Annotated in this window: 53 protein-coding genes; 20 read left to right on the top strand and 33 right to left on the bottom strand. The window is 70.7% G+C overall.

Features of this window, described 5'->3' with window-relative positions; genetic code table 11:
* Positions 1–235, bottom strand: a 235-nt coding sequence (locus tag BMY74_RS43315; RefSeq protein ID WP_143091973.1) for a transposase, incomplete at its 3' end; no start/stop codon positions are given.
* Between the two features lie 362 nt (positions 236–597).
* On the opposite strand from BMY74_RS43315, the gene BMY74_RS43310 reads away from it, so the two are divergent.
* Both BMY74_RS43310 and BMY74_RS43305 read left to right on the top strand, forming a co-directional pair.
* Positions 598–1,395: an ion transporter gene (locus BMY74_RS43310; RefSeq protein WP_245786725.1), complete on the top strand. Its 798-nt coding sequence runs from the start codon at positions 598–600 to the stop codon at positions 1,393–1,395.
* Positions 1,396–1,585: 190 nt separating this feature from the next.
* Entirely contained in the window at positions 1,586–2,776 is a 1,191-nt protein-coding gene (locus BMY74_RS43305; protein ID WP_177230223.1) for a putative glycoside hydrolase, read from the top strand.
* Between the two features lie 12 nt (positions 2,777–2,788).
* Here BMY74_RS43305 and BMY74_RS43300 read toward each other — a convergent pair whose 3' ends face one another.
* Complete coding sequence (locus tag BMY74_RS43300) at positions 2,789–3,379, bottom strand: TetR/AcrR family transcriptional regulator (RefSeq protein ID WP_089928107.1); 591 nt, start codon at positions 3,377–3,379, stop codon at positions 2,789–2,791.
* A 66-nt stretch (positions 3,380–3,445) separates the two neighbouring features.
* Here BMY74_RS43300 and BMY74_RS43295 point away from each other — a divergent pair, with 66 nt between their 5' ends.
* The gene (locus BMY74_RS43295) at positions 3,446–4,843 is read left to right on the top strand and encodes an aldehyde dehydrogenase family protein (protein ID WP_089928137.1); all 1,398 of its coding nucleotides are present in this window, start codon (positions 3,446–3,448) and stop codon (positions 4,841–4,843) included.
* Between the two features lie 98 nt (positions 4,844–4,941).
* On the opposite strand, the gene BMY74_RS43290 is transcribed toward BMY74_RS43295, so the two are convergent.
* Entirely contained in the window at positions 4,942–5,853 is a 912-nt protein-coding gene (locus tag BMY74_RS43290) for a TauD/TfdA dioxygenase family protein (protein ID WP_089928105.1), read from the bottom strand.
* Between the two features lie 172 nt (positions 5,854–6,025).
* Entirely contained in the window at positions 6,026–6,580 is a 555-nt protein-coding gene (locus BMY74_RS43285) for a CGNR zinc finger domain-containing protein (protein ID WP_089928102.1), read from the bottom strand.
* A gap of 87 nt (positions 6,581–6,667) precedes the next feature.
* On the opposite strand from BMY74_RS43285, the gene BMY74_RS43280 reads away from it, so the two are divergent.
* Positions 6,668–7,603 (top strand): EamA family transporter, encoded by a 936-nt coding sequence (locus tag BMY74_RS43280; RefSeq protein WP_089928099.1) that lies wholly within the window; start codon positions 6,668–6,670, stop codon positions 7,601–7,603.
* Positions 7,604–7,750: 147 nt separating this feature from the next.
* Entirely contained in the window at positions 7,751–9,454 is a 1,704-nt protein-coding gene (locus BMY74_RS43275) for a VWA domain-containing protein (protein WP_177230222.1), read from the top strand.
* A gap of 25 nt (positions 9,455–9,479) precedes the next feature.
* Here BMY74_RS43275 and BMY74_RS43270 read toward each other — a convergent pair whose 3' ends face one another.
* From BMY74_RS43270 to BMY74_RS43245, 6 genes are all read right to left on the bottom strand, one after another.
* On the bottom strand, positions 9,480–10,238 hold the full coding sequence (locus tag BMY74_RS43270) for a DeoR/GlpR family DNA-binding transcription regulator (RefSeq protein ID WP_089928094.1): 759 nt from the start codon (positions 10,236–10,238) through the stop codon (positions 9,480–9,482).
* A 73-nt stretch (positions 10,239–10,311) separates the two neighbouring features.
* Entirely contained in the window at positions 10,312–11,604 is a 1,293-nt protein-coding gene (gene melA, locus BMY74_RS43265) for an alpha-glucosidase/alpha-galactosidase (protein ID WP_089928091.1), read from the bottom strand.
* A 33-nt stretch (positions 11,605–11,637) separates the two neighbouring features.
* Positions 11,638–12,546, bottom strand: coding sequence for an SIS domain-containing protein (locus BMY74_RS43260; RefSeq protein WP_089928088.1), 909 nt, complete (start codon positions 12,544–12,546; stop codon positions 11,638–11,640).
* A 20-nt stretch (positions 12,547–12,566) separates the two neighbouring features.
* Positions 12,567–13,373 (bottom strand): carbohydrate ABC transporter permease, encoded by an 807-nt coding sequence (locus tag BMY74_RS43255; RefSeq protein WP_089928085.1) that lies wholly within the window; start codon positions 13,371–13,373, stop codon positions 12,567–12,569.
* Positions 13,370–14,305, bottom strand: a complete 936-nt coding sequence (locus BMY74_RS43250) for a carbohydrate ABC transporter permease (RefSeq protein ID WP_218159962.1) — start codon at positions 14,303–14,305, stop codon at positions 13,370–13,372. Before BMY74_RS43250 ends, BMY74_RS43255 begins: the two co-directional genes overlap by 4 nt.
* Positions 14,302–15,570 carry an ABC transporter substrate-binding protein gene (locus tag BMY74_RS43245; RefSeq protein ID WP_089928082.1) on the bottom strand — a complete coding sequence of 423 codons (1,269 nt, stop codon included), beginning with the start codon at positions 15,568–15,570 and terminating at the stop codon, positions 14,302–14,304. The genes BMY74_RS43250 and BMY74_RS43245 overlap by 4 nt, the downstream gene beginning before the upstream one ends.
* A 175-nt stretch (positions 15,571–15,745) precedes the next feature.
* Here BMY74_RS43245 and BMY74_RS43240 point away from each other — a divergent pair, with 175 nt between their 5' ends.
* Positions 15,746–16,594 (top strand): endo alpha-1,4 polygalactosaminidase, encoded by an 849-nt coding sequence (locus BMY74_RS43240; protein WP_089928080.1) that lies wholly within the window; start codon positions 15,746–15,748, stop codon positions 16,592–16,594.
* Positions 16,595–16,641: 47 nt separating this feature from the next.
* On the opposite strand, the gene BMY74_RS43235 is transcribed toward BMY74_RS43240, so the two are convergent.
* Positions 16,642–17,127, bottom strand: a complete 486-nt coding sequence (locus BMY74_RS43235; RefSeq protein WP_089928077.1) for a hypothetical protein — start codon at positions 17,125–17,127, stop codon at positions 16,642–16,644.
* A 94-nt stretch (positions 17,128–17,221) separates the two neighbouring features.
* On the bottom strand, positions 17,222–18,235 hold the full coding sequence (locus BMY74_RS43230) for an NAD(P)-dependent alcohol dehydrogenase (RefSeq protein ID WP_089928074.1): 1,014 nt from the start codon (positions 18,233–18,235) through the stop codon (positions 17,222–17,224).
* A gap of 101 nt (positions 18,236–18,336) precedes the next feature.
* Here BMY74_RS43230 and BMY74_RS43225 point away from each other — a divergent pair, with 101 nt between their 5' ends.
* Positions 18,337–18,906 (top strand): TetR family transcriptional regulator, encoded by a 570-nt coding sequence (locus BMY74_RS43225; RefSeq protein ID WP_089928071.1) that lies wholly within the window; start codon positions 18,337–18,339, stop codon positions 18,904–18,906.
* A gap of 1 nt (position 18,907) precedes the next feature.
* Here BMY74_RS43225 and BMY74_RS43220 read toward each other — a convergent pair whose 3' ends face one another.
* Positions 18,908–19,354 carry a VOC family protein gene (locus BMY74_RS43220; RefSeq protein ID WP_089928068.1) on the bottom strand — a complete coding sequence of 149 codons (447 nt, stop codon included), beginning with the start codon at positions 19,352–19,354 and terminating at the stop codon, positions 18,908–18,910.
* Between the two features lie 62 nt (positions 19,355–19,416).
* On the opposite strand from BMY74_RS43220, the gene BMY74_RS43215 reads away from it, so the two are divergent.
* On the top strand, positions 19,417–20,397 hold the full coding sequence (locus tag BMY74_RS43215) for a helix-turn-helix transcriptional regulator (RefSeq protein WP_089928064.1): 981 nt from the start codon (positions 19,417–19,419) through the stop codon (positions 20,395–20,397).
* A 27-nt stretch (positions 20,398–20,424) separates the two neighbouring features.
* On the opposite strand, the gene BMY74_RS43210 is transcribed toward BMY74_RS43215, so the two are convergent.
* The 4 genes from BMY74_RS43210 to BMY74_RS43195 form a co-directional block, all read right to left on the bottom strand.
* Positions 20,425–22,086: a cellulose binding domain-containing protein gene (locus tag BMY74_RS43210; RefSeq protein ID WP_089928061.1), complete on the bottom strand. Its 1,662-nt coding sequence runs from the start codon at positions 22,084–22,086 to the stop codon at positions 20,425–20,427.
* A gap of 143 nt (positions 22,087–22,229) precedes the next feature.
* Positions 22,230–23,588, bottom strand: coding sequence for a flavin monoamine oxidase family protein (locus BMY74_RS43205; RefSeq protein WP_218159961.1), 1,359 nt, complete (start codon positions 23,586–23,588; stop codon positions 22,230–22,232).
* Positions 23,589–23,633: 45 nt separating this feature from the next.
* Positions 23,634–25,034, bottom strand: coding sequence for a radical SAM protein (locus tag BMY74_RS43200; RefSeq protein WP_089928056.1), 1,401 nt, complete (start codon positions 25,032–25,034; stop codon positions 23,634–23,636).
* Positions 25,034–27,550: a glycosyltransferase gene (locus tag BMY74_RS43195; RefSeq protein WP_245786724.1), complete on the bottom strand. Its 2,517-nt coding sequence runs from the start codon at positions 27,548–27,550 to the stop codon at positions 25,034–25,036. Before BMY74_RS43195 ends, BMY74_RS43200 begins: the two co-directional genes overlap by 1 nt.
* Before the next feature lie 185 nt (positions 27,551–27,735).
* Here BMY74_RS43195 and BMY74_RS43190 point away from each other — a divergent pair, with 185 nt between their 5' ends.
* Positions 27,736–28,578: a hypothetical protein gene (locus BMY74_RS43190; protein WP_143091972.1), complete on the top strand. Its 843-nt coding sequence runs from the start codon at positions 27,736–27,738 to the stop codon at positions 28,576–28,578.
* A 194-nt stretch (positions 28,579–28,772) separates the two neighbouring features.
* Here BMY74_RS43190 and BMY74_RS43185 read toward each other — a convergent pair whose 3' ends face one another.
* The gene (locus BMY74_RS43185; RefSeq protein WP_089928127.1) at positions 28,773–29,165 is read right to left on the bottom strand and encodes a hypothetical protein; all 393 of its coding nucleotides are present in this window, start codon (positions 29,163–29,165) and stop codon (positions 28,773–28,775) included.
* Positions 29,166–29,291: 126 nt separating this feature from the next.
* Between BMY74_RS43185 and BMY74_RS43180 the strand changes: the two genes are divergently transcribed.
* On the top strand, positions 29,292–30,173 hold the full coding sequence (locus BMY74_RS43180; protein ID WP_089928049.1) for an NYN domain-containing protein: 882 nt from the start codon (positions 29,292–29,294) through the stop codon (positions 30,171–30,173).
* On the opposite strand, the gene BMY74_RS43175 is transcribed toward BMY74_RS43180, so the two are convergent.
* The 9 genes from BMY74_RS43175 to modA form a co-directional block, all read right to left on the bottom strand.
* Positions 30,139–31,161, bottom strand: a complete 1,023-nt coding sequence (locus BMY74_RS43175) for an LLM class flavin-dependent oxidoreductase (protein WP_089928045.1) — start codon at positions 31,159–31,161, stop codon at positions 30,139–30,141. The two genes, BMY74_RS43180 and BMY74_RS43175, sit on opposite strands and share 35 nt — an antisense overlap.
* 46 nt (positions 31,162–31,207) lie before the next feature.
* Positions 31,208–31,981, bottom strand: a complete 774-nt coding sequence (locus BMY74_RS43170) for an HD domain-containing protein (protein WP_177230221.1) — start codon at positions 31,979–31,981, stop codon at positions 31,208–31,210.
* Between the two features lie 27 nt (positions 31,982–32,008).
* A complete protein-coding gene (locus BMY74_RS43165; RefSeq protein ID WP_089928042.1) occupies positions 32,009–33,169 on the bottom strand; it encodes a PrsW family intramembrane metalloprotease in 1,161 nt (386 codons plus the stop codon).
* Positions 33,166–33,792 (bottom strand): hypothetical protein, encoded by a 627-nt coding sequence (locus BMY74_RS43160; protein WP_089928039.1) that lies wholly within the window; start codon positions 33,790–33,792, stop codon positions 33,166–33,168. Before BMY74_RS43160 ends, BMY74_RS43165 begins: the two co-directional genes overlap by 4 nt.
* Positions 33,793–33,834: 42 nt before the next feature.
* Entirely contained in the window at positions 33,835–34,923 is a 1,089-nt protein-coding gene (locus BMY74_RS43155; RefSeq protein ID WP_089928036.1) for a YeiH family protein, read from the bottom strand.
* Positions 34,923–35,054, bottom strand: a complete 132-nt coding sequence (locus BMY74_RS46790) for a hypothetical protein (protein ID WP_281245059.1) — start codon at positions 35,052–35,054, stop codon at positions 34,923–34,925. Before BMY74_RS46790 ends, BMY74_RS43155 begins: the two co-directional genes overlap by 1 nt.
* An 86-nt stretch (positions 35,055–35,140) precedes the next feature.
* The gene (locus tag BMY74_RS43150) at positions 35,141–36,187 is read right to left on the bottom strand and encodes an ABC transporter ATP-binding protein (protein ID WP_089928121.1); all 1,047 of its coding nucleotides are present in this window, start codon (positions 36,185–36,187) and stop codon (positions 35,141–35,143) included.
* Positions 36,184–36,981, bottom strand: a complete 798-nt coding sequence (gene modB, locus BMY74_RS43145; protein ID WP_089928033.1) for a molybdate ABC transporter permease subunit — start codon at positions 36,979–36,981, stop codon at positions 36,184–36,186. The genes BMY74_RS43150 and modB overlap by 4 nt, the downstream gene beginning before the upstream one ends.
* Positions 36,978–37,766: a molybdate ABC transporter substrate-binding protein gene (gene modA, locus BMY74_RS43140; RefSeq protein WP_089928030.1), complete on the bottom strand. Its 789-nt coding sequence runs from the start codon at positions 37,764–37,766 to the stop codon at positions 36,978–36,980. Before modA ends, modB begins: the two co-directional genes overlap by 4 nt.
* 80 nt (positions 37,767–37,846) lie before the next feature.
* Between modA and BMY74_RS43135 the strand changes: the two genes are divergently transcribed.
* The 3 genes from BMY74_RS43135 to BMY74_RS43125 all read left to right on the top strand — a co-directional run bounded on the left by BMY74_RS43135 (position 37,847) and on the right by BMY74_RS43125 (position 39,973).
* Positions 37,847–38,323, top strand: a complete 477-nt coding sequence (locus tag BMY74_RS43135; protein ID WP_089928027.1) for a hypothetical protein — start codon at positions 37,847–37,849, stop codon at positions 38,321–38,323.
* A gap of 76 nt (positions 38,324–38,399) precedes the next feature.
* The gene (locus BMY74_RS43130; protein WP_245786723.1) at positions 38,400–39,356 is read left to right on the top strand and encodes a threonine ammonia-lyase; all 957 of its coding nucleotides are present in this window, start codon (positions 38,400–38,402) and stop codon (positions 39,354–39,356) included.
* Positions 39,353–39,973: an ankyrin repeat domain-containing protein gene (locus tag BMY74_RS43125; protein WP_089928024.1), complete on the top strand. Its 621-nt coding sequence runs from the start codon at positions 39,353–39,355 to the stop codon at positions 39,971–39,973. Before BMY74_RS43130 ends, BMY74_RS43125 begins: the two co-directional genes overlap by 4 nt.
* Here BMY74_RS43125 and BMY74_RS43120 read toward each other — a convergent pair whose 3' ends face one another.
* Complete coding sequence (locus tag BMY74_RS43120; protein WP_089928021.1) at positions 39,974–40,849, bottom strand: NmrA family NAD(P)-binding protein; 876 nt, start codon at positions 40,847–40,849, stop codon at positions 39,974–39,976.
* Between the two features lie 98 nt (positions 40,850–40,947).
* Here BMY74_RS43120 and BMY74_RS43115 point away from each other — a divergent pair, with 98 nt between their 5' ends.
* Entirely contained in the window at positions 40,948–41,505 is a 558-nt protein-coding gene (locus tag BMY74_RS43115; protein WP_089928018.1) for a TetR/AcrR family transcriptional regulator, read from the top strand.
* A gap of 208 nt (positions 41,506–41,713) precedes the next feature.
* On the opposite strand, the gene BMY74_RS43110 is transcribed toward BMY74_RS43115, so the two are convergent.
* The 3 genes from BMY74_RS43110 to BMY74_RS43100 all read right to left on the bottom strand — a co-directional run bounded on the left by BMY74_RS43110 (position 41,714) and on the right by BMY74_RS43100 (position 43,241).
* Positions 41,714–42,103: an STAS domain-containing protein gene (locus BMY74_RS43110; protein WP_089928015.1), complete on the bottom strand. Its 390-nt coding sequence runs from the start codon at positions 42,101–42,103 to the stop codon at positions 41,714–41,716.
* 103 nt (positions 42,104–42,206) lie between these two features.
* Positions 42,207–42,611, bottom strand: coding sequence for an ATP-binding protein (locus BMY74_RS43105; RefSeq protein WP_089928013.1), 405 nt, complete (start codon positions 42,609–42,611; stop codon positions 42,207–42,209).
* A 30-nt stretch (positions 42,612–42,641) separates the two neighbouring features.
* A complete protein-coding gene (locus BMY74_RS43100; RefSeq protein WP_089928010.1) occupies positions 42,642–43,241 on the bottom strand; it encodes an MFS transporter in 600 nt (199 codons plus the stop codon).
* A gap of 615 nt (positions 43,242–43,856) precedes the next feature.
* Here BMY74_RS43100 and BMY74_RS43095 point away from each other — a divergent pair.
* The 4 genes from BMY74_RS43095 (at position 43,857) to BMY74_RS45630 (ending at position 47,056) form a co-directional block, all read left to right on the top strand.
* Positions 43,857–44,801, top strand: a complete 945-nt coding sequence (locus tag BMY74_RS43095) for a hypothetical protein (protein WP_218159960.1) — start codon at positions 43,857–43,859, stop codon at positions 44,799–44,801.
* A 30-nt stretch (positions 44,802–44,831) separates the two neighbouring features.
* On the top strand, positions 44,832–46,028 hold the full coding sequence (locus tag BMY74_RS43090; RefSeq protein ID WP_089928008.1) for a sensor histidine kinase: 1,197 nt from the start codon (positions 44,832–44,834) through the stop codon (positions 46,026–46,028).
* Position 46,029: 1 nt separating this feature from the next.
* On the top strand, positions 46,030–46,749 hold the full coding sequence (locus BMY74_RS43085; protein ID WP_089928005.1) for a response regulator: 720 nt from the start codon (positions 46,030–46,032) through the stop codon (positions 46,747–46,749).
* 166 nt (positions 46,750–46,915) lie between these two features.
* Positions 46,916–47,056, top strand: coding sequence for a hypothetical protein (locus BMY74_RS45630; protein ID WP_177230220.1), 141 nt, complete (start codon positions 46,916–46,918; stop codon positions 47,054–47,056).
* 49 nt (positions 47,057–47,105) lie between these two features.
* Here the strand turns inward: BMY74_RS45630 and BMY74_RS43080 are convergent, their stop codons facing one another.
* A complete protein-coding gene (locus tag BMY74_RS43080) occupies positions 47,106–47,384 on the bottom strand; it encodes an early set domain-containing protein (RefSeq protein ID WP_089928003.1) in 279 nt (92 codons plus the stop codon).
* 819 nt (positions 47,385–48,203) lie between these two features.
* Between BMY74_RS43080 and BMY74_RS47135 the strand changes: the two genes are divergently transcribed.
* Positions 48,204–48,515, top strand: a complete 312-nt coding sequence (locus BMY74_RS47135; RefSeq protein ID WP_089928000.1) for a DUF8129 domain-containing protein — start codon at positions 48,204–48,206, stop codon at positions 48,513–48,515.
* A 198-nt stretch (positions 48,516–48,713) separates the two neighbouring features.
* Positions 48,714–48,917: a hypothetical protein gene (locus BMY74_RS44665; protein ID WP_143091971.1), complete on the top strand. Its 204-nt coding sequence runs from the start codon at positions 48,714–48,716 to the stop codon at positions 48,915–48,917.
* Positions 48,918–49,171: 254 nt separating this feature from the next.
* On the opposite strand, the gene BMY74_RS43065 is transcribed toward BMY74_RS44665, so the two are convergent.
* Entirely contained in the window at positions 49,172–49,528 is a 357-nt protein-coding gene (locus BMY74_RS43065) for an HPF/RaiA family ribosome-associated protein (RefSeq protein WP_245744155.1), read from the bottom strand.
* Positions 49,529–49,593: the final 65 nt, after the last annotated feature.

Here is a 49,593-nt window from a genome sequence, read left to right as displayed (position 1 = left end):
GTAACCGGTCGAAGTCCACCCGGCCTCGGGCCAGCGCGGCATAGCCGCTGCCATGCCCGCGGCGATGCTCGCCGGCCAGCGACAGCTCCGCGATCGACCGCACCGGGCCGTCCCCGCACAACACCGCATCGCTCAGCTCGAACAACGCGTCCGCACGCCGCGTCAGACAGCGGTAGAACTCCTGACGCACTCCGGACAGCTCCCTGGACGCGGCGGCGTCACGGGCATGGTGCACACTGATCAACTGAAGCCCTTGGTGACGATCTTCTTCCCTAGACAAGAAGAATGATCAACCAAGGGCTTCACTCATGATCAACCAGGGTCACGCCCAACCGTTCAGAGGTTAAAACTCAAGCTAGTGGTGTGTCCCAGAAGGTCGGCGAGGTGATCCACGCTCAGCAGGGCGCCTCGCGGCACCCGTCTGACCGCGAATTACCCTGGCAACCTCCTGCGCCACACCACTGGTTCGCGCTGACGGCGGGGTGTGGCCGATGGGAACCCATCGGCCACACCCCGTTCGCGTTCCGGGACTCGCCGGCCCAGCGGCCGAACGGGCGAACCGCCGGCCGTGAAGATCCACTCGATAGATTGATCTTCGTGCTCTCCCGTGACCGGCTGCGCGTCCTGGTCGACGCTCCGTGGTTCAACAAGGTGATCACCGCGGTGATCCTCGTCAACGCGGTCACGCTGGGTGCCGAGACGTCCCCGCAGCTCATGGCGTCCTTCGGGGACGCGCTGCACGCCGTCGACCGGCTGGTGCTGGCGGTCTTCGTCGTCGAGCTCGCGCTCCGCTTCGGCGCCTGCGGACGCGCCTTCTTCCGCGACCCGTGGAACTGGTTCGACACCGTGGTCGTGGCGATCACGTTGCTGCCGACCACTTCCGGCGCGTTCTCCGTGCTGCGCGCCCTGAGGGTGCTGCGGGTGCTGCGGCTCGTGTCCGTGGTGCCCAGCATGCGGCGGGTCGTGTCGGCGTTGCTGACCGCGTTGCCGGGCATGGCCTCCATCACCGCGTTGCTGTCGCTGGTGCTGTACGTGTCGGCGGTGATCGCCACGAAGCTGTTCAGCGGCGTCGCGCCCGAGTACTTCGGCGACCTCGGCGACTCGCTGTTCACGCTGTTCCAGGTGATGACCGGGGAGGCGTGGTCGGAGGTCGCGCGCCAGGTCATGCAGGAGAAGCCCTTCGCGTGGGTGTTCTTCGTCGGCTACCTCGTCGTCACGACGTTCACGGTGCTCAACCTGTTCATCGCGGTGGCCGTGAGCGCGATGCAGGCCCAGATGACCGAGGAGCACGCGGAGCACGACCGCGAGGAGATGGCGGCGACGATGGAGATCCTCGCCGAGGTCCGCAGAATTCGCGCCGACGTGGAAGAACTGCGCGGCCGTACGTCCGTCTGAGCGGCGGCGCGGTCACCCGGCCAGGAGCGGCCGCTTCTACCGAGGGTGTCAGTTCACCGCGGCCGTGCACCGCAAAAGGTGGTTTACCAATTCGAAGCCGTTTCTCCTTGCTGGCCGGGTATGCCACCGGAAGATCTTCCGAGCGGGGAGGAACGAAATGCTTGAGAAAACAGGCAAAGTACGAAAACTCTTGCTGGCCCTGACGGTTCTGCTGGCCACCGTCGCGACGCCCGCGGCCCAGGCGGAGTTCGCCCCGGTGGGACGCGCGCAGTCGTTCTGGCTGCACCTCAACAGCACGCCGGTGTCCGACGAGATGATCGCCGTCGAGGCCAAAAGGCGTGCTCACGTCGTGCTGAACGCCTGGGAGGGCGACCTCCTGCGCAAGCTCAAGGCCGCGAACCCCGCCGTGAAGGTCTTCGTCTACAAGGACCTCTCCTCCACCCGCTCCTATGCGTGCAAGAACGGGAAGGACGATGAGCACCTGCCCACCGGACTGGGGTACTGCGAGGTCCGCCGAACCCACCCGGAGTGGTTCCTCAAGGGGAAGAAGGGACAGGAACTCGAGTACTCGGGGTACGACGGCCACTGGCAGATGGACGTCGGAAATCCCGAATACCGCAAAGCGTGGGTGAAACGCGTCGTCGAATCGTCGAAGGCCACCGGATTCGACGGTGTCTTCCTCGACAACGCCCTGTACGCCTGCGACGCCTACCACTCCGGCGAGTGCCCGCCGAAGTACCCGGACAACGCCTCTTTCCAGCAGGCGTACCGGGGCATGCTCGCCGAGGTGAAGACCGGGTTCAGGGCCGCGGGCCTGCTGTCGGTCGGCAACCTGACCAACGCTCGGCTGCACCCCGGCGGCTGGGAGCTGTACGGCCTCTACCTCGACGGCGCGTTCGACGAGTGGTGGCTGGCGTTCTCGAGCGACAGGCTGCTCGAGGAGTACCCGGAGGGCTGGAGCAGGCAGGTCGCCGAGATCACCGTCAACGAGGCGCAGGGCAAGATGACCTGGGTGCAGCCGCACTTCGACGAGGGGGACACGCAGGCCTTCCGCTACGCGCTCGCCAGCCTGTTCATGACCACCTCCGGCAAGGCCGCGATCGCCGAGGTCGCGAAGACCGACGGCTACGGCGACGCGACGGCGTGGCACCCCGAGTACGACTGGTACCTCGGCCACCCCGTCGGCACCTACCGCCCGGTCGCGAACAAGGTGTTCCGCAGGGACTTCACTTGCGGCGTGGCGCTCGTCAACGCCAACCCGACCGGGACCCGCCCGACCAGGATCGACCTGCCGCGCACCTACACCGACCAGGACGGCAAGGCCGTCAGCTCGGTCAGCCTGGCCGGCACGAGCGGCGCGCTCCTGCGCGCGAACTGCTGACGCCCGGTCGCGTCACGCTCCGGCGATGACGGCGAGCAGCATGCGGAGCTCGGCTTCCGCGGTGTGCCCCGCGCCGGACTCGACGAACACGGACCTGGCCAGAGCCGTCCCGATCAGCACGAGCGCGAGGACTTCGACCTGCGCGCCGTCGATCCGCCTGGCCAGCTCCCCCCGCTCGACGGCTTGTGCCACCAGGCTCTCCAGCTCTTCGCGGACGGCCAGGTACACGTCGTCGCGGAGGATCTGCCGCAGCGCCGGGTCGTGCGCGGCCTGCCCCATCAGGGACAGCAGCGCGGGACCGGTGGCAGCTTCGAGGATCTTCCGCTTGCGCGCCAGGAGCTCCCGCACGTCGCCTTTGAGGGAGCCGGTGTCGACGCCGCGCAGTTCGGCGTGGGTGATGTGCCGGGCGACGGCGCCCGCGAGCGCCTGCTTGGAGGGCCAGCGCCGGTAGAGCGACGCGGTGGAGGCGCCCGCGCGCTTCGCGACGGCCGTCGTGGTGAACGCGGCCCAACCCGACTCGGTCAGGACCTCGATCGCCGCGGTGATCAGCGCCTCGTCCACCCGCGGGTCCTTGGGGCGCCCGATCTCGGCTTTCTCAGTCATCGCCGGCCAGTGTACCCACCGGAAGAAACGAAAAGGATCTGTTTCGTATTGGTGTACGGTGGCGGCATGACCATCCCTGCCGTCGTGTCCGACGCGCGCAAGGTGTTCGAGTCCGGCGCCACGCGCTCCCCCTCCGCCCGTGCCGCGAGCCTCCGGGCGTTGCGCGCGATGATCATCGACAACGAGGCCGCGATCGAGGCCGCCCTGTGGGCAGACCTGCACAAAGGCGCGGGCGAGGCGCAGCTGACCGAGATCGGCGTGGTGCTGGCGGAGATCGGCCACGCCCTGCGCCACCTGCGGAGGCGGACGCGGCCCCGGCGCGGCCCGGTCCCCCTCGCGTTGTGGCCCGCGCGTGCCCGGCTGGTGTCCGAGCCGCTCGGCGTGGTGCTGGTGATCGCGCCGTGGAACTACCCGCTGCAGCTGCTGCTCGACCCGCTGGCGGGGGTGCTGGCCGCGGGCAACACCGCGGTGCTCAAGCCGAGCGAGCTGGCCCCGGAGACCTCGGCGCTGGTCGCGCGCCTCGTGCCCGCCTACTTCCCCGGCGGCGAGGTGCGCGTCGTCGAGGGAGGCGTCGAGGAGACCACCGAGCTGCTGGCCCAGCGGTTCGACCACATCGTGTTCACCGGCAGCGGCGCGGTCGGCCGGATCGTGATGCGCGCGGCGGCCGAGCACCTCACGCCGGTGACGCTGGAGCTGGGCGGCAAGTCGCCCGCGTGGGTCGACGACGACGCGCGCCTCGACCAGGCGGCGCGGCGGCTGGTGTGGGCGAAGTTCACCAACGCGGGCCAGACGTGCGTCGCCCCCGACTACGTGATGACCACCCCGGACCGGGTGCCCGCGCTCGTCGAGGCGTTGCGCCGGGCGATCGCGGACCTGTGGGGCGACGACCCGCGGGCGAGCGGCGACTACGGCCGTGTCGTGAACGAGCGGCAGTTCGACCGGCTCGTGGCGTTGCTGGACGGCGCGGACGTGGTGATCGGCGGCGAGCACGACCGCGCGGAGCGGTACCTCGCCCCCACCGTCGTCGTGAGCGGTGGCCGCGCGGTCGGCCCGGACGCGACGGACCCGTTGCTGCGCGAGGAGATCTTCGGCCCGGTCCTGCCGATCGTCGCGGTCGAGTCGGCCGAGCAGGCGGTCGACGTCGTGAACAACTGGGACAAGCCCCTCGCGCTGTACGTGTTCACTTCCTCCGCCCGCACCCGCAAGCTCTTCGAGCAGCGGACGTCGTCCGGCGCGGTGGTGCACGACGCGGGCCTGATCCACGTCGCGGCGACCGGGCTGCCGTTCGGCGGCGTCGGGGCCAGCGGGATGGGCGCGTACCACGGGCCTTACTCGTGGCGGGCGTTCTCGCACCTCAAGCCGGTGCTGCGCAAGCCGCTCGCACTCGACACGCTGCGCCTGGCGCAGCCGCCGTTCACCGGCTTCGGGTCGCGACTCGCACAACGGCTGACGCGACTCGGCTGAGCACGCCGATAGTCGTCGGAAGTGTGGGCGTGCGCTGAAGCCGGCATCGGCCAACGCACGCCCACACCTCCACGCCGACCGTCTGGCCGCCCCGAGGACTACAGGGCGGAGAAGTGCGCCGCGTCCCCCACCACCGTCGTGCTGGCCACCCCGTCCACGCTCACCGGCACGTCCCCGGCGATCGTGATCCGGTGCAGCCGGCGCCGCAGGTCGTCGTAGTCCGCCACGCCGTAGTGCTGGGTGGCGCGGTTGTCCCACACGGCCACGTCCCCGTCCGACCACTGCCACCGCACGGTGTTCTCCAACCGGGTCACCCGGTTCTGCAGCAGGTCGAAGATCGCCCGCGACTCGGCGGTGCTGACGCCCACGATGCGCTTCACGAAATGGCCGAGCAGCAGGGCGCGTTCGCCGGTCTCCGGGTGCACGCGCACCACCGGGTGCTCGGTCTCGTAGCGCAGCGACTCGAACTCGTCGCGGTAGGCCTCCTCCTTGACGTCCACTCCCCCGATGCGGGTCGAGTCGACGGCGGCCGCGTAGTCGTAGAGGTTCGTGTGCACGGCCCAGAGGCGGTCCACCAGGGCCTTGAGGGCTTCGGGCAGCTCGTCGTAGGCGCGGGCGGTGTTGGCCCACACCGTGTTGCCGCCGTAGGGCGGGAGCTCGATCGCCCGCAGGATGCTGATGGCGGGCACCCGGTCCACGAACGTGACGTCGGTGTGCCAGCTGTTCGCCTTGCCCTGCTCGGAGTCGATGGCGAGGACGTTGGCGTGCTGCTCGCCCTTGACCGTGGGGTGCGCGAGGGTCGGCTCGCCGAGCAGGCGGGCGAACGCGAGCTGGCCCGCGTCGTCGAGGTGGTCCTGGCCGGAGAAGAACACCACCTTGTGCGCCAGCAGCGCCGTGCGGATCTCGGTGACGACCTCCTCGGGCAGGTCGCCGCCGAGGCGGACGCCGTCGATCCGCGCTCCGATGCCCGCACCCAGTTTGCGGACCGTGACGGAGAGCTGTGCGGTCATCGCTGACTTCCTTTCGTGGTGGGCGAACCTGCCCTCCCACCGTGCTGACACCGGCGCCGCCCGCGCAACATTGCGCGCGGAGAAATCAAGTCTTCCCAAGGGGTGGACGTGGTTGCGGCGAACTCCTCGTCACTCCACTGAGGACAGTCAGTCCGAGGAGGGCACCCGCTGCTCACCGCCCGTCGGCGCGCCGCTCGCGGAACGCGATCATGTTCATCCTGTTGCCGCACCGCACGCTGCAGAACCGCTTGAGGCCGTTGCGGGACAGGTCGAACAGCAGGCCCTCGCAGTCGTCGGCCGCGCAGACCCGCAGGCGGCCCATCTCGTTCATGCGGATCACGTCGATGAGGGCCAGTGCGGCCTCCACCCGCATGCGCTCGGCGAGCGGGGAGGTGGGTTCGGTGGCGTGCATGTGCCAGTCGAGGTCGTCGTGCCGCACGAGGTGCGGCAACGCCTTGGCGTCGCGCAGCATCTTGTTGACGGCCTCCACGGCGTCGTCGCGGGCGAACGACCACACGCTCCTGAGGAGTGCGCGGGTGCGGTGGACGTCCCGCAGTTCCGCCTCGTCGCCGTCGATGCGGCCCGTGTAGGGGAAGCGGCCCAGGAAGTCTTGGAGCTGGGCGACCGTGGCCAGTTCGTCTTCGCCGCCGCGGGAGGCCGACGGGTCGGTGTTGCACAGCGCCACGACGAACTCGAGCGACTCCTCCGTGTCAGGGGCAAAACGCAAATTGACTCCTTACCGGGACCGGCCTAGCGTCAGGGGTGTCGGCCAGGTTAGGCCATGACATCGTTCGGGACCGGGAGGCACGCGAGCATGGGGATTTCGAAGTCGGCCGGTCTGATCGCCGCGGCGGTCTCGTTCCTCTCGTTCGGCACCTCCGGTGCGTTCGTCAAACCGCTGCTGGAGGCCGGGTGGTCCCCCGCCGCCGCGGTGACGGCCCGTGCGCTCACCGCCGGTCTGGTGCTGCTCCCGCTGGTCGTCGTCGTGATGCGCGGGCGGTGGGGGTTGCTGCGGGAGGCCCGCTGGCCCGTGCTGGGCATGGGCCTGGTGGGCGTGGCGGTCACGCAGGTCCTCTACTTCGCCGCGATCCAGCGGATCCCGGTGGCGACGGCGCTGCTGATCGAGTTCCTCGCGCCGCTCATCCTGGTCGGGTTCACCTGGGCGGTCAGCCGCCGCACGCCCGCGCCGGTCGTGCTCGTCGGCTCGGTGCTCGCGGTGGGCGGGCTGGTGCTGGTGATCGGGCCCGGGGCGATCCAGGCCGTGGACCCGGTCGGCCTCGCGGCGGCGTTCGGTGCCGCCATCGGGTGCTCGGTGTACTTCGTGATCGCCGCCCGTCCCAACAACGGGCTGCCGCCGGTCGCGCTCGCGGGCGCGGGGCTGCTGGTGGCGGTGCCCGTGCTGGCGCTGGTGGGGCTGACGGGGCTGCTGCCGTTCACCGCGACGTTCGGTGACGTGCCGCTGTTCGGCGAGCCCACCGCCTGGTGGGTGCCGTTGCTCGTGGTCGCGGTCGTCGGCACGGCGCTGGCGTACGCGAGCGGCATCACCGCCTCCGGTGTCCTCGGCTCGCGGCTCGCGTCGTTCATCGCGCTGCTGGAGGTCGTCTCCGCCTCGCTGTTCGCCTGGCTCCTGCTGGGCGAGGGACTCTCGCCGCTGCAGCTGGTCGGCGGGCTGCTGATCCTCGCCGGCATCGCGTCGGTGAAGGCGGAGCGGCAGAAGGTGGAACCGGTGGTCGCACCGGCCGCCGCCTAGAAAGCCCCGACGTGGAATAGTTTTTCGCATCGAGAACGCGAATGGCGGGTTTGTAACAGCTTTCGTCGCACGGACTATGTGCCGTGCATGACGTCGCCCAGACGAAGACCCTCGACCTCGTGGACGAACCGGCTCGCTTCCCTTCCCGTGTCCGTCCTCCTCGCGGCTGCGCCTGTCACGGTGGCCCAGGCGCAGCCCGCGACCTGCGGAGAAGTCGAGATCGTGGCGTTCAGCGACACCGGTGAGACCCTGGACAGGATCATCGGCACGGCCGGCGTCACGGTCCACCGCGTCACCCACCCGCCGATCGCGTCGACGGATTTCTTCAACGGGAACGAGGCCCTCTTCGACTCGGTCGAGCACAGCCGGTTCCTCGGCGGCGAATACCTGCGCCAACGGTACGAAGAATGCGGATCCGCCGGAACCCGTTTCATTCTCGCCGGGCATTCGCAGGGCGTCCTCGCCGCGCGCGAGGTCGCCCTGGACGTTCCGGCCGCCTGGATCGCCGGGGTGTTCGGCGTCGGGGACCCGGCGCAGAAGGCCGGGGCCCGCGGTGTCACCGGCGGCGGTGCCGACGGCAACGGCCTCCACCGGCAGCGGGTCGGCAAGGACGACGGCACGGCGAGCAGCGACCCGTTCTACGACCTGCCGGTGCCGGTCTTCCTGTTCTGCCACGACGACGACCCCGTCTGCGCCGGCACGCCGTCGCCGGACCTCGGTCCGCACTTCGGCTACGGCGAGGCGCCGGAGGAACGCCAGGAGCTCGCTCTCCGCCTCCGGGACCTGGTGGAGGCCGCTCCCGCACCCCTTCCCGATCCCGGCCCGGCGGACCTGATGTTCGCCATCGACACGACCGGGTCGATGACGCCCTTCCTCGCCGCCGCGGCCGCGAGCGCCGAGAGCACCGCCGACGCGCTGCGCGCCCTGAGCTCGAAGGCACGGGTCGGGCTGGTCGAGTACCGGGACCACGGCGGCGGCCGCGCGGCGCGGACCGTCGTCCCGCTGACGGAGGACTTCGCCGCGTTCGAGTCGGGGCTGCGCGGACTGCGGGCGGACGATGGCGGCGACACGCCGGAGGCCGTCCACTTCGGACTCGTCACGGCGCTCGGCGCGGACTGGGACCGCGGGGCAGCACGTGCGCTCATCGTGCTCGGTGACGGCCCGGCGCACGACCCCGAACCGGTCACGGGCCTGACCGCCGCGGCCCTCACGGACATCGCGAGGGGTGTCGCGCCGCTGCCCGGCGGTGCCGCCTCCGCCCGCACCGTCACCGGGCCCGGTACCGGCGTGAGGATCCCGCCGGTTCCCGTCTACGCGTTGGCGGCCAACGACTCGCTGAGCGCTCAGATGGGCCCGATCACGACCGCGACCGGCGGTGCCGTGTTCCCGATCAAGACTTCCGACGAGGTGGGCAAGAGCGTCGTGCGGGTCATCGAGGACGCGACGACCGCGCCGGCCGCCGGGCTCAGGGCGGCGGCCACCGTGCTCGCCGGCACCAGGACCACGCTCAGCGGTCTCGGCTCCAGCCGCGCCGGTGACGCCACCTTCGCGTTCGACTTCGACGACGACGGCGCAATCGACCGGTCGGGCCTCGACGCCACCGCGACGCACACCTACCCGGCGCCCGGCGGGACGAAGGCGCGGCTGGTCGTCACCGATCGCCGCGGTCGTTCGTCCGAGGCCGTGGTGGACGTCGAGGTCCGCGCACCGGATTCCCTGGACCGCGCCGATCCGCGGCCATCGGCGTCGACGGGTGATCTCACCTTCACCGCGGCCACCGGCGTCGGTTGCGTCCTGCTGGGCTGCGGGATCCTGCTCCTCGTGACCGCCCGGCGCCGCGGGCGGCAGTGACCCGTCAGTGATCCCTCAGGCACCGTCAGGCGACGACCACCTCGACACCCGCCGACCGCAGCTTGTCCAGTTCCTCCGCGGGTGCGGACGAGTCGGTGATCAGCACGTGCACGTCGGAGATGCCGGCGATGCGGGAGAAGGCGCGCTTGCCGACCTTGGACCCGTCGGCGAGCACCACCACCCGGTCGGCGGTGCGCAGCAGGCAGTGGTCGGTCTGCGCCTCGACCTCGTCGTGGGTGGCGATGCCGCTGCGCGCGTCGATGCCGTCCACGCCGAGGAACACCAGGTCGAGGCTGATGCCGGCGAGGGCCCGGTCGGCGATCGGGCCCACCAGTTCGTAGCTCTCCGGACGGACGCCGCCGCCGGTGACCACCAGGTCGATCATCGGGCGCGGGCAGAGGTCCGAGGCGATGTTGAGCGCGTTCGTCACGACCTTCAGCGGCCTAGTGACGGCCAGCAGGCGCGCGAGTTCCGTGGTCGTGGTGCCGCCGTTGAGGCCGACCGACTGGACCGACTCGGTCACGAACCTGGCGGCGGCCTCCGCGATCTGCCGCTTCTCCTCGCGGCGGCCCACGCGGTAGCGCAGCGGGAGCTCGTAGATCACCTCGACCGCCACCGCGCCGCCGTGCGTGCGCTTGAGCAGCTTCTGCTCTTCCAGTGACTGGAGGTCGCGCCGGATCGAGGCCACGGACGTGCCCAGGTCCTCCGCGAGCCCGGTGACGCTCACCGAGCCCGCGTCCGCGAGCTTGCCCAGGATCGCGGCGAGACGCTGCTCTTGACGCATTCGATCACTATAGCGCACGAATACTGCTCGGTTTGGCATCAATTGAGCCGGTTTCACGCACTGGACATGCTCGTTATCGCCGCAGTGCGGCGGGCAGCAGGTCACCGTGCGCCGCCGTCATCGCCGCGACGAGGTCGTCGATCTGGTCGACCGTCAGCGCGGCGGCGGTCGCCGGGTCGCACAGCGCCGCGTGCCGGACGTGGGCGGGATCGCCCTCGACGGCCGCGGCCACGGTCAGCTCGACCACGTTGAGGAAGCTCCGGTTCACGGCGGCGAGCTGGCGCGGCAGGGCGCCGACGCGGTGCGGGTGCACGCCCAGCCGGTCGAGGGTCGCCGGCACCTCCACGGCGGCGCCCTCGGGCAGGTTCGAGATCAGGCCGTGGTTCGCCACGTTGACCTGGATCGTGCGCTGACGGCCGGTGACCAGGCTGTGGATCACCTGCGGCGCGTACTCGACCGCCTCGTCCTCCAGGGGAGGCAACGACTCCCCGGCGGCCAGCGCGTCGCGCGTCTTCTCGTACGTGGCCACGTTCTCCGCGCTGATCGTCGCGTAGTCGCGGACCGGGATGCGCAGTCGCTCCACTTCGGATTCGTGCTTGAGGTACCACGGCACGTACTCGCAGGAGTGCTCGCTCGTCTCCGTCGGGTAGAAGCCGAGCCGGCGGTAGAGGTCGACGCGCACGCGCCGGGCCAGGCCGGGGTCGGCGGCGATGGCGGCGTCGAGCGCCGGGTACAGGTCGCGCCCCCGGTGCTGCCACCGCAGGATCCACGCCTGGTGGTTCACGCCCGCCGACAGGAAGTCGACCTCGTCGTGCGGCACGCCGACCAGCGCGCTCAGGTCGTGGACCGTCCAGTGCACCGAGTGGCACAGGCCGACGGCCTTCAGCCGCGGCGCGACGGCCGCCAGGTACTGGACGTTCATCGCCATCGGGTTGGTGTAGTTCAGCAACCACGCGTCCGGGCACACGGCGAGCACGTCGGTGGCGAGCCCGTCGAGGAACGGGAACGTGCGCAGGCCGCGGAAGATCCCGCCGATGCCGAGCGTGTCGCCGATGGTCTGCCGCAGCCCGAACGACTCCGGCACGTCGAAGTCCCGCATCGTCGCCTCGTGGCCGCCGATCGCGACCATGTTGACGACGACGTCGGCGCCCTCCAGCGCCTCGCGGCGCGACAGCGAGGTGCGGATGCGGGCGCCGCCCTCCCCCGCGGTGAGACGGGCCAGCCCGGCCGCCACCTCGAGCCGTTCGGGATCGACGTCGTGCAACGAGATCGTGCAGCCGGCGAGCTCGGGGAACGACAGGACGTCGCGGAGCAGCTGGCGGGTGAACTCGACGGAACCCGCGCCCACGAACGCGATGGTGAACATTGGTCAGCCTTCCGGTACCGGGGTCTACGGGTGTCAGGTCGCCGGGTCGAGGATGACCGAGCGGCTCAGGTTGCGCGGGGTGTCGGGGTCGAGTCCGCGCAGCAGCGCCACCTCCACGGCCAGGCGGTGCACGGCCACGAGCTCGGCGAGCGGGTCGCGGTCGCGGGCGAACCACCGGCCGCCGGTCGCGGCGACCTCGGCGTCGAGGCCCGCGGGCACCGCGCCGAACGCCCAGACCAGCGAGCCCTCGTCGGTGATGGCGATCGGCCCGTGCCGGTACTCGGCGGCCGGGTAGGACTCGGTCCAGCTCAGCGACGCCTCGCGCATCTTCAGCGCGGCCTCCGCGGCCAGGCCGGTCGTCCAGGGCGCCCCGCCTAGGAACGTGAACTGGTCGCGCTGCACCAGGTCCTCGGGCAGCGGTTCGGCGAGGGCCTGTTCGGCGTCGAGGACCGCGCGCTCCAGCCATTCGCCGAGGTGGGCGCGGAACAGGACCAGCGCGGTCGTCGCGAACCGGGTCTGCACGACCGAGCGCTCGTCGGCGAACTCCAGCGCCACCACCTGGTCGGCCAGCGCGGTCACCGGCGTGCCGGGAGTGCCGACGACCGCCGTCACGGGCACCTCCAGCCGCCGCACCACGTCGACCACCTCGGTGGTGGTGCCCGAGCGGGTCAGCGCCACGACGCGGTCGTAGGCGCGGCCGAACGGGAACTCGGACGCGGCGAACGCGTCGGTCTCGCCGTGGCCCGCGTCCTCGCGCAGCCGGGCGTAGGCCTGGGCCATGAACAAAGACGTGCCGCACCCGACGACCGCGACGCGTTCCGTGCGCCGGGGCAGGGCGTCCGCGGTCTCCGGTTCGGCGGCGAGTGCGACGGCCCGGCGCCAGCAGCCGGGTTGTGACGCGATCTCCGCGTTGGTGTGCCGTGCGGCGGAGTTGATGTGCATGGCGGAACCCCTTTGGTCGGTCACTTGATGCCCGCTGCGGCCACCGACCGCACGAAGAACCGCTGGGCGAAGAAGAACACGAGCAGGACGGGCAGCTGGCTGAGCACCGTGCCGGCCATGAGCTTCGGCCAGTTCGTGGTGTGCGCGCCCTGGAAGCTCTGCAGTCCCAGTTGGACGGTCATCACGTCCGGGCTCTGCACGGCGATGAGCGGCCACAGGAAGTCGTTCCAGGTCTGCAGGAACGTCAGCACGGCCAGGGTGGCGAGCGTCGGGCGCATCAACGGCAGCAGCACCTGGAGCAGCGTGCGCAGCCTGCTCGCGCCGTCGATGCGGGCGGCCTCCTCCAGTTCCCTCGGCAGGGTCGTGAAGAACTGCCGCATCAGGAACACGCCGAACGCGGTGGCGAGGTTGGGCGCGATCAACGCGCCGAGCGTGTCGACCAGGCCGAGCGACCGCATCATGATCAGCAGCGGCAGCATGACGATCTGGAACGGCACCATCAGCGTCGCGAGCATCAGCACGAACGCGACCTTGCTGCCGATGAACGAGATGCGAGCGAAGGCGTACCCGGCCAGTGAGCACAGCAGCAGGTTGCCCGCGACGCAGACGACGGACACCACCAGGCTGTTGCCGAGCCACGAGCCGAGCGGCGCGTCCCGCATCGCCGCGAGGTAGTTCTCCCACTCGATCCCGCTGGGCAGACCGGGTGGGAAGCGTCGCGACTCGGCCTGGGTGGAGATCGACACGAGCAGCATCCACACCAGCGGCGTCACCATGACGGCGGAGAGCGGCAGGAGGATCAGGTGCAGCGCACTGGGCCTTCTCATCGGACCTCGTAGTGGGACGTGCGGCGGTTGAACCGCAGCTGGACGAGGGTGAACGCGCCGATCACGAGGAACACCGCGCAGCCGATGGCCGCCGCGTACCCGCCGTCGAAGCTGACGAACGCCTCGTTGTAGAGGTGGTAGACCAGCACGGTGGTCGCGCGCAGCGGGCCGCCCTTGGTGGTCACGTAGACCGCGTCGAAGAGCTGCAGGCCGTTGATCGTGAGCCACACCAGCAGGAAACCCGTGGCCGGGGCGACCAGCGGCAGTTCGACGTGCCAGAACGACCTCGCGCGGCCGCAGCCGTCCAGGGAGGACGCCTCGATCAGGTCCTTCGGCACGTTCTGCAGGGCAGCCAGGTAGATGATGACCGCGAAGCCGAGCCAGCCCCACACCGTCATCGCCACGACGGCGAACAACGCCTGGCCGGGGTCGGAGAAGAACCCCTGCTTGGGCAGGCCGACGGCGTCGAGCGCGGCGTTGACCAGGCCGAACTGCGGGTTCGCGAGCCAGCTGAACATGATGCCGGTCGCGACCGTCGAGGTCACCAGCGGCACGGACACGGCGAGCCGGTAGAACACGACGCCGCGGATCTTCTGGTTGAGCATCACCGCGATCGGCAGCGCGAGCGCGAGCGTGATCGGCACGAACAGCACGACGTAGACGAGCGTGCGCCGGGCCGCGTCCCAGAACAGCGGGTCGGCGACGAGCTTCGCGTAGTTGTCGCCGCCCGCGAACGTGCCGGGCGAGGTGAGGTCGGTGTGCTGGAAGGAGAGCACGAACGACCACACCACCGGGACGAGGCCGAACACCCCGATCAGGACCACCGCGGGCGCGGCGAACCCCCACCCGGCGACGTGGTCGTCGAGCCTGCGCCGGTCCACTCGCGGGCGCTCGCGCACGACCGCCCGCCGCGCCTGGACTTCCGCCGTCACGAGGCAGCCAGCTCCTGGTCGACCTCGCCGGTCGCCTGGTCGAGGGCCGCCTGCGGTTCGGCCTGGCCGAGCAGGACCGACTGCACGGCGGTGCCGAGGATCTGCGAGATCTTCGGGTACTGCGGGATGTTCGGCCGCGCCTTGGTGACGTTCTTCGCGAGGTTGTCGACGAACACCTCGGTGCCGGGGTACTTGGCCTCGAACTCGGCGTACCCCGCGAGGTCCACTTCGGACTGCCGGATGGGCAGGTGGCCGGTCTCCATGGCGAACTCCAGGTGGATCTCCGCCGACAGCAGCCACTTCAGGAACGGCAGCGCGTTCTTGCGGCCGTTCTCCCCGAAGACGACGAACGTGTCCGGGCCCGCGATGGTGGCGTGGGTCACCTTGCCGGGCAGGACCTGCACGCCGTAGGACACGTCCTCGTTGATCGAACCGAGGTCCCACGGCCCGGTCCACAGCATGCCGATGCGGCCGGAGTTGAAGAGGTTCAGGTACTGCTGGTCACCCGCGTCGAGGTAGACGGACTTGTCCGTGACGGCCATGTCCCGCAACAACCCCATGGCCGCCCGGCCCGCGTCGGAGTTGAACGCCGCCTTCTTGCCGTCGGCGGAGAGCAGGTCGCCGCCCGCCTGCCAGAGCAGGGCGAGGAAGCGCCAGACCGTGTCCTCGGTGCCGTCGTTGACGTAGGCCCAGCCGAAGCGGCCGTCGGCGGTGAGCTTCTTCGCGGCCGAGCGGAACTCGTCCCAGGTCCACTGCTCGGTCGGGTGCGCGATGCCGGCGTCGTCGAAGAGCTTCTTGTTGTAGACGAGGGAGAGGTTGTCGACGAGGGCGGGAACGCCGTAGATCTTGCCGTTGACCGTCGCGGCCTCGCGGCCCGCCGGGAAGAGGTCGTCCCAGTCGAACGCCGTGTCGCCGCGCACGGCGTCGGTCAGGTCCTGGGTCTGCGGGCGGTCGGTGAGGCCGGTGATCGAGGAGCCGTACTGGTAGGCGACCTCGGGCGGGTTGCCGGACGCGAAGGAGGCCAGCGTCTTCTGCAGCGCGTTGTCGTTGCCGCCGTTGAACACCGCCTCGACCTGCTGCTCGGGGTGGGTCGAGTTCCACCGGGCGACGAGCTTGTCGAGCGCCGCTGCCTCCTTGTCGGTGTAGCCGTGCCACACCTGGACCTTGCCGTCACCGCCGGAGCCCGACCCGCAGGCAGCGGTCATGACGAGCGTGGCGCCCATCATCAGCACCGTGCGGCGACTCAGCCCTCTGCCGTGCGCCATGTCGACTCCCTCGCGTGGTGGGTGCGGCTGTGTGGTCGCGAACACTAAGCGCGAATCGCTCAAACAAGCAAGCATTCTGACCGAATGAGATTGCTTACTGGTCACTTGATGCGGTTCTCGCTACTGTCGCTCAGACCCGATCACCACTTCTGATCGATCAAGGAGACAGGCGCCTATGAAGTCCCCTGCACGCGCCCTCACCGGCTCCGCACTCGCCGCCCTGGCGCTGGCGGCCTGCGTGGCCGGACCGCTCACCTCGTCCAGCGCGGCGGAAGGGAGCTCCGCGGCGGCGGTGGAGCTGCCTCCGGCCGGTGCGGTGCTCGACTACCAGCTCGGCGCGGCCTACGCGCCGCCGCAGGGCGTCACGCTCGTGACCCGTGATGCCACCGCGGCACCGGCGCCCGGCATCTACAGCATCTGTTACGTCAACGGCTTCCAGACGCAGCCCAGCGACAAGAACGTGTGGCTGAACCAGCGCGGGCACCTGATCCTCAAGGACTCGCGCGGCAACCCGATCATCGACCCGAAGTGGCCGGACGAGTTCCTGCTCGACACCTCGACCTCGGCCAAGCGCACCGAGCTCGCGGGCATCATCGGCGCGACGATCGACACGTGCGCGTCCAAGGGCTTCAAGGCGGTCGAGGTGGACAACCTCGACTCGTACCTGCGGTCCAAGGGCAAGCTGACCGTGGATAACAACCTGGCCTACGCCAAGCTTCTCGCCGACCGCTCCCACGCCAAGGGCCTCGCGATCGGTCAGAAGAACTCCGCCGAACAGGCCGCACGCGGGAAGTCCGAGGTCGGCTTCGACTTCGCGGTCTCCGAGGAGTGCCACCGCTGGGAGGAGTGCTCGTCGTACTCCGACGTGTACGACTCACACGTGATGGACATCGAGTACACCGATGACCTGCGCGGCACGTTCGAGGACGTGTGCAACGACCCGGACACCCCGGCCACGACGACGTTGCGCGACCGCTACCTCGTCGGGCCCGACCACCCGGACTACGCGTTCGACCACTGCTGATCCGAGCCGTGTGGGCTGCCCCGCGTGCCGGGGCGGCCCACACGTGTTCACGACTTGGTCTTCTCGGACTTCCTGAGGTCTTCGAGCATCTGGTGCACGGCGTCCTTCGCGTCGTCGCCCACCAGGATCTCGTAGACGGTGATCCGCGCCTCCCACCGCCCGGCCACGCCGTGCAGGGCGTAGGTCTCGTTGCCGGACACGGCCGCGGCGCACGACTTGTCCGGCTCGTCCAGCGCCATGTCGTCGCACAGCCCGGCGGTGCGCTGCACCGCCTCCTGCTCGCTGGCGTGGGCGATCAGCGACACCAGCAGCACCTCACGCCCGTCGTTGATCCAGACCTTGCAGGCCTGCCCGGCCTCGGAGCTGATCTGGGACACCACGAACCCCTGCGTGACGACCGCCAGCGGTTCGGGCTCGACCAGCCCGGGGCAGTCCGCCGCGACCTTCTGCGCGAGCCCGTCGGGCACGTCGGCGCCGCACCCGCCGACCGCCACCAGCACGAGCGCCACCGCACCCGCGATCCTGTTCCTCATCCGTTCCCCCAGTGCTGCCGCCGCGTCCTAAGTGGATTCGCGCGTGCAGACCTCACCAGGTGCGGGGGTCGCGGTCAAGCGGGTTGGGAACGGATCACCCGAGCTCGACGACGGCGCGGTAGCGCGCGCTTCCCTCCCGCACACGGCCGAGCGCCTTCTCGAACTCCGCCACCGGGTAGGTCTCCACCACGGGCCGGATGTCGTGCCGGGCGGCGAAGTCCAGCATCTGCCGGGTGTGCGCTGCCGACCCCACGATCCCTCCGACGACCCGTTTCGCGGCCGGCAGCAGGCTCATCGGCGACAACGCGATGGGCTGCTCCGGCACGCCGACGACGCACAACGTGCCCTGCGGGCGCAGGAGGCCGACGTAGTCGTCCCACGGCAGGTTCGCCGAGACCGTGCACAGGACGAAGTCGAACGAGCCGGCCGCCGCCCGCAGCGCGCCCTCCTCGCCGGACGCGATGAAACCGGTGGCGCCGAAGCCTTCCGCGTCGGCCTTCTTGGCGGGCGTGGTCGAGATGGCGGTGACGGCGCAGCCCCACGCGGCCAGGAACTGGATCGCGAGGTGGCCCAGCCCGCCGATGCCGACCACCGCGACGCGGTCGGTGGGCCGCACGCCGTTGACCAGGAGCGGGGAGAACACCGTGGTGCCCGCGCAGAGCAGCGGGCCGGCCTGCTCCGACGGGATCGCGTCGGGGATCGGGTGCACGTGCCGCCAGTCGCTCGCCCGCACGTGGCCGGCGAACGCGCCGCGGTCGCCGCGCAGGACGGTGTCGTCCCGGCTCGGGCAGAGGTTGGTCAGACCGCTGACGCACCACTCGCAGTGGAAGCAGGAGCCCGCGATGGCGCCGACGCCCACGCGTTGACCGATGGACAACCCCTCGACGGCGTCACCCACCGCGTGGACGACACCGATGGCCTCGTGACCGGCGACGAGCGGGTATCGGGAGACGCCGAACTCGTCGTCGATCAGGCTGACGTCGGTGTGGCAGATGCCGCCGTGCGTCACCCGCACGTCGACCTCGTTCGCTCCCAGCGGCCCGTTGTCGTACTCGTACGGCCGCAGCGGTCCTCCGGCCTCCTGTGCCGCGTATGCCTGGACTCGCACGTCACGCCTCCTCGAAGCAACAAAGAAACTAGTTAGTTACTCCTCCAGGTAAGCATGGGGTGACGGATCGCGCAAACCAACGAGTTAGTTAGGATGGAGGCATGAAGGACGGCAAAGCCACGCGGCAGCGTCTGCTGGACGCGGCGGCCGAGGAGTTCGCGGCGTACGGCATCGCGGGCGCCAGGGTCGACCGCATCTCCGCGAACGCCAACGCGAACAAGGCCCAGCTCTACGCCTACTTCGGGGACAAGGACCGCCTGTTCGACACGGTGTTCCAGGCTCACGCCGACGAGTTGGTGACCGCCGTGCCGTTCACCGCCGACGACCTGCCCGGGTACGCCGTCGCGCTCTACGACTCGTGTCTGACCAGGCCGAACCTGGTGCGGCTCGCGACGTGGGCACGGCTGGAACGGATCCCCTCAGGCGTTCTCGTCACTTCGATGGCCGAGGAGACGGAGCAGAAGCTGGCGGCCATCGCGGCCGAGCAGCGGGCCGGGCGGGTCGACCCGGCGCTGGAACCGGGTGACGTGCTCGCGATGGTGTCCATGCTCGCGCTCACCTGGTCCCCCGCCAGCCTCTTCTTCACCGCGACCCCGTCCGACGCCGCCGCCGACCACGAACGGAGGCGCGGCGCACTCGCCGAGACGGTGCGCCGCGCCTTCAGGCCGTGAGTCAGGCCTGGACGATCCAGGTGACGCCGAACCTGTCGGCGAGCATCCCGAAGCCGGCCGCCCACTGGGAGGGGCCGAACTCCTCGATCACCGACGCGCCGTCGGAGAGACCGTCCCAGATCGGCCGGACCTCCTCGGCCGACGAGCCGCTGACCGACAGGAAGAACGGCTCCTTCGTGATGGTGGTGCCGTTCTCCCGGCGGGTGGTGGGCTCACCGGTCGCGACCGGCTCGTCCGCTCCGGGCACGTCGTAGGCGAGGACGCGGAACCCGTTCTCGGCGACGACCTCGCCGAAGACGACGTTCTTGGCGCCGGGCACCTCGGCGGGCATGCCGAAGTCGGCGTAGGTGACGACGTTGATCTGGCCGCCGAAGACGGAGCGGTAGAACTCGAGCGCCTCCCGGGCCTGGCCGCGGAAGTTCAGGTGGGCAACTGCGTTGAGTGACATGAGAGGGACTTTGTCAGCAGTAGCGGACAGGGAACGTCCGCTACTTGTGCGAAGCTCGGACCATGCCGATCGCGACCTCCACGACCACGTCGGGCCGACTGCTGTCGTTGCTGTCCCTGCTGCAGGTCCGCCGCGACTGGCCGGGTCTGCTGCTGGCCGAACGGCTGGGCGTCAGCGAGCGCACCGTGCGCCGCGACGTCGACCGCCTGCGCGAACTCGGCTACCTCGTCCACGCGGTCAAGGGTCCCGACGGCGGTTACCGCCTCGAAGCGGGCAGCCAGGTGCCACCGCTGCTGTTCGACGAGGACCAGGCCGTCGCGCTCGCCGTGGCGCTGAAGATCGCCGTCGGCACCGGCGCGGGCATCGAGGAGGCCGCCGCACGGGCGTTGGCGACGGTGCGCCAGGTCTTGCCGTCCCGCCTGCGCCAGCGCGTCGACACCCTGGAGATCTCGGCCGCCGGCGGCGGCACGCAGGTGGACACCGACGTGCTGCTCGCGCTGAGCAGCGCCGTCCGCGCGTGCGAGGAAGTGCGGTTCGACTACGCCTCCCCCGGCCGTCCTGAGTCCGTCGGGCCTCCTCGCCGCGTGCAGCCGCACCACCTCGTCGTCCGGGGCGGGCGGTGGTACCTCGTCGGGTGGAGCGCGGAACGCGAGGACTGGCGGACCTACCGCGCCGACCGGATGACGTTGCGCGTGCCCAACGGGCCGCGGTTCAGGCCCCGGGAGGTGCCGGGGGCGGATGTGGCCGCGTTCCTGGCCGCGCGGTTCAAGGGGTCCGAGACCACCGAGTGGCCGTGCCGGGGTGAGGTGGTGCTCGGCCTGCCGCTCGCGGAGGTGGCGCCGTTCGTCGGTGGCGACACCGCTTCGGAGGCCGGGGACGGCCGGACCAGGCTGCTGGCGGGGGCGTGGTCGTGGGCCGCGCTCGCCGCGAACCTCCTGCGGTTCGACTGCGAGGTGGAGGTGGTGGGGCCGCAGGAGTTGCGGGACGCGTTCGGTGCGTTGTCCGAGCGGGCAGTCCGTGCGGCTCGGCCCGGCGTCGGCTGACGCCGGGCCACCGTCCACACTGGATCCTTAGGGAGTGACGGGCGCGTTGGTCAGCCCCTTCACCGCCCCGGCGACGGTGTTCGACGCGTACACGACGTTGGGCAGCGCCGAGCACTTCGACACCGACGTGATGTTGATGGCGTACTGCCCCACCCCGCCGAGGTCGGAGCGGTTGCCGCGCCACGTGTTGCCGCAGCCGTTGGGCAGGGCCGGGGTGGTGCTGGTGTTGTGGGTCTCGTAACCGTTCGCGAAGGTGCCGGGGCTGCGGAACGTGCCGGTGTTGTCCTCGATCAGGTAGCCGATGCCCTTCACGTCGACCCACGAGTCGGCCGAGTTCTGGCCGGTGATGCCCTGGCCGTCGAAGGTGTTGCCGCGGATCACGCCGTCGTAGGTGCCTTCCTTGACGTCGATCGCCTCGGCGGCGACGTTCGGGCCGATCCTGTTGCCCAGCACCTGGACCCGGTCGCTGCGGTCGACGCCGCCGGTGTTGCCGTGGCAGGCCCAGTTGGAGTTGGCGGAGCCGAGGTAGACGCCCTCGCCGTAGCCGGGCTGGACGAGGCCGGTGTCGGTGATCGTCGAGTTGCGGATCACGCCGTCGGCCGAGGAGCGGCGGAAGTGGACGGCCTCCTCGTCCACGTGGTGCACCGAGACCCCGTCGATCGTGGTGTGGTGCGAGTTGTCGAGGACGATGCCCTTCTTCGACTCCTGCACGGTGAAGCCGGTGAGGTTCCAGTGCGGGGAGCCGAAGACCCACAGGCCGTAACCGGAGTCCCAGCCCGCGGTGGGCGCCGGGCAGGACGGGGCCTCGCCGGACGGGCCGTCGTTGATCAGGACCGCGCCGCGGGGGCCGGTGAGGGTGATGGGCTGGGACGCGGTGCCCGCGCGGGAGTTCACGACGAACGAGCCGCGGTAGGTGCCCGCGGCGAGCCTGATCGTCTGGCCGGGGGTCGCCGCGGCCAGTGCCGCCTGCAGCTGGGCGGCGGTGGCGACGTCCACGGTGCTGCCGCCGCCGGTGTCCGGGCTCGTGGTCACGCTCACGGCCGCGCTCGCCGCCGACGTGTTGCCCGCCGCGTCCTTGGCCCGCACGGAGAACGAGTGCGCGGTGGCCGGCGACAGGCCGCTGATCGTGGCCGCCGTGCCGGTGGTGGTCGCGCTGACCGCGCCGCCCCGCAGCACCTCGTAGCCGGTGACGCCGACGTCGTCCGTGGAGGCCGTCCACGACAGGGACACCGAGCTCGACGTGACGCCGGTGGATCGCAGGCCCGTCGGGGTGCTCGGGGCCTGCGTGTCGGCGGGCGGGGTGGCGCCGCACGGGGCGCCGTTGATCGTGCAGTTCGCGGGCAGGCCGCCGCCGGAGGCGTTGAAGCCGAATTTCACGGTCGCACCCGGTTTGACGGCGCCGTTGAAACCCGCGTTCGTGAACTTGTGGTGCTGGCCGGTGCTGGTGCGCACGGAACTCCACGAACTGGTGATCGTCGTGCCGGACGGGAGGTCGAACTCGATCGTCCAGCCCGTGCTGGCCGTGTCACCGGAGTTCGCGACCGTCACGTCCGCGCCGTACCCGCCGTTCCACACCGACGTCTGGGTCACCGCCGCCGTCAACGCCGGTGCCGCCTGGGCCGGCGCGCCGCTGAGCAGTGCCGCGACGATCGCGGCCGCCGCGGCGAGCGCCGGTGCTCGGGTGGTCATCAGTTGCCTCCGCAGGGATCGCGCATCACCGTGGAGACGAATTCTGAATAGCTCTCCCCGCCGCAGTCAACGATTCTCGAAAATGTTCGAGTACGTGAATGGTCAGGTATGTGAATTAGGGAACTGCGACCGTTTGCAGAACTCTACTCGGCGTTTTTGAAGGCGATCACGACTTCGTCGGCGGCGCGTTCACCGGAGACCACGGCGCCTTCGAGGAAACCGTTCCAGACCGACGACGTCTCGGTGCCCGCCCAGTGCAGGACACCGGTCGGCGCGCGCCAGCCGAGTTCGCCGTGCTCGGTCCAGCCGCCGGGCGTCACGAAGCACGCGGCACCGCCGATGGTCCAGCCGTCCTCGGACCACGCCATCTCGGCGTAGTCGACGGGCATGCGCGCCCGCGGGCCGGCGACCTCGTTCAGGGCGGCGAGGACCTCGGTGCGGCGCACCGAGTCGGGCGCGGTGGCCCAGCCGTCGACGCGGTCGCCGTGCAGGAACGCGACGAGCACGCCGTGCGAGCCGTCCTCCGGCGAGTTGTCGAACACCAGGCCCACCGGGCCGCGGCTGAGCAGGGTGGCCGAGCCGGACCGGTCCTTCTTGCGCCAGAACGGTTCCTCGTAGACCGCGTGCACCTTCGCGATCCTGCCCATCGGCGCGTACCCCGCCCAGCCGCGGCGCGCGGGCGGGAGCACCGGGTCGAACGCGATCCGTTCCAGAGCGGCCGGCGGCACCGTGACGATGGCCCGCCGCGCGCGCACCACACCGTTGGCGGTGATCGCCTCGACGCCGTCGGAGGTGTGGCGGACGGTCAGGACGGGCTCGCCGAGCCGCACGACTCCGGGCATCGACTCCGCGAGTGCCACGGCGACCGCGTCGCCTCCGCCGGAGAAACGGGACTCCTGCGCGAAACCGTTCTCCGTCAGCCGTTCGAACCCACCGGCCGAGGCCAGGCAGAACAGCACGTGGAAGAACGAGATCTCCCGGGGCTCACAGCACCACACGGCCTGCACGGCGAGCGCGAGCCGGCGTTGCGCGTCCTCGTCGTGGGTCTGCGCGGCGAAGAACTCCTCGGCCGACTGCGCGTCGAACTCCGCGAAGTCCGGGCTGCGCCACGGCTGCTCCAGGTCGACGGTCGACGCGAGCTCGTCGAGCTGTGAGGTGACACGCCGGTACTCGGCGACTCCGGGACCGGAGTGGTCGGTGCGGGTGCCGTCGTGCCCGATCTCGACGTGCGCGCCAGTCCGCCACGCCGGGAAGGTCGCGACGTCGAACCGCGCCGCGAGCTCGCGGAAGCGTTGCTGGGACGAGCCGGTCCACTGCGCGCCGTGGTCCACGCGCACACCCGAGGGCAGGTCCTCGCTGAACGCCCTGCCGCCGACCCGGTCCGCGGCCTCCAGCACGACGACGCCGAGTCCGGCGGCAACCAGCCGGGCCGCGGCCGCCAGCCCCGCGTAACCGGCTCCGACGATCACGACGTCGGTCGAACCATGATCCGCTGCAGTCACGCCGCACACGATTGGCCAGTACCGGCCCCCAGTCAAGGTCCCCGGTCACAGCTCCGTGTTGATGATCGCCTCCACCAGCACCTCGCCGTCCTCGGTCAGCGCCACTCCCCCGTCGTCGACGGAGACGAGACCACGTCCGGCCAGGGAGGCGAACTTCTCGCGCCACGGGTCGTCGTGCAGCGACCTGCCGAACCGCGCCCGGTGCAGGTCGTCGCGCACCGGCTGCAGCGTCGAGAGTGCCATCTTGACCGCCCGCGCCTCCCGTGCGGTGGCGTCGAACCCGGTCGCCGAGCCGAGCGGCACCCTGCCCTCGTCGACGGCCTGGGCGTAGTGCTTCCAGTTCACGTCGGTGATCGCCTCGGAGGTGCGGCAGCTCGAACTGCCGCCCAGGCCGATCGCGACCTCGGCCTCCTGCTTGTCCTGGTCCACCATGATGGACTTCCACTTCTCCGGACCGAGGCCGTCGCGGGCGAAGTACATCGTGGGGTGCTCGGTGTAGCCCGCGGCCCGCAGACCGTCCGTCAGCACCTCGCGCATCAGGTACTGCTCCTGCAACGTCGGCCAGAAGTGCCCGTCCCGCACCAGCTTCTCGCGGTACTGCGGCAGCTGCCACGGCGCCGGCTGCTCCCCCGCCACCCCGGTCCTGGTCTCCGCGTAGGACTTCAGGTGCAGCTTGGTGCACACCACGGCGGTGACCTCGTTCTCCAGCACCACGTCGAGGTCGCGCCGGACGCTGTCGACGGTCTGGTCGAGCAGCCCGTACATGAGGTCGATGCTGATCCACTCGAAGCCCGCGGCCTGGGCGTTGCGCACGAAGTCGACGCACATCTGCGACGAGTGCTCGCGGCCGCACTCCCGCAGCACGTCGTCGTCGAACGACTGCACCCCGCTCGACAGCTTGGTGCAGCCCAGTTCCCGCAGCGTCTCGAGCTTCGCCGGAGTGAACGTGCTCGGGTCGCCCTCGAAGCGGATCGTGGTGTCGGCGGTGAACCCGAAGTTCTCCCGGTAGAAGTCGAGCAGCCGCCGGATGTCCCTCTCCGGCAACAACGACGGGGTCCCGCCGAAGACGTTGAACTCACCGACGGGGGCGTTCGCGAGCTCCGGCACCCGCCGCAGCCACAGCCGCGCCTCGCGGATGTTCCAGTCGACCCACTGCGAGAGCTTCTCCTCGTTGCGCCCGCCCTTGACCAGCACGACCGGGTACTGGCAGAAGCGGCACTTGTAAGCGCAGGTGGGGATGTAGGACCAGAGGTGGATCGGCGCCGTGGTGGCGAGCTGGTCGCTCAGGTCGCCGAGGAAGTCGTCGACGCCGTAGCCGGGCACGTTGCCGGGGAACACGTGCGCGCCGAACGGGTCCTCGGTGACGTAGTCGAGCAGGTGCGCGTTGGCCGGGTCCTGCAGCGCGGCCCACACCCTCGGTTCGGAGTCCGTCAGAACACGGGTCATCAGAACACGCCTCCATTGCCGAAGTAGTTGTGCGCCTCCCCCGACTCCCGGTCCTCGCAGTAGTACTTCATGAACTCGGCGAACCGCGCTTCCGGCACGTCGGCGAAGCACTCCGGCAACGGCGGCGGGAAGCCGACGTCCTCGCCGACCGCGGCGCGCAGCCTGGCGAAGATCTCGTCGCGGAACTCGAGGTAGAGCCGGTACGTCGGCGTCTTGTAGGAGTGGATCGGGACGAAGTCGACCACGCTCATCTCGGCCTTGATCTCCGCGATCCGCGCGCCGAGCCGTGCCGCCAGGTCCTCGCCGAAGAACTCGACCACCGCGTCCTCGTCCAGGAACGACGGCGTGAGCAGCACCGGCAGGATCGTGTTCTTCGGCGTGAAGTCCTTGATGGAGAACTCCCACGCCTGCACCGCCTCGGCCTCGGTGAGGTCGGCGGTCTGCGGTGTCTCCGGCGCCTCCGGCCGGATGTCGCGCATCACGATGATGCCGTCGCTGCCGTACGCGCGGCCGGTGATCACCTCGTCGATCGCGTGGTTGACCCGGCGCGGGTTGATCTCGACCCGCGATTTCGGCGCGTAGGCGATGTCGTGGCCGGAGCCGCGGACCCGGATGCCGAAGTCCCAGTCGTCGGACAGGTGGTTCACGAACCGCCCGTTCTGCAGCTGGTAGAAGATCTCGATGCCACCGACGTCCTCGTACGCGTCCCGTTCGACGGCGAAGCCCTTGCCGTCCGGGAAGCCGCCGAACAGGGAGAACGTCACCGCACGGCACCGCAACGTGCGCTGGATGGCGTCCCACAGCCGTGGCCTGCCGACGAAGTGCTCGGCGTTGTAGTAGTAGTCGCACACGCCGATCGCGGCCTTGTCCTCGTCCATCACCGCCAGCAGTTCGGTGATCCACCGCTTGTCCACCCGGCAGTCCGCGTCGGCCGACAGCAGGTAGAACCGCTCGCCTGGGTCCTTGCGGTGGCGGCTGCGGCGCACCGCGAACTCCATGCCAGCCCTGCGCGCACACGCCACGCCCTGCTCGCGTTCGCTGATCACGTGGATGTCGACCGGCGAGGTCTCGGCGAACCTGCGCGCGATCTCGACCGTGGCGTCCGTCGAGTTGTTGTCCACCAGCACGATCTCGTACGTGCCGGGGTCGACGTCCTCCTGGTCGCGCAGGGAGAGCAGCACCGCCTCGATGTTCGCGGCCTCGTTCAGCACCGGCAGCACGACGCTGGCCCGGACCTCCGCCCCCATCGCCGGCGGGAACAACGTGCTCACCAGGTGGTCCGCCTCCTCACGGGTCTGCGTGCCGAGCTGCCGGTTGTGCGCCACCACTTCCGCCCGCCTCTCCGCGTTCGTCATGAGCTCGTGCACCTGCCGGGCGAACTCCGCCGTCGGCAGGTCGTGGTCGAGGATCTCGAGCACCGGCGCCTCGAAGCCCGCGTACACCGTGTCGTAGAGGGCGTAGCGGCTCGCGATGTACGGCACGCCGGCCGCGATCGCCTCCCCGATGGGGTTGCCGTAGCTCTCGTAGTCGTACGACGTCAGGAACGACACGACGTCCGCGTGCGCCAGCAGGTCCCGCACCGAGAACCCCGGCCCGGCCGACTCGCACGGCTCCAGCACACCGCCGAAGACAACGTTGACGTCGAGCTCCTCCGCCAGCGCCCGCAGTCTCGCGGTCTCGGCCGGGTCCTCCTCGGTGTCGCCGGCGACGAACAGGCAGGTGCCCGGCAACCGGGCCAGCAGGTGCAGGTCCCGGTCGATGCGCTTCTGCGGGATGATCCGGGTGCACCGGGCGATCAGCCTCGCGTCCGGCGCGATGCCGTGGTGCGCGCGGAAATCCGGCCGGCCGGGACGGCTCGGCGGGGTGAAGGTGTTCGGCAGCACGTCCAGGTTGCGCAGGTGCGGCATCCACTCCAGCGTGCGGCGCCTCGCCTCCTCGTGCAGCGCGAAGTAGTGGATGTGCGGCGAGTTCACCATCGGGGGCGTCGCCGGGTAGGGGAAGCTGCCGTACTTGGCGGGCTCGCTCTGCCACATCAGGTCGTGATCACGCCACAGCACATACCTGCCGAGATCGTGCCTCGCGCCGTAGGTCGCAATGGCCTCGTAGAGCGCTTTTGTGTAGGCGACGTTCTCGGGAAGAGTGCCGTTCTCGACCATGACGAGCTCGACACCCCTGTCCTCCCAGGTCCGCACGATCGCCTCGGCCAGTGCGGCGGTGACCCGATCGGTGTCCGGCGACTCGTCCCGGCGCACCGATTCCAGCGTCGCCGCCACGAATTCCCGGTCGTACCCGGCAATGCCCGCCACGCCGTCGACGCGGTCGAGCACCACCCACTCCGGCACCCGTTCGTGCCGGTATTCCTGGAAGAAGCGGCCTTTATCGGCCTTGATGTCGTACCCGAGGTCGAGGTGGACCCGATAACCGCGGTCGGTGAAGGATTTGGCGGTTTTGAGGAATTCGACCACCACGCCGGACATGGCCGTGGCATCGAACGACACACCCCAAAGCACCGGCATGGGCTGCTCCGTTTCGAGTGATGTCACTCTCATCCGAACCTAGCACGAAAGCGCTTACCCGCCAGTTCGCGTCTCAATCGGCACAGCGCGCGAAACCGTTCCGAAGCAATCTGTTCCCACGGGTTTGGACCTTGCGGGGGCGGGTAAATGATCACGGGATTGTGGATCACCCGTCGGAGGCGCTCATGCTGTTGCCCACCGCCCGCGGACCGCTGAGCGCCGGCGTCATCGCCGCTCTGCTCGACGTCGGCCAGAACCCGCCACCACCGGCCGTCGACGACCCGGAGAGCGCCGACTTCCAGCTGGCGCTGTGGATCTCGCTCGAGGACGGCTTCGCACCGGAACCCGACCAGCACGCCGAGGTGCAACGCTGGCGGGCGGAACTCAGCAGGCACTGGAGGGCGGCACTGCGCGAGATGACCACGCCGGCGGTCCGCGCGGCGGGCGGCGACACGGCCTCACCCGCACGGATCGGCGACCACCTCATCAGCCTGGTGAGGACGGGCCACACCGCGCTCCACTCGTTCATCGAGACCAAGGCGACCGCCGCGCAGATCGGCGAACTCCTCACCGCGAGGTCGCTGACCGCCGTCGAACGCGTGCCCACCGTCGCGTTGGCCGCGCACAACACGATGCGCGTGATGAGCAACGCGGACACGGCCACCGCCGCCGGCCACCGGGCGGCATCGGCCGCGCTCTCCCTGCTGTCCGAGCGGAAACTCGCCGCCGGCCTGCACCGGCTGGGCCTCCCGCACCCAGCGCCGGAGGAGGTCGGGGAAGCCGCCGAGCAGCGGTGGACCCGCGCACTGGCGCTGTGCCGCGACCACCTGTCCGCGCACCCGGCCAGGACGCAGGACCTCCTGCACGCCGCGGCCGCCGCCGTCGAGGTCGAGGCCAGGCTCTGCCGGCACCTGCTGCGGTGCTGGACCCAGGCGACCCCGGTGCTCGGACCGCAGCGGCCGGTCGCGGTGACGGTCGTCGGCGGCGAGCGCGTGCTCACGCCACCGACGAAGCTCGGAACCCCTTAGGCCGGCGGGAAGCCGCGGTGGATCAACGGCAGCCGAACGGACCGCGGCGGGTCCCACACGTGCCGGTGTTCCAGGTAGGCGGCGACCACACTCCGTTGTGCGCGCGGTACCAGGCACGAGCCGTCGGCCCACGCGCGAACGCCAGCCGCAACGCGGCCATGTGCGACGACGGCGGGCCACCCGGCCCGCCGCCTCTAGAAGTCGTCGGCGCTCGTCAGCTCGTGCTCGACGACGTCCGCGCGGCCGACCAGCAGCTGCAACGGCCGTTCGAACTCCTCGCGCACGCTCAGGTCCTCCAGCGGTGCCACGTGCTTGAGCAGCGCGACCCCGTCCACCACAGCCGCACCGCCCACCTGGGACTCGCCTGCCAGCTCGAGGAACCGCAGGAGGTCGACCTCGGCGGCACGGCCGACCGGGGAGGAGATCTCCACCCACGCCGTGCCGTCCCCGTCCGCGATGTGGTGCACGGAGACCTGCTGGGTGCGTTCGCCGTCCGTGTCGAGGCGGAAGCGCAGCCAGGCGTCCGTCTCCTCCAGCACCTCGTAGCGCAGCCGGACATAGTTGATCACATCGACCCAGGACGTCACGCCCGGTTCCGCCTCTCTCACGTGCGCCTTTTCCGACACCACCGTAGTGCTCCGCCACGACGTTCGCGCCGCTTTGGACGATCGTGTCGGACGGTCCGCCACGCACCCGCCCCGTACGATCCGGCCGTGGCCACTGCCAATGACAACGCCGTGAAGCTAGCCGTGCTCATCGACGCGGACAACGCCCAGCCCTCGATCACCGAGGCGCTGCTGGCCGAGATCGCGAAGTACGGCACCGCCCACGTCAAACGCGCCTACGGCGACTGGACCGGCACGAATCTCAAGGGCTGGAAGGACCACCTGCTGGCCCAGTCGATCCAGCCCATCCAGCAGTTCGCGTACACGACGGGCAAGAACGCGACCGACGCCGCGATGGTCATCGACGCGATGGACCTGCTCTACTCGGACCGCTTCGACGGCTTCTGCATCGTCTCGAGCGACTCGGACTTCACCCGCCTCGCCGCCCGCCTGCGCGAGTCCGGCCTCACCGTCTACGGCTTCGGCGAGCGCAAGACGCCCAAGCCGTTCGTCGCGGCCTGCGACAAGTTCATCTACGTCGAGAACCTCGCCCACCCCGAGGACTCCGCGCCGGAGCAGGCGCCGCTGGAGAGGAAGCCCTCGGTCTCCGCCGCCCAGCTCAAGGGCGACGCCGCCTTGGTCAACCTGCTGCGCAACGCCGTCGAGGCCGCGTCCGACGAGGACGGGTGGGCGTTGCTGTCCGCGGTCGGCAGCATCATCACCAAGCAGCGGCCCGACTTCGACTCCCGCACGTACGGGTTCGCCAAGCTGAGTGATCTCGTGAAGGCGACCACGCTGTTCGAGGTCGACCGTCGCGCTCATGGCGGGGGCAAGCAGTTGGCGATCTTCGTGAAGGACCGCCGCCGGCGACTTCTTTCAGTCAACACTGAAGCAATAGAGAACACTGGGGGCGTGCCTGGCGTCGCATCAGCGAGCCAGGCACGTCACGAGGAGGTCAGCGCCAGCCCAGGCCCGGCGCCACGTGCGTGAGGATGTTCTCCAGCACGTGCACGTTGAAGTCCACGCCGAGCTGGTTCGGCACGGTCAGCAGCACCGTGTCCGCCTCCGCGATCGCCTCGTCCTCCGCCAGCTGCTCGACCAGCACGTCCGGCTCGGCCGCGTACGAGCGGCCGAAGATGGCCTGCTTCGGGCCGTCGATGAAGCCGATCTGGTCGGTGCTCTTGCCGTCACCGCCAAAGTACGCGCGGTCGAGGTCGGTGGTGAGGGCGAAGATGCTGCGCGAGACCGACACGCGCGGCTCGTGCTCCCAGCCGGCCTCGGTCCAGGCCTTGCGGAACGCCCTGATCTGGTCGGCCTGCTGCACGTGGAACGGCGCGCCGCCCTCGTCGAACTTCAGGGTCGAGCTCATCAGGTTCATGCCGTGCTGGGCCGCCCACGCGGCGGTGCCGTTGGAGGCGGCGCCCCACCAGATGCGGTCGCGCAGGCCCGGTGCGTGCGGTTCGATCCGCAGCAGGCCCGGCGGGTTCGGGAACATCGGGCGGGGTGCGGGCTCGGCGAAGCCCTTGCCCTCCAGGACCTTGAGGAACAGCTCCGTGTGCATGCGGGCCATGTCGGCGTCGGTCTGGCCCTCGGCGGGCTGGTAGCCGAAGTGCCGCCAGCCGTCGACGACCTGCTCGGGTGATCCCCTGGAGATGCCGAGCTGGAGCCTGCCGCCCGCGATGAGGTCCGCGGCGCCGGCGTCCTCGACCATGTACATCGGGTTCTCGTAGCGCATGTCGATCACGCCCGTGCCGATCTCGATGCGGTCGGTCTTCGCGCCGATCGCGGCGAGCAGCGGGAACGGCGACGCGAGCTGCCGCGCGAAGTGGTGCACGCGGAAGTAGGCGCCGTCGGCACCCAGCTCCTCCGCGGCCACGGCGAGGTCGATCGACTGCAGCAACGTGTCGGCCGCCGACCTCGTCTGCGAGTGCGGGCTGTCCGTCCAGTGCCCGAACGACAGAAAACCGATCTTCTTCATGCCACCAAGATAGTTCAACTTTCAAGTAACCGCTGTACCGCGTCCGTCACGTGCGGCGGAGGAGCCTGTGGGTGCGCCGGACGGCGGCCAGGCGTTCGGCGCCGTTGATCGCGAGCGCGCGCACGACCGGGTCTTCCGGGCCTCGGCGCTGCCGGATCTCGGCCAGCCTGCCCTGCACGGTCGTGGGCTGGCCGTCAGGACCGGTGCTCATGTCGCAGTACCAGAGGGCGTCGCGCAGCCGGCCGCGCTGGTCGGCGAACTCGCGGAGGCCGTCGGCCAGTCCGACGAGCCCGGCGACGGCCGACGCGCCCGAGTGGTGCGCGACCAGGCCGCAGATGCGGTCCGAGACACCCGCCCGGCGCAGGTACCGCGCGCCGTCGAGGGAGTGCAGGCCGGTGTCCTTCAACTCCGCCGCGTAACCGATGTCGTGCACCCACGCCGCCGCGACGAGCAGCTCGCGTTCGTCCTCGGGCAGGACTCGGGCCACGTGTTCGGCCCGGCGGGCCACTCCTGCCGTGTGCGCCCAACGGCGTGGCAGCTCCGCGGCGAGCAGGCGGCGTGCGGTGTTGCGGGCCCAGCTCGACAGGGTCGAGCCCGTCGTCTCGGTGACCGGGAAGGCCCGCGCCGACGCCCGCACCTCGCGGGCCACGAACAGCGGCACGTACTCCTGCACCCTCGCGCCGCCGAAGCGGGCCCTGGCCCGTTCGATCCACTCGTGCACGAGACTCGGTGGCACGTCGTCGTACTCGCGGACCAGCTGGGACTCCAGCCGCCGGATCCGTTCGTCCGCCTGACTCGCAACTTCCGCCGTGGTCGTCACGCTTCCACCGTAAGCCTTCGCGACGCCCTAGCGAACGACCCCGCGCAGCCGGAGCAGTTCGGCGCGGGCGTGGGCGACCTCGTTCGTCTCCAGCCCTTGCGCACGGGCCAGTTCGCGGGCAAGATCCGCCGCCGCGTCGAGCAGATGCCGTGACCTGCGACGACTGTGCACGAGTCGGCGGAACGCCTTGCGGTCCCCGCGCAGCCCGCTCACGGCGTCCAGCAGTGCGGGATCGATCACACCGGCGTCCGCCTCGGGCTGCAGCAGCTGCCGGATCCAGACGCGTTCCTGCCGCGCGGCGTGCCGCAGGACGTAGAAGAGGGTGACGAGCTCGACCAGCGCGATCACGAACAGGAGCACGACCGCCAGCGCGCCGATGCCGCCGCTCAGACCCGCCATGTCGTCCCAGGCGAAGTGGAACACCATCGCGGCCAGCATGGTCAGGATGCCGCGCGGCACGTTGCGCTCCCCCGGTGTGCGACCGAGGACCCACATCAGGCCGGCGCAGAAGATGGCGCTGAACAGCGCGTGCGACACGATGCCGGCCACGCCGCGGACGAGGAAGATCTGCAGCGACGTGACGATCTGGCCCGTGCCGAAGGTCTGCGCGGCGCCGTTGTAGACGTAGAGCACGTCCTCGAAGACCTGGAAGCCCAGGCCGATGAACGCGCCGATGATGAACCCGTCGTAGGCGCCGCGCACGAGCCGTGGCGCGAGCCCGATCAGCAGGACGAGGCCGAGCGCCTTGGCGAACTCCTCGTTGATCGGCGCCGTCAGACCGGCCGCCCAGTCCGCGGCGAAGGCCGTGCCGCCGAGCTTGGTCCAGATCTCCAGCAGCGCGGTGTTGGCGGGCAGCGCGATCCAGAACGTCGCCGCGAGGCCACCCCAGAAGAACGCGGCGGCCAGCAGCGACGCGGGCTGGGCGGTGTAGCGGTTCTGGTGGCGCAGCAGGAGCAGCCACGGGACCAGGTAGAGGCCGAACAGCAGCACACCGCCGGTCAGGGCCGGACTGTAGAAGTGCGCGCCCGGGCCGAAGTAGCGCACGATCCCGAGCGCGCCACCGCCCACGCCGAGCAGGTAGACCCAGAACGCCAGGTTGCGCGGCTGGACGAACTGGAAGGACCGCCCCCAGCCCGACTCCTCGATGGCGGCGAGCTGCGCCGTCTTCGCCTCGGTGGTCGTGGTCATCGGGCCGCTCCCGGCGTGATGCTGCGCAGGAAGGTCCCCACGGTGTCCTGCTGCCGTTCGAACTGGCTCGGGGCCGTGCGGACCCTGACCAGCAACGCCGGTGCCGTGTTCGCCTCCGCGGGTGTCCTGGTCATCTTGAACGCGACGTCCAGGCCGTCGCCCTGCGGCGACGTGCTGGCCAGCGCGACGCCGACCAGGCCGCTCGCGGTCGTGACGGTGCCGCGCGAGCCGTCGATCCCCGGCGCGCCGCCCTCGGAGCGCAGCACCTGGTCGAGGAACGCGTCGGCCGATCCGGTGAACGCGGTGCCGCGCAGCGAGATGGCCGCGCCGCCCGTCGTCAGCTCGACCTGGACGCTCGCCGGGGAGACCGAGCCTCCGGTCAGGGCACCGGACTCGAGCTGCCAGCCCACCGGCGGCACGGCCGTGGCGCCGTCGCCGAGGTCCAGCACGTCACCGGCGCGGATCTCGTTGTGCCACGGGATGAGCGCGTTGAGCGCGGGCAGTCCGCAGAGGAGCAGGAGCGCGACGGCCAGCACGCTCAGGGCCGGCGCGAACGTGCGCCGGTCGAGGCCCAGGAGTCTGTGCTCGACCGGCACCCATCCGTGTGGTGCTGTGTCCGTCATCCGGTGCCCTCTCCCGCCCGGCGCGCGGTGAGGGGCGCCGGATCAGCCGTTGAAGTTCGCGAAGAGAATGCTCGCGAGCCCCAGACCGACCAGCAAGTTGAAGACCGCGGCGCTGGCGAACACCCCGATCGGCTTCCACCCGGCCTCGCGCAGCGGCGCGACCCGGAACTCCAGGCCGATCGAGACGAACGCCAGGATCAGGAACAGCGTGCGCAGGTCGTTCACGGTCGTGATCACGGTCTTGTCGCCACCGGACTCCAGGAAGATCGTCGCCACGACCGACGCCAGCAGGAAGCCGAGCACGAACTTGGGGAACCGCTCCCACAACGCCTTGCCGCTGACCTTCGCCTCGCCCGTGCGCTCGACCTTGAACGCGAAGTACGCCGTCAACGCGACGGCGACGATCCCGAGCAGCGCGTTCTGGGTCGTCTTCACGATCGTCGCGATCTGCAGCGCCTCCTCGCCGACCAGCGCGCCGGCCGCGCTCACGGCGGCGGTGGTGTCGATGTTGCCGCCGATCCACGCGCCCGCCACCGGTGCGGACAGGCCGAGCGCGTCCACGGCCAGCGGCAGCAGGAAGATCGAGGGCAGCGCGAAGATGATCACCAGGCTCGCGGTGTACGCGAGCTGTTCGCGGCGGGCCTGCACCGCACCGGCCGCCGCGATGGCCGCGCTCACGCCGCAGATCGACACCGCGGACGCCAGCAGCGCCCGCAGCTTCGCGTCGATGCCGAGCTTGCCGCCGAGCCACCACGTGAAGCCGAACACCAGCGTGATGAGCAGGAACGCCTGGGCGATGGCCGGCCCGGCGGCCTTGACGATCACCGCGAAGTTGATCGACGCGCCGAGCAGCACCAACCCGGTCTTGATGAAGAACTCGGTGCGGAAGCCCGCGGCGAGCCTGTCGCGGAACCCGAGCCCGGTCAGCACGGCGTTGCCCAGCAACCCCAGCGCGATCGCGTAGACCGGGTACTCGATGCTCTTCGCGATGTCCCCGAGCCAGGTGCCCTTGGTGAACACCGGCACGTTCTGCTCCAGGTACCGGGTCAGCGCGCCCAGCACCACGACGACCACGACTCCGCCGACCGCCCACCACACCTGGGAACGTTGCCGCGTCTCGACTTCCGCCATCAGGGCACCAGCCAGCCGGGCAGGATCTTCGCCAGCACCAGGGCGAGCAGCACCAATCCGGCTGTCGTCGCCGCCCAGTCCTCGTTCAGCGCGAGCCTGCGCTCACGGCCGACACCGTCCTCCGCGCTCATTCCGCCCCTCCGTCCACTCCGTGGTGGCGGCAATGGTCCGAGCAGGAGGTGAGCAGCGGCAAGGGCTCCCGCGATGTGGAACGGCGTCAGGCCGGGTAGACGTGGACCTCGGTCGCCTTCACCGCCGCCCACAGCTCGTCGCCGGGCCTCAGGCGCAACTCGGCGAGGGTGGCCGTGGTGATGTCCGCGAGCACATCCGGTGGCCCGTCCAGGCGGACGCGGGTCGTGTGCGCGTGCTGCTCGATCGCGGCGACCGTGACCGGCCAGACGTTGCGCGGGCTGCCTTCCGGCTTCTCCGCATGAAGGCTCACGGCGTTGGGCGGGAACACGACGTGCACCGGGCCCTCAGCGGGCTCCGCGATCGTGAGGCCGCCACCGCCGTCCAGGTCCACCCGCGTGCCGGAGGCCTTGCCGCGGAAGAAGTTCAGGCCGACGAGGTTGGCGACGTAGTCGGTGCGCGGCTGCCGGGCGACCTCGGCGGGCGGGCCCGACTGCACGGCACGGCCGCCCTCCAGGATGACGAGGCGGTCGGCGAGCACCATGGCGTCCAACGGGTCGTGCGTGACCAGCAGCGTGTGGCCGCCGAAGTCGGCGAGGTGACGGCTCAGTTCGGAACGGACCTGCAGGCGGGTGCTCGCGTCGAGCGCGGCCAGCGGTTCGTCGAGCAGCAGCAGGCTCGGGCCGGTGACCAAGGCCCGCGCGAGGGCGACCCGCTGGGCCTGACCTCCTGACAGGGCACGGGGCTTGGCCTGCTCGTAGCCGTCGAGCCCGACGCGGTCGAGCCAGCGCGCCGCCGCGGCCCGCGCCTCGGCCTTGCGCGTGCCGCGGGACCGGAGCCCGAAGGCCACGTTCTCCAGGGCGGACATGTGCGCGAAGAGCAGGTAGTCCTGGAACACCACGCCGATCGGCCGTTTCTCGGCGGGCAGGAACGCATCCGGGCCGTCCCAGGTGGACTCGCCGACGGTGATGTGCCCGGACGTCAGCGGCAGCAAGCCCGCGAGGGTGCGCAACGCGGTGGACTTGCCCGCGCCGTTGGGGCCGAGCAGGGCGACGACCTCGCCCGGCGCGATCGTCACGTCCAGGTCGAGGGAGAAGGTGCCGCGCGTGACGCGCAGTTCCGCGTTCAGGGTCACGTCGGCCCGCTGATCCACCGGTCGCGCAGACCGGCCAGCACTCCGACGGACACCAGCAGCAGCACGATGCTCAGCACGATCGCGGCGTCCGGATCCGTCTCCAGGGCGAGGTATACCGCGAGCGGCATGGTCGTGGTCTCACCGGGGAAGTTGCCGGCGAACGTGATCGTGGCGCCGAACTCCCCCAGCGCCCGCGCCCAGCACAGCACCGCGCCCGCCACGACTCCCGGCAACACCGACGGCAACGTCACGCGCCGGAACGTGAGCCACTTCGAGGCGCCCAGCGTGGCCGCGGCCTCCTCGTAGCGCGGGTCGGCCGCCCGCAGCGCGCCCTCGACCGAGATCACCAGGAACGGCATCGCCACGAAGGCCTCCGCGACGACGACCCCGGCGGTGGTGAACGGCAGCGAGATGCCGAACCACGCGTCGAGGTGCTGCCCGATCAGGCCGCGCCGGCCGAGGATCAGCAGCAGGGCGACACCGCCGACGACCGGCGGCAGCACGAGCGGCACGGTGACGAGGGCTCGCAGGAACCCGCGTCCCGGCAGGCCGGAACGCGCCAGCAGCCAGGCCAGCGGGATGCCGAGGAACAGGCACAGCACCGTGGCGAGCGAGGCGCAGATCAGCGACAACCGCAGCGCCTCACCGACCTCGGCGCCGAGTAGCGTGGGCAACGACGTCCACGGCGTCTTGATCACCAGCCCGGCGAGCGGGACCAGCAGGAACGCCAGCCCGGCCAAGGCGGGCAGGACGAGAACGGCGGGGAGCCGCCCTCGCACCCGGTTGCGCGTCACGGGGTGTCGAAGCCCGCCGCGCTCAGCACGGAACGGCCCTTGTCGGACAACACGAAGTCGACGAACGCCTTGGCCACGGCCGCGTTCGGCGCCTTCGCGAGCGAGGCGATCGGGTAGTCGTTGACCGCCTGGGACGACTCGGCGAACGTGATGCCCTCGACCTTGTCCCCCGCGGCCTTCACGTCGGTCTTGTACACCAGCGCGCCGTCGACCTCGCCGAGCGAGACCTTCGTCAGCACGGCCTTGACGTCCTGCTCCAGCGTGTCCGGCGCGGCCGTGATCTTCGCGGCCTCGAACACCTTCCTGGACGCCGCCCCGCACGGCACCTGCTCGGCGCACAGCGCGATCTTCCTGTCCGCGTTCGCGAAGTCCGCGAGCCCCGCGATCCGGCCGGGGTTGCCCTTGGGCACGGCGATCTGCAGGGAGTTCTTCGCGAACGTCCTCGGCGCGTCGGTGATCGTCCCGGTGTCGGTCACCTGCTTCATGTTGGCAGGTGCGGCGCTCGCGAACACGTCGGCGGGCGCGCCCTGGTTGAGCTGCTGGGCGAGCGCAGAGCTGCCACCGAAGTTGAACTTGACCTTCGTACCGGGGTTCGCGGCCTCGAAGTCCTCGCCGAGCCGCGTGAACGTCTCCGTCAGCGAGGCCGCCGCGAACACCGTGACGTCCCCGGTCACCGCCTGCGACCCGGACGACGTGCTCGCGGCCTGCTGCCCGCACCCGGCGAGCACCAGCGCGACCCCGAGCACGCCGGTCACGATTGTGGACCTGATCCGCAGATTCGGCATGCATCGATCCTAGATGCCGCCGATACGGAGCAAAAGTGCCCCTTTTCTTCCGCAGATGCGCCAGTACCCTGAGGTGCGTGATGTCCTCGTTCGCCGGCATTCCGACGCAGCGCACTCCGCTGTCCGAGGACCAGGTCCTGGTCACCGGAGACATCAATCACGAGTGGGTCTTCCGCACGTCCCACCTCGACGCGCACGCCCGCGACCCGGTCAACGTCCAGTACCGGACGACCCGCGTCCGCGAGGTGCACCAGGTGCAGGGCGTGCCGCTGCACGACGTCCTCGGCAGAGTCGGGTTGCGCACGTCCGAGGGCAGCAAGATGGACGAGCTCAGCTTCGTGGTCGTCGCCTCGTCCACTGACGGCTACCGCGTGCTGCTGTCGTGGGCGGAGGTCGACCCGGAGTTCGGCGCTTGCTCGGCGCTGCTCGCCACCCGGTACAACGGCAGGCTGCTGACCAGGCCGACCCTGGTCACGCCGCGCGACGGGCGGGCCAGCCGGTACGTGCGGGACGTGGCTCGGCTGGAGATCACGCGGTTCGGGGTGGGCCGGTCCTAGGGTCGCTGCGCGGGGCCGGTTGCGGCCAGTCAGAGCTGGCGCCGAGGCCAAGGCCGCCGAACCCTAGAGTGGCGCCATGGCCGACCTGCTGACCATCCACGACGTCCACGCCGCGGCCGAGGCGATCGAGGGCCGGGTGCTGCGCACCCCGACACTCCCCTCCCCCGGCCTGTCCGCCCTGCTCGGCGTCCCGACGACGGTGAAGCTCGAACTGCTGCAGCGCAGCGGTTCCTTCAAGATCCGCGGCGCGTTCGCGAAGATCCTGTCGCTGCCGGCCGAGGCACGAGCGGCCGGGGTGGTCGGGGTCAGCGGCGGCAACCACGGCATCGCGCTGGCCGACGCCGCGAACGCCCTCGGGGTGGCCGCCACCGTCGTGATGCCCTCGTCGGCACCGGCGCGGTCGGTCGAGCTGGCCCGTGCGGCCGGTGCGGACGTGCGGCTCACCGACAGCCTCGCGGCGGCGTTCGCACTGATGAACGACCTGGTCGACGCGGGCGCCACCCTCGTGCACCCCTACGACGACCCGGTCGTCGTCGCGGGGCAGGGCACGGTGGGCCTGGAGTTCGCGACCGACGCCCCGGACGTGACCGACGTGCTGGTGAGCGTCGGCGGTGGTGGGTTCATCTCGGGTGTGGCGGCGGCGTTCCGCGCGCTCGTGCCGGGCGTGCGCGTGTGGGGTGTCGAGGTCGAGGGTGCCGACGCGATGCGCCAGGCGCTCGACGCGGGTGGGCCGGTCGACATCACGCCTACCTCGATCGTCTCGACCCTCTCGGCACCGCACGCCTCGCAGCTGACCTACGACCACGTCCTCTCGCTGGTCGAGGACGTCCTGGTCGTGTCCGACGCCGACGCGGTGCGGGGGTCGGTGGCGCTGGCCGAGACGCAGAAGGTGTGGGCGGAGCCCGCCGCCGGGTGTCTCGTGGCGGCGGCGGGTTCCGTGCTCGAGCGGGTCGGGCCCGGTGCGCGGCTGGGGATCGTGGTGTGCGGTGGGAACGTGACCTTCGCGGACGTCGTGCGCTGGACCGGGGCATGAGGCACGACGAACCGCTGGCGGTGGCCGCGGTGGCGGCCGTCCGGAACGGGGACCTGGCCGCGTTGCGGCGCCTGCTCGCCGACGAACCCGGCCTGGCGACCGCGCGGATCGTCGACGACGGCGGGAACGGGCGGACCCTGTTGCACGTGCTGACGGACTGGCCCGCCCGGTGCCCGAACGGCGTGCGGACCGTGGAGGTGCTGGTGGCCGCAGGCGCCGACGTCAACGCACGGTTTGAGGGTTCGCACCGCGAGACGCCGCTCCATTGGGCCGCCAGCGCCGATGACGTCGAAGTGCTCGACGCGCTCCTGGACGCCGGTGCGGACATCAACGCCGACGGCGCGGTGATCGGAGGTGGCACTCCCCTGGCCGACGCACGGGCGTTCGCGCAGTTGCGGGCCGCTCACCGGCTGGTCGAGCGGGGCGCGGCGGTCACGCTGGTGGACGCCGCGACGCTCGGCCTGTCCGACCGGCTGGACCCACTCCTCGCGACAGCGACCCGCGACGACCTGGACCTCGCGCTCTGGGGCGCGCGCCAGGGCGGTCAGCACGAGTGCGCCGCGCGCCTGGAGGCGCTGGGTGCCGACCCGGACTGGGTTCCGCCCTGGGAGCGCTGATCAGCCCAGGTGCTCGCGCGCCCAGTCGGCGAAGCTCGTGAGCTCCAAGCCCAGTTCCCTCGCGTACTCGGGACGTCCCACCATGCCGCTCTCGTTCATCCGGTCGTGCCCGGCGCCCATCTCCGGCATCCCGGCGGCACGGGCCTGCTCCAACGTCATGTCCGGCGCGGTCAGCTCGACGCCCAGTGCGTCGGAGAGCACCTCCGCGATCTCCCTCATCGACAGGTGCTCGCTGGTGAGCTCGAGTTCGACGCGGTGCCACCGGTCCGGGTCGGCGACCGCGGCCGCCACCGCCGCGCCGATGTCGCGCGTGGCCACCAGGGACAGCCGGGTGTCCGGCTTGACCATGCTCACGATGCCGCCCTCCACGCCGCGCGGGAACAGGTAGGCGAAGTCCGGCAGGAAGTTCTCCATGAAGAAGCCGGGCTTGAGCAGCGTCCACCGCTCGAAACCGGCCTCACGGACCCGGTCCTGGATCGCGGCCTTGGTGTTCAGCGACTCGGCGCGCACCGGGTAGAGCTCGTCCACGACGTGCGGGCCGGCGCCGTCGACCGTGGTCTGCACGAACTGCCGCACCCCCTGCTCCGAGGCGGCCTCGATGAGGTTGGTGGCCTGGGCGAGTTCGCCGGGGAAGTCGATGCCGTCCTCGGTGAACTCGGGGATCTGGACCGAGAAGACCGCGGTCGCGCCCTTCGTGGCGCGCACCAGCGACTCGCGGTCGTGCAGGTCGCCGGTGACGAGCTCGACGCCCAGCGCCCTGGCGCGGTCCGACTCCGGGTCGCGGACCAGCGCGCGCACGGGCACTCCTGCCGCCGTCAGGGCGCGGACTGCCGCGCCTCCCTGCTTGCCGGTGGCTCCGGTGACGAGCACGGACATGACTCTCCTCCACGACGGACAGCAAAACGGCGGGGGCCGCCGTTTCTGTGTCCGCTACGATATGGCGGGCCCCGCCATTTATCAACCACGAGGTTGCCATGACCGATCGCCAGCGCTCCGACGCCCGGCGCAACCACGCGCGCATCCTCGCCGTGGCCGAGCAGGAGGTCGCCGCGCACGGCGCGAACGCGTCGCTGGAGCAGATCGCCCGCGTCGCCGGTGTCGGCTCGGCGACCGTGCGCCGCCACTTCCCCACCCGCCAGGAGTTGCTGCAAGCCGTGCTGTGGCAACGGATCGAGGTGCTGTGCGAGAGGGCGCGCGAGCTCACCGGGGCGCCGGACGGCGGGGAAGCGCTGCTCACCTGGCTCGCCGATCTCGTGACGTACTGCGTGGGCGCGAAGGGGCTCGCCACCGCCCTGGCCTACGACGGCGACCCGACGGGCCCGAACTCGTGCGCGTCGGCGATCGAGGAGGCCGCGGAACCGTTGCTGCGCAAGGCGGTCGAGGAGGGCGCCGTCACGCCGGACGTCACGGTGGCCGAGCTGGTCGGCCTGATCGTCGGCATCGCGATGGTCACCGAGCACCACAGCGAGCCGCAGAAGGCGGCGGAGCGGCTGTTCGCGGTGGCGGTGGCGGGGATCAGCCCCGGTAGCTGAGCACGGCGGCCCCTCGACGTCCGCGAGCCGTTCGAGCGCTTCCTGGTGCGCGGGGTCCACAGAGGACCAGCCGGTCGGACCCGGACCGTCCGGTCGAGACCGGGGAATGACCGCCAGGGCGGCGGGCCGGGTACGAGGTCCACGCCCGCATCAAGTCCTCAGTGGACCCGCTCGGCATCCTCAACCCCGCCAAGGGGTTCTGACCGCGTCAGCGCCGCCGTTGCGGCGGCACGGTCCGGACCGCGGCGAGCGCCTCGGCCAGGTTCGGGTGCAGCGACAGCACGGCGGCGGCGCCGGACATGTCCAGCGGGCGCGACACCGTCCGGCCCGCGACGACGGCGAGCGGGACGCTCTCGGACACCGCGTGCCGCCACACGTTCAGCACCATGTTGATGCCCGAGGAACCGAAGAAGCTCACCGCGCCCAGGTCGATGACGAGACCCGCGGGCCTGCGCCGGACGGCGTCGAGCGCCTGGTCCAGGGGCGAGTCCTCGGTCACCATGTCGATCTCACCGGCGACGACCACGACCGCGATCCCGTCGCGGTCGACGGTGTGCGCGGTCAGCGCGCTGACCGCGCCGTCGGACTGCTGGCCCATTGCCCGCCCTCCCGTGTGCGAACCGTGCGAAGCGCAGACGCGAGCCGCTGACCGATCCGGAGCACGCGCCCACGTTATTGCCCCGCAACGAAAGCCACAACCGCTACTCAGCGCACCAGACCAGCGCGTACACCGTCTTGCCACCTCCGGCACGAGGCCGCGCGCCCCAGGCGTGGGTGATGTTGTCGATCATCACCATGCCCCTGCCCCGGTGGCCGCCGAGCCGCGACTCCCCGTACACGGGCTGCTGTGCCGAGCAGTCGTCGACCTCCACCGCGACCTGGCACCCGACGCGGCTCAGGAGCACGCGCAACCGGCCGTCGCCCGTCGTGTGGTCGAGGACGTTCGACACGAGCTCGGTCACCACCAGCAGCACGTCGTAGCGGTGGTCCTCGCTCAGGACCCGCAACGCCGACTGGACGTGGCCGCGCAGCGCGGACAGCACGGTGCTCCGCTCGATCGGCAGGTCCGTGACCGTCGACCAGAGACCCTCACCAGTGGTAGTCACGGACGCAGTGCCTCCAACGTGCCGAGCCGATCACCGCCCGGCTGGGAACTTACCGCGAACCGCCTCCGGGCGGGGGCTGACGCGACCGGCGGCCGCCGCCACGACGACCTGCACGACCGCGAGCACGCCGACCAGGAGCAGGGACGCCGTCCACGAGCCGGTGTGCTCGGCGAGCAGGCCCGCGAGGACCGGCCCCAGCGCGGCGAGCAGGTACCCGAGCGACTGGGCCATGCCGGACAGCTGCGTGGTCCCCTGCCGGCCCCGGCCGCGCAGGCTGATCAGCGTGAGCGCCACGACCAGCGACGCGCCGGTGCCGAGCCCCGCGACCACCGCCCACACGATGCTCCACGACGGCAGGAGCAGCAGCCCGGCCGCGCCGACGACCATCGCGACACCGACGATCTGGTAGACGAAGAGGTGGACACCGGCCTGCGCGGCCGGCACGCCCGATGACATCTCCACGGTGGGAAGCCAGGTGACCATCACGTAGAACGTCGTCGACTGCAGTCCCATGAACGCCGTCACGAGCCACGCCGCCGGCTGGCGCCACACGCTCGCGGACGGCCGGTTCTCGTCCGATGTGGACTCGACGGCCGGTCTGCCGGTCCAGGCGCGCGGCAGCCACAGCACGGGTGACGACGAGCGCGGGGATCGCCCAGAACGCCAGCGCACCGCGCCAGCCCACGGCGTGCGACAGCGGAACCGCGACGGCGGAGGCGATCGAGGCGCCCACGGTGATGCAGGCCGAGTAGACGCCGGTCGCCATGGACACGTGGTCGCGGTGGTCGCGCTTGACGATCGTCGGCACCAGCACGTTGCCGGCCGCGATGGCCGAGCCCGCGACGGCGGTGCCGATCCACAGCCCGGCGTCGCCGAGGACCGACCGCAGCGCCGTGCCGACCGCGAGCACGACCAGGGCGGCGTCCACCGGCCGTCGTGCTGCTGCCAGCTGGTCAACCGCCCGTGCAGACATCCGTACCGTCCCGGCGGAGGAAAGCCACTGGACCGGAGTCGACGCCGTCCGGACCGAGGCCGTGAGCGCCCAGTTCGAGCAGATCACCCGCGAGGCAGCGGGCGCGCAAGCATCGGCACGATCATCGGCGGTGCGACCGACACGGAGCCGGACGACTGCGAGGCCACGCGTGGTCGGTGCGGTGCGGGTGGTCGCACCCCGTACCGGGGTACGGGTCAGTTCGGCTCTCCGGTGTGACGATTTCTCTGCTTCCCCGCAGAAAACTGCTCGTCATGTCCTTTTCACCGTTCGCGCCACGTGCGCACCGCCCTCTCGCGGTCCTGACCGCCACCATGGCCGGGCTCGCGGTGTTCAGCCTCGTGGCCCTGCTCGTCGACGACCGCCTGTTGATGGGGCAACCGGTGTGGACCAAGCCGCTGAAGTTCGCGCTGTCCACGTTGCTCTACTCCGTGTCCGTGTCCTGGGTGCTGAGCCGGGTCACCCGCTTCCGGCGGGTCGCCGACGCGGCTGCCACCGTGTTCGTGGTCTCCTTTCTCGTCGAACTCGCCTGGATCACCTGGTCGGCGGCGCGCGGCCGCATGAGTCACTTCGGAGTGGCCACCCCGCTGGAGAGCGTCCTCTACCAGGTCGCCGGCCTGATCGGGGTCGTGGTGTGGATCATGAGCGCGATCGTCTGCGTGGCGCTGATGCTCAGCGCGACCGAGAACCGCGCGCAGGTGTGGTCGATGCGCGCCGGGATGCTGATCGCCCTGGCCGGCATGGCGGTGGGTGCGCTCATGACCTCGCCCACACCCGAGCAGGTGGCCGGCCCCTCCGATCTCCGGGGCGCTCACTCGGTCGGTGTGGCCGACGGCGGTGCGGCGCTCCCCCTGCTCGGCTGGAGCACCGAAGGCGGCGACCTGCGCATCCCGCACTTCATCGGGATGCACGCGCTCCAGGTTCTCCCGCTGGTGCTGGCCGCGCTGCGGCTCGCCGGGCGGCGGCTGCCCGCGCTTCGGCGGCCGGAGGTGGAGTTCCAGCTCGTCCTGATCACCTCGGCCGGGTACGCGGCCCTGCTCGGCCTGCTGCTGTGGCAGGCGCTGCGCGGCCAGTCGATCGTGTCGCCGGACGGGCTCACCGCCGGGGCCGGCGTGGCCGCGGTGATCTGCCTCGGCGCGGCGACCGCCGCTGTGGTGCTGCGAGCCGGTCGTGGTACCAAGGCGATCCCGGTCGGATAGTCGCGCCCGGTGTCCAAGGCGAGGAGCCCGATGTCCGATCAGTCCGACGTCACCACGAACAAACCCGGAGTGCTGCTGACCTCAGTGGTGCGCTCGGTGGCGTTGGCGCTGTTCGCCATCAGTGTGCCCGTGTACGTGAGCGGGCACGGGATCGCGGTCGTCCCGGCCTTCGTGCTGGCGCTGGCGCACTGCGCCTGCATCCCGCTGATGATCCGGTGGCCGGGAATCGCGATCGGGGTCTCCTCGGCCGCGGCGTGCGCCCTCTCCGTACTGGCGTACGGGGCGAGTGGCGCGGCGTGGCCGTGGTCCGTGCCCGGTCTGCTCACGCAACTCGGCGTGATCGCCGTGGCCGGGTCGCACGGAGGATGGGGACGCGGCCTGGCGGCCTGGCTGCTGTCCGCCACGGTGTCGGTCGCGCTCGTCCTCACCCTCCCGGTACCCGTGGAGGACTGGGGCGCGAACCTGACGGTCTTCGCGTCCAACTCGGTGCTGGTGCTGGTGGTCTCCGTGCTCGCCGGCCAGCGGTCGGCGATCCGGGCTGAACTGACCCACGCGCGGCACCGGGCGGAACTGGAACAGGCGAGCCGTGTCCTGGCGCAGGAGCGCTCCCGGATCGCGCGTGAGCTGCACGACGTCGTCGCCCACAGCATGTCCGTGATCCAGGTGCAGGCGCGATCCGCCGCCTACCGGCTGCCGCAACTCGACGACCCCACCCGCCGGGAGTTCGACAGCATCGCCGACGCGACCCGCACGGCGCTCGCTGAGATGCGGCAGGTGCTCACGGTGCTGCGCGACCAGCACGCCGGAACGGACGTGGCCCCGCAACCCAGGCTGGAGGACGTCGCCGACCTCGTGGCGGCGGTGACGAGGGCGGGCGTCGACGCGCGGCTGCACGTCGACGGCGACCTGACGGACGAGGCGATCAGCGTCCCGATCGGCCTGACCGCGTACCGGATCGTTCAGGAGGCCCTGGCCAACGCGGTGCGGCACGCCCACGGCGCGCCGATCGACGTTCGCCTCGACGTCGTGCGGGAGGAGTTGTCGGTCGAGGTGGTCAACGGGCCCGGCCTCGCGGGGCGGCCCGGTGATCCCCTGGCGACCGGGCACGGCTTGGTGGGCATGCGGGAGCGGGCGGCGCTGCTCGGTGGCCGGGTGCGCGCCGAGCCCACCGACGAGGGCGGTTTCCTGGTGCGCGGCACGATCCCGCTCACGACGGGACGGTGGTGACGTGGCCGTCCGAGTGGTGATCGTCGACGATCAACCGGTTGTCCGGGCGGGCCTGGTCGCGTTCCTGACCGCCCAGCCGGACCTCGTCGTGGTCGGCGAGGCCGCCGACGGGTACGCCGCGATAGAGGTGGTCGGCGCGCGACGGCCCGATGTCGTGCTCATGGATGTGCGAATGCCGCGCATGGACGGCCTCACCGCCGCCAAGCGCCTGCTGAGCCCCGCGTTTCCCGACGGGCACGTCCCGAAGGTGCTGATGCTGACGACCTTCGACATCGACGACCACGTCTACGAGGCGCTGAGCGCGGGAGCGAGCGGGTTCCTGCTCAAGGACGCCCTGCCCGAGGAACTCGCCGCCGCCGTCCGGGTCGTGGCCGCGGGCGAGGCGCTGCTCGCTCCCAGCGTCACCCGGCGCATGATCGAACACTTCGTCAGCGCGCGCCGGATGCGCGCGGAGGAGGGCGATCGGCTCTCCGGCCTGACCGCGCGGGAACGCGAGATCCTGACGCTGGTGGCCGGTGGGCTCTCCAACCACGAGATCGCCGCCGACCTGGTGATCGCCGAGCAGACGGTGAAGTCCCACGTCAGCCGCATCCTGATGAAGCAGGGTCTGCGTGACCGCGCGCAGGCCGTCGTGCTGGGCTACGAGACCGGGCTGGTGCGGCCGGGACGGAACGAGGTGCCCTGGATGTCGCGTGACGAAGCGATCAGCAGATGCGAGTGAATGGCGTCGCGAACTCCCGGATGTCCCCGACTTCTCCCACTGCCTCTGCAAGTCGACAACACCGCCTGACTGAACCCTGTGCCGCCCGGATAGCACTCACGCAGCGCCTGCCCACAGCTGAGCCTGATCTCAGCTCAGCCGACCGGCCGGGGTCGTCGAAGCCCTCATGGATCCGGCCGTGCCGCTGCCGGCACCGCACCTACCCGACGCCAAGGCGGACATGATGCTGCGTGGGCTGGAGCAGGAAACCGATGGTGCAAGCGCGGAAGAAGAGCTGCTGCGCCAGCGTTCCGAGGACGACGGCTGACCTCCCAGCCCTGTGACGGAGCAGGTCTCGCCGCGGTCCGGCGGTCGCGTCAGACGATGATCAGACAGCCTTGCTCGTCACGCACGGCCGCATCCTCGTCGTCGAACCAATGACCGTTCGAGCCGAGGTAGCGGAAGCGCAGCGTGGTCCCCTGCGGCACGACGACCGCCGCGGTGCGGTTGCCGTTGGAGCGCGTCCGGAGCTCGGTCGCTCCCGGCGTCCAGTCGTTGAAGTCACCGACAACGCTGACGGGGCCCGACGGTTCATGCCGGGGCAGGGCCCAGGTCACCCGCACTTGCTGGTCCTTGGCAGGCACGATTCGGATCATCGAGTCGTCGGTCCTTCCACGCTTCTCGGTCGTCGTGTTCGGTGTGACAGCCTGCCGACGAGGTCGGTGCCGGACGATCCGACACGCGTGGGCGGACGGCACAGTCGCCGAATCGGGTGGTCTTGCCGGAGAAAGGTTTCGAAGGAGCCGCCACTCCCGGCGTGGCGACCCGTGGGCGGTGCACGTGTCCCGGCGCGGACTTCGGGTCCCGGTGAGGTGGCGACGAGGGCGTTCCCGCGCTTCGCCTGGGAGGCAGCGGTCGTCCTTTAGGGGCGCGATCTCGTCCCCCTGCGATCCGGACGCCTGTTCCTCTTGGGGGCTGCTGCCGCCGCACAGCGCGGGCACATCGCCATCTCCGGCGAGTCCGCTCCAGCGGTGTCGTGAATCCACAGCGCGTCGGCCCAAAGCACGTGCGGGAACCGGTCGAGCCGTGCTCGGTGCAGCGGCACACCGCACAACGTCTGGTTCTGCTGCGGCCACCACGCGTGGACATCTCCCGACGGCATACGGGCGCCGTCGTCGTCACGCCAGTTGCTCGACGCGGCCACCGCGGGCATGGCGGTCACCATCAGCCTCCTGATCGTCCACGATGCGCCAGAAGCGCACCGCTCGCCTCTGCGGCAGCACCTCCAGATCGCCCTCGTCCGTGCCGCATACCCGGCGGCGGCGCCTTCAACCCGGTCTTCGAAGACCACGTGATGGTCCGGTTCGACGAAGCTGCTCGCCGAGCTCGAGACGTCATGCCGGCGCATGAGCGGATGAAGCGCATCGTGCTCGTTTGCGCCCTGCCGCGACGGGTAGTCCAGCCACGAACCAGCTATAGCCGACTACGACCAACTGGCCCTGGGCGACCTCAGGCACCGGATTCGCTCCCTCGACGCCGAAGACCTGCGTGCGGTTCTCGACCACGAACGGGAGCACGGCAACCGCGTACCTGTGCTGCAACTGATCGAGGCCAGACTCGACGAACTCGCCGACGGCGCTGAACCGACGGGCGTCGACCAGCGCAGCGCCCCCGGCGCCGAGCAAACACCGACCGAGCCCTCCACCTCCCCCGCACACTCGCCTGACGACAACACACCGCTGCGCCACGGCGTGTACGGGCAGACCCCCGCACGCGGACGCAACTGACGATCGGCTGCCGCGAGACCGTGACAGTCGATGAAATCCGGCACTGCCTGACTCGCGGCATCTCGAACTGCCGCGGGCGGAGCACATGCACGCGGGACAGCAGCTTTTCCGGGCATCCAGCAAGACCGCACGATGGGCGAGTCCAATGATCTGTGACTCTGAACGGCGGCCGCGGACCGAACCGTCCGGTGGCGTTCGATGACCGGCGTCGCGCTGATCGCCTGTGCGAGCGTTCTCGCGTGTGGTCTCGCCATCTTCACCTTCGCTTGCCGCGTCTCCGGTGCACCATGCTGGTCCGCCAGCACAGCCCGCCGCATCGCTGCCTGGCAACGCCTGAGCCCTTTGGTGTTCGGGCTGTGCTCGGTAGCCCTGGGCACCGGCTTGCTCCTCGCACTGAACTGAGCGGTATCGCCCAACGCCGAGGCGCCGCACGACGGCGTTCGTCACGGCCCAAACCGCGAACACAGCCCCCAACTCGCGGTTTCGGCGGTTCGCCTTCAGCGCGCCGAAGGCATTGGGCAGCGGATCACATCGAGTTCGTCCACCAACGCTGTCATGGCGCGGAAGGTGCCTTCTCGCCTCACAGGCACTCGAATGGCACATCCTGATCACGCGCCCTGATGCCGGGGCGTCGCCGGTCCGACCGATGCCTGCCGCTAGCCGAGTTCGGGCGGCGTCGGGACGGACCGCAGCGCGCGGTTGCTGCGCGGCTCGGTGCGGGTCTTGGTCTCGCCGACCTGACGGATCAGTTCGTCGCGGACCTCGTTGAGCGCCGCGGGAAGCTCTCGCTGGGACGAGGTGGCGACGAGGTGCAGCCGATGGCCGTGGTTGATCCAGCACTGCAGCATGACGCGCTGCTCGACGCCCTTGCGGTCTTTGAGGCTGATCTCCAGTTCGATCTCGTCGTCGCGGTAGGACCGCAGACGGGAACCGAGCGCGGCCAGGCGATCCACGACCCAGTCGCGTTCGGACGAGTGGAAGCCGGCGGCGAGGTGCAGTCGCTGCGCGATCACTGAAGCATCTTCGGGAGTTGCGTTCATGCGTTGTCGCTGACGGTGCTCACTGAAATCTCTCCTCA

The sequence above is a fragment of the Lentzea albida genome (assembly GCF_900111005.1).
Classification (GTDB): domain Bacteria; phylum Actinomycetota; class Actinomycetes; order Mycobacteriales; family Pseudonocardiaceae; genus Lentzea; species Lentzea albida.
The sequence above is the reverse complement of the archived record's forward strand: the minus strand, read 5'-3'. Positions and strand labels throughout refer to the sequence as shown.

Coding starts and splice junctions, on each gene's coding strand:
- BMY74_RS43155 (WP_089928036.1), bottom strand. CDS start 34,923: ATGGCGGAAGTCGAGACGCGGCAACGTTCCCAGGTGTGGTGGGCGGTC.
- BMY74_RS43300 (WP_089928107.1), bottom strand. CDS start 3,379: ATGACTGAGAAAGCCGAGATCGGGCGCCCCAAGGACCCGCGGGTGGAC.
- BMY74_RS43095 (WP_218159960.1), top strand. CDS start 43,857: ATGTCCTTTTCACCGTTCGCGCCACGTGCGCACCGCCCTCTCGCGGTC.
- BMY74_RS43210 (WP_089928061.1), bottom strand. CDS start 22,086: ATGACCACCCGAGCACCGGCGCTCGCCGCGGCGGCCGCGATCGTCGCG.
- BMY74_RS43255 (WP_089928085.1), bottom strand. CDS start 13,373: ATGAGAAGGCCCAGTGCGCTGCACCTGATCCTCCTGCCGCTCTCCGCC.
- BMY74_RS43080 (WP_089928003.1), bottom strand. CDS start 47,384: ATGATCCGAATCGTGCCTGCCAAGGACCAGCAAGTGCGGGTGACCTGG.
- BMY74_RS43295 (WP_089928137.1), top strand. CDS start 3,446: ATGACCATCCCTGCCGTCGTGTCCGACGCGCGCAAGGTGTTCGAGTCC.
- BMY74_RS43125 (WP_089928024.1), top strand. CDS start 39,353: ATGAGGCACGACGAACCGCTGGCGGTGGCCGCGGTGGCGGCCGTCCGG.
- BMY74_RS43225 (WP_089928071.1), top strand. CDS start 18,337: ATGAAGGACGGCAAAGCCACGCGGCAGCGTCTGCTGGACGCGGCGGCC.
- BMY74_RS43120 (WP_089928021.1), bottom strand. CDS start 40,849: ATGTCCGTGCTCGTCACCGGAGCCACCGGCAAGCAGGGAGGCGCGGCA.
- BMY74_RS43280 (WP_089928099.1), top strand. CDS start 6,668: ATGGGGATTTCGAAGTCGGCCGGTCTGATCGCCGCGGCGGTCTCGTTC.
- BMY74_RS45630 (WP_177230220.1), top strand. CDS start 46,916: ATGGATCCGGCCGTGCCGCTGCCGGCACCGCACCTACCCGACGCCAAG.
- BMY74_RS43245 (WP_089928082.1), bottom strand. CDS start 15,570: ATGGCGCACGGCAGAGGGCTGAGTCGCCGCACGGTGCTGATGATGGGC.
- BMY74_RS43200 (WP_089928056.1), bottom strand. CDS start 25,034: ATGACCCGTGTTCTGACGGACTCCGAACCGAGGGTGTGGGCCGCGCTG.
- BMY74_RS43190 (WP_143091972.1), top strand. CDS start 27,736: ATGCTGTTGCCCACCGCCCGCGGACCGCTGAGCGCCGGCGTCATCGCC.
- BMY74_RS43090 (WP_089928008.1), top strand. CDS start 44,832: ATGTCCGATCAGTCCGACGTCACCACGAACAAACCCGGAGTGCTGCTG.
- BMY74_RS43240 (WP_089928080.1), top strand. CDS start 15,746: ATGAAGTCCCCTGCACGCGCCCTCACCGGCTCCGCACTCGCCGCCCTG.
- BMY74_RS43220 (WP_089928068.1), bottom strand. CDS start 19,354: ATGTCACTCAACGCAGTTGCCCACCTGAACTTCCGCGGCCAGGCCCGG.
- BMY74_RS43235 (WP_089928077.1), bottom strand. CDS start 17,127: ATGAGGAACAGGATCGCGGGTGCGGTGGCGCTCGTGCTGGTGGCGGTC.
- BMY74_RS43130 (WP_245786723.1), top strand. CDS start 38,400: ATGGCCGACCTGCTGACCATCCACGACGTCCACGCCGCGGCCGAGGCG.
- BMY74_RS43115 (WP_089928018.1), top strand. CDS start 40,948: ATGACCGATCGCCAGCGCTCCGACGCCCGGCGCAACCACGCGCGCATC.
- BMY74_RS43215 (WP_089928064.1), top strand. CDS start 19,417: ATGCCGATCGCGACCTCCACGACCACGTCGGGCCGACTGCTGTCGTTG.
- BMY74_RS43165 (WP_089928042.1), bottom strand. CDS start 33,169: ATGACCACGACCACCGAGGCGAAGACGGCGCAGCTCGCCGCCATCGAG.
- BMY74_RS43260 (WP_089928088.1), bottom strand. CDS start 12,546: ATGCACATCAACTCCGCCGCACGGCACACCAACGCGGAGATCGCGTCA.
- modA (WP_089928030.1), bottom strand. CDS start 37,766: ATGCCGAATCTGCGGATCAGGTCCACAATCGTGACCGGCGTGCTCGGG.
- BMY74_RS44665 (WP_143091971.1), top strand. CDS start 48,714: ATGACCGGCGTCGCGCTGATCGCCTGTGCGAGCGTTCTCGCGTGTGGT.
- BMY74_RS46790 (WP_281245059.1), bottom strand. CDS start 35,054: ATGAGCGCGGAGGACGGTGTCGGCCGTGAGCGCAGGCTCGCGCTGAAC.
- BMY74_RS43135 (WP_089928027.1), top strand. CDS start 37,847: ATGTCCTCGTTCGCCGGCATTCCGACGCAGCGCACTCCGCTGTCCGAG.
- BMY74_RS43160 (WP_089928039.1), bottom strand. CDS start 33,792: ATGACGGACACAGCACCACACGGATGGGTGCCGGTCGAGCACAGACTC.
- BMY74_RS43175 (WP_089928045.1), bottom strand. CDS start 31,161: ATGAAGAAGATCGGTTTTCTGTCGTTCGGGCACTGGACGGACAGCCCG.
- BMY74_RS43290 (WP_089928105.1), bottom strand. CDS start 5,853: ATGACCGCACAGCTCTCCGTCACGGTCCGCAAACTGGGTGCGGGCATC.
- BMY74_RS43270 (WP_089928094.1), bottom strand. CDS start 10,238: ATGCGTCAAGAGCAGCGTCTCGCCGCGATCCTGGGCAAGCTCGCGGAC.
- melA (WP_089928091.1), bottom strand. CDS start 11,604: ATGTTCACCATCGCGTTCGTGGGCGCGGGTTCCGTCGAGTTCACCCGC.
- BMY74_RS43110 (WP_089928015.1), bottom strand. CDS start 42,103: ATGGGCCAGCAGTCCGACGGCGCGGTCAGCGCGCTGACCGCGCACACC.
- BMY74_RS43195 (WP_245786724.1), bottom strand. CDS start 27,550: ATGCCGGTGCTTTGGGGTGTGTCGTTCGATGCCACGGCCATGTCCGGC.